The following is a 57671-nucleotide window of genomic DNA, read 5'->3' as shown; positions in this document are numbered from 1 at the left end:
GACAGCGAAAGTTGGCAGGTGATGATCAAATCGCGCCAGCAGCTTAACCGCGTCACTTATCCTTATAACCCACTCGATGCGGTGGGCTGGAAGGGCAACCTCACTGTATTCCGACTCAACTGGCGAGATATCCGCCCGTTGATGAGCCATCGTTATCACTTGCCGCCATCGGCGCACACCACCTTTGTCGCGCAAGGTTTTGTGATTTGTACCTTTGTCCCCCGCCCGATCGAGTCCGATCCTGGCGCACTGAAGGTGCCTTTCTACCACAATAACGATGACTATGATGAGGTACTTTTCTATCACCAAGGTGACTTTTTCAGCCGCGATAACATTGATGCCGGCATGGTGACCTTACACCCTTGTGGCTTCCCACATGGTCCTCACCCAAAAGCCTTTGCCGCGGGCAAAAAGCATCAGAAAAAAGAGACCGATGAAGTGGCGGTGATGCTCGATACCCGCATGCCACTTGATATGGGCGACGCGGCGAAAGCCACCGAACTGACCGATTATGTTTACTCTTGGCGCACGCCAAGTGACGCAGAATAGCGAAGGAGAAAGCAATGAAACTGGCTTCACTCAAACACGGACGTGATGGCAAATTGATTTTGGTCTCTCGTGACCTTACTCGCGCCGTCCACGCCGATGATATTGCGCCCACACTACAAGCGGCACTCGATAATTGGGCGACCCTTGCGCCCAAACTGACTCAGCGCTACGACGCGCTCAACGACAACCAAGTCAGTGAGTCCTTTGCCTTTGACCCAAGTGTCTGCGACTCACCACTGCCCCGCGCCTATCAGTGGGCGGATGGTAGCGCCTACGTTAACCACGTTGAACTGGTGCGCAAAGCACGCGGTGCACAAATGCCTGAGAGTTTTTGGACCGACCCACTGATGTATCAAGGCATGTCTGATGGCTTTCTCGGCCCACGTGACGAGATTGAATTGGTCGATGATGCGTGGGGTTGTGACTTTGAAGCCGAGCTTGCCGTCGTCACCGATGATGTGCCCATGCACCTTAGTGCTGACAAAGCGGGCCAACACATTAAACTGCTGATGCTGGTCAACGACGTTTCACTGCGCAACCTGATCCCCGGCGAGCTTGCCAAAGGGTTCGGCTTTTTCCAATCTAAGCCCGCCTCTGCATTTTCACCGGTGGCGGTTACCCCAGATGAGCTGGGCGATCACTGGCGCGACTATAAAGTCCACTTACCGATGCATGTCACCCTCAACGGCGAATGGTTCGGGTCACCCGACGCGGGTGTCGATATGACCTTTGATTTTGCCCAGTTAGTCGCGCATGTGGCGAAAAGCCGCCATGTCAGCGCTGGGACCATTATTGGCTCCGGCACCGTCTCCAATACCGATCGCAGTAAAGGCTCTTGCTGCTTAGCCGAAAAGCGCATGCTGGAAATTATCGACCAAGGCGAGGCAAAAACTCCGTTTATGACCTTTGGCGATAGCGTCACCATCGATATGCGCGACAGCCAAGATGCGTCTATTTTCGGCGCCATTGAGCAAACTGTGACCCGTTACATCGCAGAGTAACCTTGATGCGCGCCTAGTACCTCTGGGCGCGCTTTACGTTGACGCCGCCTAGGAGCTTGTATGCTGCTTTATGATTACAGTAAGTCGACCGCGGCCTACCGCGTCCGCATCGCCCTTGGCCTTAAAGGCCTCAGCTACCAACGAGAAACCGTGTCCCTGCTGGATAAACACCAGCACAGCGACGCCTATCGTTCGCTCAACCCCGCCGGTTTAGTGCCTACCTTGGTCGATGGCGATGTCACCTTGAGCCAATCGCTCGCCATTATCGAATACCTCGACGAGCGCTATCCACAGGTCAAACTGCTCCCCAGTGATCCCGTGCAAAAAGCCCAGTGTCGATCACTGGCGCTCGACATTGCCTGTGATGTGCATCCACTCAATAACTTGCGGGTTCTGCAATACTTAACCGGTCCCTTTGGCCACAGTGATGACGATAAAATCACTTGGTATCACCATTGGCTAAAACAAGGGTTCGATGGCTTGGAAGCCAAATTACAAGGATTAGACAGCCCCTTTATCGGCGGAGAAGCGCCTAATTTGGCCGATATTTGTTTGGTCGCGCAGCTGTTTAATGCACGCCGATTTGCGTTTGATTTAACGGCCTACCCAACTTTGACGCGCATTGAATCACAATGCCAAACGCTGGATGCATTTATACAGGCACACCCTGATAAGAGCTAAGGAGAGGACATGAAAGACGGATTGTTGTGGGCGCCGGATAAGGAACGTCAAACCCACACCTTACTCGCCGCGTTTATCCGTGCCGTGAATCAGACTCACGACACCCAGCTGAGTGGCTATGACGATCTTTATGCATGGTCAGTGCGTCAAAGCGGCGATTTTTGGCAACAATTATGGCAATTTTCCGGCGTGATCGGCGATCCGGGCGAGAGAGTGTGCGATATCGACCCCGAGCACCCTAATCGGGATAGCCAGTGGTTTCCCACCGCACGTCTGAACTATGCCGAAAACCTGCTCAAGCACGCAGAGCAATATGCCGACCAACCAGCGATGATTTTTAGCGGTGAGCATGAGGCAGCACGCACCCTCACTTGGCGCGAGCTCGTCGATCAGGTGGCGGTCATCCGTCACTACCTAGATACGCAAGGCGTTCAACCAGGCGATGTGATTGCCGGCTATTTACCTAATCTGCCTGAAACCGTGATTGCGATGCTTGCCACCGCAGCACTGGGCGCGATTTGGACCTCAACCTCACCGGACTTTGGCGTCGACAGTGTGTTAGACCGTTTTGGCCAAACCGAGCCCAAAGTGCTGTTTACCACCGATCATTACCACTACAACGGTAAAACCTATGACTGCCTGAATAAAGCGCAGCAGGTGGTGGATAACGTACCAGCCATTGAGCGCCTAGTGGTGATCCCTTTTGATGGCGATCGACCTTCTTTACCTGCTGGCATGGATAACTGGCAAGACTTATTAGCCAAGGACGCGCCGCCGCTTCGCTTTACCCGCGTGGCGTTCAATGCGCCACTCTTTGTGCTGTACTCTTCCGGCACCACGGGTAAGCCCAAGTGCATAATTCATTCGGTGGGCGGGATATTGCTCAATCATTTGAAAGAGCATCAGCTCCATTCGGATGTGCGCCCCGGCGATCGCTTTTTCTATTTCACCACCTGCGGCTGGATGATGTGGAATTGGCAGGTCAGTGCCTTGGCAAGTGGCGCGACCTTAGTGCTTTATGATGGCTCGCCGTTTTATCCGGATGCGGGGGTACTTTGGCGACTGGCCGAGCAGCAACAGCTCACCCTTTTTGGTACGGCGGCGAAATACTTAGAGGCATTGGAAAAACAAGGGGTGGCGCCAAAAGAGGATTACTCGCTGGCGTCGCTACGCGTCCTGTGTTCGACCGGCTCGGTACTTGCGCCCGAGCAGTTTGATTATGTCTATCAAAAGATAAAGTCTGATCTTCAGTTAAGCTCGATTGCGGGTGGCACCGACATTTGTGGCTGCTTTRTTCTTGGCAGCCCGCTGTCACCGGTTTATCGCGGCGAAAGCCAAAAGCGCGGCTTGGCGCTCGATGTACAAGTGTTTAACGCCCAAGGCCAAGCGGTCGAGGAGCAGAAAGGGGAGCTGGTGTGTTGTAATAGCTTCCCCAACCAGCCGGTTGGCTTTTGGCACGATACCGATGGCAGCCGCTACCACAATGCCTATTGGAACAAGATTGATGATATCTGGTTTCATGGTGACTATGTACGCCTGACCGCACAAGGTGGCATGGTGTTCTATGGCCGGTCTGATGCGGTATTGAACCCAGGCGGAGTACGAATTGGTACGGCGGAAATCTATCGCCATGTGAATCAGCTTAGCGAGATCATGGATTCGGTGGTCATCGGCCAGCAATGGCAAAATGATGTCCGCGTGGTGCTATTCGTCAAACTCGCCGCCGGAGTGACACTGGATGAGTCACTCAAGCAAACCATCAAAAAAACCATCCGCACCCAGTGCACGCCGCGTCACGTTCCCGCCGTAATTGCCGAGGTGAGCGATATTCCACGCACCAAGTCAGGGAAACTGGCTGAGCTGGCGGTGCGCGATGTGGTCCATGGCCAAGACGTGGCACAGTTAAGCGCACTGGATAACCCAGCATCACTCGACCAATACCGTCAGCGCCCCGAGCTCACCGAATAAGCTGACGCCATGATCGAAAAAGGCCGCATCTTCATGCGGCCTTTTGGCTGGGCTTAATCCCGACATGGCTTAGCGCAGGCGATGATCATCATCGTCATCTTTGCGCTCATATTCTCCCTCAAAGGTATTGCCATCCTCACCACGGCCTCCGCGACGGAACGGATCCTCACCAAAAGGACCTTGCGCATTGCCCCCTTGATGGAAGCTACCTTGGCTAAAGCCTGCTTGAGACACAGTGACGCGCTTCATCACTTGTTTGGCGAGCGCGGCTCGCGGCCCAGGTAAAAGCACCAACATCCCCATCGCATCGGTCATAAAACCTGGCGTTAACAGCAGCACACCGGCGACGGCCAGCATCACGCCTTCAAGGATTTGCTGAGCGGGTAATTCCCCTCGGTTGAGCCTGTCTTGCACCGAAGCCAAGGTCATAATGCCTTGGCTTCGCACCAAAGACGCACCGACAAACGCGGTAATCAAAACCAGCGCCAGTGTGGGCCACAGCCCCAGCCAGCCACCAACCTGAATAAACAGGCCAATTTCGATCACTGGCACCAAAATAAATAGCAGTAATAAAACTGGAAACACGGTTCACCTCGCACTGGAAATTCACTTTTCATCCTAACATCAAAATCACGCAAAAGCCGAATCGGGAAAGTGGATTTACTGCTTGAATCTCGCGGCAAGAAAGCGCATTTTGTTATCGCCTCCTCTTAGTGCTGTGACCGGTGTCAGCCCTTTTCACCACATCATATGCTCTAATAGCGGCGAAAGGATGTAAGAGACGATACATCCAGCCAAAATCTCTGAGGAATGGATTCTACAGCAAAATTTGTGGCGACGTTTTAATCATTATAATAACTTTGATGTTAAGGCCAACACATGTCTCAGACGATTATTACACCCAATGATACCCCTACGCTGACTACTGCAACCCGCCTTGAAGAAGACTTACTCGGTCAACGCGCTGTTCCAGCCGATGCGTATTACGGTATTCACACCTTGCGCGCCATTGAGAACTTTACCATCTCAAGTACCCGTATTTCAGACATTCCCGATTTCGTACGCGGCATGGTTTACACCAAAAAAGCTGCCGCGATGGCAAACCAAGAACTCGGCGTGATCCCCTCTGATGTCGGTGACTACATTATCAAAGCCTGTGACCAGATTTTGGAAACGGGTAAATGCATGGATCAGTTCCCCTCGGATGTCTTCCAAGGCGGCGCAGGCACCTCAGTGAACATGAATGCTAACGAGGTGATTGCCAACCTTGCGCTTGAACTGATGGGGCATGAGAAAGGTGACTATGATGTGATTAACCCCAACGACCACGTCAATAAGAGCCAATCGACCAACTGTGCGTACCCCACCGGCTTCCGAATTGCAGTCTACAACAGCATTCTCAAATTGATGGATGCGATTGATTATCTGCAAAACGAATTCAACAAAAAAGCGGAGACTTACTCTCACGTACTGAAGATGGGCCGCACCCAGCTGCAAGACGCAGTACCGATGACGGTCGGACAAGAGTTCAAAGCCTTTTCGGTACTACTGCGTGAAGAGATTAAGAACATTAAATATACCGCCGCACTGCTGCTCGAAGTCAATCTCGGCGCGACCGCGATTGGCACCAAGTTGAATGCCGCAGAAGGCTATCAGCAACTGGCGGTAAAACATCTGGCTGAAATCACAGGTCTGCCATGTATCCCGGCCGAAGATTTGATTGAAGCCACGTCAGACTGTGGCGCGTATGTCATGGTCCACGGCGCGCTGAAACGCTTGGCGGTGAAACTATCGAAGATCTGTAACGACTTGCGTCTACTCTCCTCGGGCCCACGTGCGGGACTCAATGAGATTAACCTACCCGAAATGCAGGCAGGTTCGTCCATTATGCCCGCCAAGGTTAACCCAGTGATCCCCGAGGTAGTCAATCAAGTGTGCTTTAAGGTGATGGGCAACGATACCACCATTACGTTTGCCGCCGAAGCTGGCCAACTTCAGCTTAACGTGATGGAGCCCGTGATTGGACAGGCACTGTTTGAGTCTATTTCCATTCTGGCGAATGGCTGCCGGAACTTGGGTGAGAAGTGTGTAAGCGGGATTACCGTCAACCAAGAGGTGTGCGAGCACTATGTGCACAACTCGATTGGCATTATCACTTATCTCAACCCCTTTATCGGCCACCACGAGGGCGATATTGTCGGCAAGATTTGTGCGGAAACAGGAAAGAGCGTGAAAGAAGTGGTGCTAGAACGCGGGTTAATGTCCGAAGAAGAACTTGAAGACATCTTCTCGGTCGACAACCTGATGCATCCCAAGTATCGCGGTAAACGCTTTAACGCCTAAGTGGATAACGGTTAGCTAATCAACAAGGGCGCTCAATGCGCCCTTTTTTATTCGCCTGTCTTTCTATTGGCTTACAGCACCTGAGTGAGTAACAAACCGCAGGCAATACTGAAGACCATACTGAGCAACCCCGGCACCATAAAGCTGTGGTTGAACACATATTTACCAATCTGAGTCGTCCCTGTTCGGTCAAAATCAATAGAGGCAATGATAGGGCCATAATTGGGGATGAAGAAGTAACCATTTACCGCCACAAAGGTCGCGATGATAATTGAGGGTGGCAGACCCAGTGTAATCGCTACTGGCACCAGCACAGCCGTTGTTGCCCCTTGGCTATTCACCATGACCGATAGCGCAAACAAAGCAAAGGCGAACGTCCAAGGCGCCACCTCAACCAAGCCAGACACGGCGTCTTTTACCATATCCGCATGCCCACCAATCAGGGTATCACCCAGCCACGCAATACCAAAGATAGCGACAATGGCACGCATACCCGCATGAAACACCGAACCTTGGCTAATCGCATTGCCATCCGGTTTACAGGTCAAGATGATCAGTGCACCGACTGACAGCATCACAATTTCAATGGTATGCGCCATGCCAAGAGGCTCGCCGTCAAACGCTGGGCGCAACGAAGGAAACGCCCCCATCAGCACCACGGTAATGGCCCCGAGTAAAAATAAGGTCACCGATTTTTTCGCTTCCGGCGTCACCTCGACCTCTTCCACGGTCGACGATGCTTCCATTTCTGCGCGAAATGCGGGGTCTTGAAGGCGGCGTTGGTACTCAGGATCGTCTTTAAGCTCTTTGCCAAGCTTATTGACGATCACACACGCAAGCGCAAGACCAATAAAGGTACTAGGAATGGTCACTGACAGCACATCGGTGAGCGTAATCCCTTGTGGCTCTAAAAAGGCCACGCAGGCCACCACAGCAGCAGCGATGGGGCTGGCCACAATCGCAAATTGCGAGGCGATAACCGCCATACTTAATGGGCGTGCTGGGCGAATGCCACTACGGCGGCTCACTTCCGCAATCACAGGCAATACGGAGTAAGCAACGTGTCCTGTCCCCGCCATCATAGTAAAGACATAGGTCACTAAGGGAGCAATAAAGGTAATGTGACGCGGGTTTTTACGCAAAATGCCCGTGGCAATTTTAATCAGAAAATCGAGACCACCGGCTGCCTGCATACTGGCCGCAGCGGCAACGACTGCCATGATCATCAGCATGACATCAATCGGTGGATGCGTGGGTTGCATACCAAACCCAAAACTTAATATCGCGAGGCCAACCCCGCCCATCACACCTAAACCAATGCCGCCAATTCGGGCACCAATCAAGATGCAGCTGAGTACCACTAATAACTCAACCAAAAACATAACGCTCTCCTACTCTGGATAGTTGGGCCCAATATCCTTACTAGCCAACGCCATGATCGTCTGTCATTTCGCCCTAGTATCGCCAACGTTAACCAGTGTTATTGGGATATGAGTGTCGAGACGGTTCCTTGTCTGAGCATCATCATGATGTTTGCCTTCCATGGAGGGGATGTGTGCAAGCACGTGTAGCACCACGGAGACAGGCTACCCGTGTGCAGTAACACGCTTGTTGATATAAGTAATAAAAACTAACACTTTTGCGCCCTTCATAACAAAAAGTTCGTAAAATGAGATCTTTAACGCAGATTGTTTCATCAATGCCTGTTGGGTTATTGATCAATTCACCGCTTCCTCACACTTAATTGTTATGATATAACATAACAATTAAGTACAACGACAAGAGGCGCTTCACGGTGAAAAAAGATATCCACCCTCCGTATCAACAAGTCGTGTTCCATGACACCAGTGTCGATACCTATTTTATGGTTGGTTCAACGTTACAAACGTCACGCACCATTGAGTGGCACGACGGTAAAACCTATCCCTATTTTCCACTCGACGTCTCGAGTGCATCGCATCCGGTGTACACGGGTAAACAGCGGGTCACAAACAAAGAAGGACGCGCGGCACACTTCGCCCGCAAGTTTGGCCAAGTGGGTCGCAGTCACAAGGAGCCGTCATGAAGGTCGTGAACTCACTGAAAAGCGCCCGCCAGCGTCACCCTGATTGTCAGGTTGTCCGTCGTCGCGGGCGCATGTTTGTTATTTGCAAAACCAATCCACGTTTTAAAGCCGTGCAAGGGCGCGCAAAAAAACGCAGCTAAGCGTCGGCGACGCACTGCCACTGATGGGGCAGTGCTTCTCGGCGGGCAAACATCTTGATGTGGCTGCTTACCGTTTCAGTCACTAAGGTCAAGTTCGCCTCATCGTCGGCATGGCATGTAACACGCAACTGGGTCCCTTGCACCTGCATATCACACACACCCGCAGGGAAATGCACGCGTCCTGTTTGCTCATCCCAGCTCGCCTCGACTTTGCGACCAAAGTGACGACACAAGGTCTGCAAGTAACGTGGGGCATGCTCGGACTCAATCATCGTTGTCATACTCGGCATAAGTGCTCCTTAGTAGGCTGGCATAGATGCCAGCCTCATCGCGTTAAAATTGATAGGACGCCGTCAATTTAATGTTGCGGCCAGGCTCGTAATCGAGAATTTCTGCGCCTCGTTCACCTGACGTTGACGCATGCGAGCGATAGCGACTGTCAAACAAGTTGTCGATCCCTGCCGTCAAAGTGAACCCGTCTACCGTCATTGGTTGCCACTGAGCGAACACGTTGTGTACTGTGTAGCCCGGTTTGGTCAAGTTGCTATCAGGAACAGTGGTCGAGCGCTGAATTTGGGTGTTCCACCCCAGCAGCACATCCCAGCGGTTCAACGCGTAATCCGCATTCAAGGCAAGGGTATCGCCGAGGTGGCGAGCGCGACCAAAAATTTGATCCAGTTGATACGCCTCTGAATAACTCACATCCGTGCGACTGTAACTGGCTGACGCCGTCCACTGCTGCCATGCCCAATAGGTACTGGCTTCAAAGCCACGATAGGTGGCATCGCCACGGTTGGTGGTTTCATAAGCCCAGTTACCACTGCCATCTTTGTAACTACGCACCACAATTTCATCATCGAGCTCAGTGCGAAACACCGTCAGATTGGCGGTTAACAAGTAGTCTTCTTGCGCCGCGGCATTCGAGAGGCGCACACCAATTTCATCGGTCCGGCCATGCTCGGCTCTCAAGTCTTTATCCGCGCTTTCACTCAGTGCTGTGGTGGTAAATGATTCATTCAATGGCGGCGCTTTGTGCAGCTCTCGACTGTTGGCAAACACGGTGAGATAGTCGGTAGCGACAAACTCTGCACCCAAGGCCAACGACACATCATCATAACGCTGACTCGAGCTGGTCGCTCGGCGATCGAAGCTGTCATAACGCACTGCTGGGGTCACCGAAAAACGTGAGGTCAGCGCTATCTTGTCTTCTACATACAGCGCAATCTTGTCGGCCGATTCCAAAATCTGTACACCTGGTTTGGCAAATTGGGTGTCGTTGTCTTGGTTTTCATAGTGCGCACCGTACGCGAGCTGATGATCGCCAATACGCTGCGATACACTGAGTTTTACCCCAATATTGGTGTCTTCTGCCACGTTGACGCCTTTGCGGTCAGCCAGAAATGGGTGGGTAGCAAATTCGGTTTCATCACGGGTGAGTGACAGCTGGTTATAATAGGCCAACGCTTTCACTTCGATGGCTTGTGACGGCGTGTATTCGTAGTTGATCGTCGCGGTATCACGATCGTAGGTCACTGGCAGTGTCATTTCGCCCGTACGATTGCGGTTGAAGCTCACACCCATATCAGGACGCGGCAGGTAATCGCCCTTATCGCGATACTTGTCATAACTGAGTTCAAAGCGATGCCCACTCGCAGGCTCCCAACCTAGTTTCACTAAGCCATTAGTGACCTCACCTTCACCGCCGAAGGTTCGATGCCCATTACCGTCTTTAAAGTCGTCGCGATCAAAACGGCTGATATATGCCATCGCATCCCATTCATCACTCAACAATCCATAAACGGTCAACGAGCCTTGCTGGTAATCGTTACTGCCCCAGCCCGCACTCAGGCGTGCMCCAAATGTCTCATTAGCACGCAAGAGATCGTACGGATCTTTCGTTTCAAACGCGACTGCCCCCCCCAGCTCGCTGGTGAGAATCGACGATGCGCCCACCGCGACATCAACACGCTGCAAAATGTCAGGATTTAAAGTGAGGTTGCTGATGTGGTGGAACATTTTACCGCCTTGTGAGGCGCCATCGACGGTGATATCCAAATCTTGTTCCGTAAAGCCACGGATATTAATACGCTGGGTAAGCGAGTGCGTGCCGCCCACATCCACACCGGGAATATCACGTAATAAGTCAGAAAGGTGATCGGGCTGCTTCACGGTAAGATCAGCTTCCCCCAGATAACGGGAGGAGCTAGACACTTTTGTGCCCCACACGGATACCGTTTCTATGCTTTCATCTTCAGGGCTATCGGCCATCGCAGAGGGACACAAAGCACTGGCTATGCTCAGCGCAAGCAAAGCCGGACGGGCTTTGGCGGGAAGTAACAACGTCATAATTCATTTCCTTCTTGGGCAACCCAAACAACTAAATGATACTAATTCGCATTTATGTTACTGTTTAAGTGACTTTCAGGAAGAAAAAAGAATTATGCGCGTGCATCAAGCTTTTATGCGCAGAGCTTTTATGCATAGCGCGTTGATGCAGCATGTTAAGGGGGAACACTATGGCAGCACCCGTCTCTGTTGTTTGCACACAACGAGAATCCATCGCAGAGGGTCACGCCGAGATCATGGCTCACCACTCGCAACGGACGCAATCTCTGGTGCGAGGGCAGTTCTCACATACCTTATGCCCGGGAGGGTTACATATCGATGGCGGGATCACCGATGAGTTATGTGATGCCAATGTACTCCACCGTGCCCATCTGGGGATCACGCTAGTGATAGTGCTCGAGGGCGTGCTGGAGTTTGCCTACGATGGTCACACCTATCGGTGTGATGCACGCCACCAGCCCCAAGCACTTGCCGTCTCCGTGTGTCGTGATAGCACCTTTCGCCGTCGCTTAATTGAAGGTAACCACCTGAAAAAAGTGAATATATCGCTGCCACCCGAGTGGCTTGAGGGGTATGCAGACGAGCAAGCCTTACCACTGCTTAGTACCTTGCATCGCCATCATTTAGGCTGTGTACGCTGGCAACCGAGTACCTCCATACTTGACTCCATTCGCGCCTTATTACCCAGTATTAATAGGCAACATGAGGCTGATTCCCTGACCCAGCATCTACATGCACTCACCATCATCAAGCATCTGTGTGACCAAGCCGCTCATCGGATCATTGAGCCTGTTGTCGAACACATCCCTACCACCCATGAACCACAAGTCGCAAAAGCCGTCGCGTATATTGAAACCAAACTGCATACCGCATTAACCTTATCGACCATCGCGCAGGCGTGCGGCCTGAGTCGCAGCACATTGCAGCGTCGTTTTCGTACCCATCTGGGCGTGCCCGTGTCTGATTACATTCGGCGCCGCCGGCTCGCGGTGGTCAAAGAAAAGTTACTGCATGAGGCAATGTCAATTGGCGAAGCAGCTTACTGGGCGGGCTACCATCATCCCTCTAATTTCGTCACCGCATTTAAGCGTCAGTTTGGTATGACGCCCGGTCAGTTGATCCAGTCGCACACCCATGCGGTGTGATCATGGTATTTGTGTATACTCATCCTATTAGCATGAAAAGGAAAAAGTATGAGACAGGGTCGCCGCTTCGCACTGACTGCTGGGGTGTTGATTGCCGCATTGGGCGCCAGTGCGCTTTATATTGTTCGCTCGCAGCAAGCCACCACTCCTGCAAACGCATCGCATACCGTCGAGGCGCCAACGTTTGTGACCGTCAACAGCCAAACAGCGCTTGATGAAGAGCTCGCCAACGCCGCCGCGAGTCAGAAAATCGCCTTTGTCGATTACTACGCCGATTGGTGCATTCCGTGTAAGCAGTTCGCCACACAAACCTTTACCGATCCAGGCGTGGCCCAGCAACTTAACCGAATGTACCGGATTAAAGTGAATCTTAGCCATAATCGCCCTGAAGATTTTGCCCTTATGCGTCGCCAAAATGTGGCGGGCTTGCCCACCCTCGACTTTTGGCTATCCAGTGGTGAACGGGATGACACCGCACGCGTTACCGGCTTTTTACCTCCCGAGACATTTCTCTCCCATCTTTCTGAACACGGACTCATGATTCGGGCCAAAAGCGAGGAATGATCAATCTCTTAGTTCCTTTGTTACAAAATTGATAAACCGCACACCCAGTGGTAGCGTTGAAAGAAACACGGGAGCGGCATAAACACCATGGAAGCGCAACATACCATTGTGATCGCTGACGACCATCCGCTGTTTCGAAATGCCTTATTTCAATCAGTGCATATGGCTGTCAGCGGCGCGAATCTACTCGAAGCAGATAGTCTGGATAGTTTGAACGATCTGTTGGCACGCGATGCTGAGGTCGATTTAGTGCTACTGGATCTAAAAATGCCGGGGGCCAATGGCATGTCGGGATTAATTGCCCTGCGTCACCAATACCCGACGCTGCCGATTGTGGTAGTCTCCGCCAGTGAAGAGCCCAGTGTAATCCGTCAAGTGCGCTCCCATGGCGCGTTCGGCTTTATTCCTAAATCCAGCGATATGCGTACGCTGGTACAATCGTTAACCCAAGTCCTCGAAGGCACCCCCTGCTTTCCTGATGATTTAGGTGACGATGACGACAGTGAATGCCTGTCGAGCAAATTAGCCGCCTTAACGCCGCAACAATACAAAGTACTACGTATGCTTTGCGATGGCTTGCTGAATAAACAGATCGCTTACGATTTAGCGGTCTCCGAAGCCACTATCAAAGCCCATATGACGGCTATTTTTCGCAAGCTCGGGGTAAAAAATCGCACCCAAGCGGTGATTTTATTGCAGCAATCGAATATCGAACTTTGATACGCTAGCGCCACATCTCGACCTTGGAGCGCCGCTTATGTTAAGTATTCTTGCTACGCAATTCGTGATTTTATGGGCCGTGATCGATCCTGTCGGTAGCGTGCCCATCTATCTCTCGCAAACCAGCCACATGACCCCCAAACAAAAGCGCCGCGTGGCAGTGAAGGCGGTGGCGATCGCTTTCGCGATTTTATTGTTCTTCTTAATTGTGGGTCAGATTTTACTCGAAGCCATGCAAATCCCTTTGCCCGCCTTTCAAGCGGCAGGCGGACTGGTATTACTGTTATTTTCCTTAACCATGATTTTCGGCGAGGGCAAACCCAGTCAAGAAGCCAAAATGCTCAGCGAAAACGTGGATAAGGCCGAGATAGCCGCCACCGCGGTGTATCCCTTGGCGGTGCCTTCTATCGCCTCACCCGGCGCGATGATGGCCATTGTCATGCTCACGGATAACAACCGCTATGCCATTGCTGAGCAAGCCATTACTGCCGGAGTGATGTTTTTAGTCTTAGTCGCGACCTTGGTCTTACTCCTTGGGGCCAATGTGATACATAAAGTGATCGGCAACGTCGGTGCCTCGATTGTCAGTCGTGTTATGGGCCTGATCCTCGCCTCCGTCGCCGTTGCTAATTTGCTCGAAGGGATCCAAAAGTTTTATCACCTGACTTAGACCTTTGGCGCAATTCGTGGCTAGCTCAACCCGAGCTAGCCCAACCTAGCTCACAAAAATCCTGTCTTTTCGCCATATTGGCGCGCTTGTAGCTCGACTAAAGTTGCAATGTCGCTTTGTCCATCCACTGCTATCGTCTTCTTGTAACATTACATTAACGTGTTAAACAAGGAGATGGCGATGGCGTTTCAAAGCAAGGAACACGCGAAAGCCTACTGGGACAGAAACGTGAAGCTCATGATCAGTTTGATGGTTGTGTGGTTCATTGTCTCATTCGGCTGCGGGATCTTATTCGTTGATGCCCTCAATACAATTCAAATCGCAGGCTATAAGTTGGGATTTTGGTTCGCTCAACAAGGCTCAATTTATACCTTCCTTGGCATCATTTATGTGTATGCCAGACAAATGCGCAAGCTCGATCGCGAGTTCGGTGTTGACGACGAGTAAGAGGACAAACGCATGGATTTAAAAACCATTACCTACATCGTGGTTGGCTTTACCTTCGCCTTATACATCGGGATAGCGATCTGGGCACGTGCAGGGTCAACCAAAGAGTTTTATGTTGCGGGCGGCGGAGTCAACCCCGTCGCAAACGGAATGGCAACCGCTGCAGACTGGATGTCCGCCGCGTCGTTCATTTCCATGGCAGGCTTAATCGCCTTTATGGGATATGGCGGTTCGGTCTTTTTGATGGGCTGGACTGGTGGTTATGTCTTGCTTGCACTGTTGCTTGCTCCTTATTTGCGTAAATTTGGCAAATTTACCGTGCCGGAGTTTGTCGGTGAGCGCTTTTACTCGAAGACCGCGCGTATCGTGGCGGTGGTTTGCTTAATTATCGCTTCGGTAACTTACGTTATCGGTCAAATGAAAGGGGTTGGAGTCGCGTTTGGTCGCTTCCTAGAAGTCGATTACTCAACGGGGCTTTTGATTGGTATGTGTATCGTCTTCATGTACGCGGTCATGGGCGGGATGAAAGGCATTACTTACACCCAGATCGCTCAGTATTGCGTCCTCATTTTGGCTTACACTATTCCCGCAATCTTTATCTCACTAAAGCTCACCGGTAACCCACTGCCTCAAATTGGCTTGGGAAGCACTCTAGTAGGAACAGATCAATACTTACTTGACCGGCTCGATCAGGTGGTCACCGAACTCGGCTTTGTTGAGTACACCACCGCGGTGCGTGGTAGTACGCTCAATATGTTTGCCTATACCATGTCGCTGATGATTGGTACTGCAGGCCTACCACACGTGATTATCCGCTTTTTTACCGTGCCTAAGGTACGCGATGCGCGAACATCCGCTGGCTGGGCACTCTTCTTTATCGCGATTTTGTATACCTCAGCGCCTGCCGTTGCGGCCATGGCTCGCTTAAACTTGATGGACACCGTTAACCTGCCAAACGGGGATAACTTGATGTATGACGAGCGTCCTGATTGGTTCAAAAATTGGGAAACCACTGGTCTGCTCGGTTTTGAAGATAAAAACGGTGATCAGAAGATTCAGTATACCGCCGATCCTGCAACCAATGAGCTTCGTGTTGACCGCGATATCATGGTGCTTGCAAACCCCGAAATCGCCAAATTACCTAACTGGGTCATTGCGCTAGTGGCTGCCGGTGGCCTCGCTGCTGCATTGTCGACCGCCGCGGGATTGTTGCTCGCGATATCGTCAGCAATATCTCACGATTTGATAAAGGGGGTCGTTAATCCGCAAATTAGCGAAAAAAGCGAACTCCTTGCCAGTCGGATATCTATGGCTGTCGCTATCGGGGTTGCAGGATACCTCGGCTTGAATCCTCCAGGCTTTGCCGCTGGGACAGTCGCGCTCGCCTTCGGTCTCGCCGCCTCATCAATCTTCCCAGTACTGATGATGGGTATCTTTACCAAGACCATTAACAAGGAAGGGGCGATCGCCGGGATGGTTGCAGGTATCAGTGTCACTCTTTTCTATGTATTCCAACACAAAGGGATCCTATTTATCCCTGATTGGACTTACCTAGAAGGCCTAGGCAGTAACTGGATCTTGGGGATTGAACCTAATGCCTTTGGTGCAGTTGGTGCAATTTGTAACTTTATTGTGGCTATCATTGTCTCTCGTATGACAGAAGAAACTCCACAAGAAGTACAAGACTTGGTCGAACACGTCCGCGTGCCATCAGGTGCTGGTGACGCGCAATCACACTAGTGTGTGCCACACCACAAAAGCCCCTGCGGGGGCTTTTCTCTTCACCCTATTGACGTAATATCCAACCTATACCCCTAAGCCAAGGAGAGGCATGATGTCGACGGTAACGCGTTTTCTCACCAATAAGCATGTCGTTATCGCCATGCTGGTCACGCCCATTCTCGCTATAATCGCCTATTTCGCCGTTGATGCAGCCGTCACTGAGCCGCCCACCGCCGCGCAGCCGGGACAAAGCTACCCGCTTGCGGTGCGCTCGAATTGCCGCTACACCAGTGGCTTTTGCGCTCTTGAAAATGGCGATATGAAGTTAAAACTGGAATCTGACGGTGTGCAAGACAATACGCTGACACTGCGCTTAGCGAGCGCTTTACCTCTCGAGGGAGCACAGATTAGCATGACGAATACAGGCACCGAGCCTGAACCACAGTCAATGCAAGCGACAGATGAAACAGGCACGACTTGGCAGGTGTCACTTCCCGCCCCCGCCGATGCACAAGCGCAAATTCGTCTCGCGGTGAGTGTAGATGGCAGCTACTACTTTGCCGAGGCACCGACCACCTTTATTGAGCATAAAACATTCTACAGCGAGCATCAGAAAGCACAGGACGCCTCCTAGACTTTGCTACGTGTCGCTTCCGATTAAGTAACCACGAATGGCGTGCAAGATCGTAGCGACTTTATGCTCATAGGCCTGCTCCGTCAGCCAATGGTTCACGTCCGCCCAGCCATTACTGTCCAAATGGGCAAGATCGTCTATGTCGATATGTCCATCCACGGGGTTAAACCGACCTTCCACTCGGACCGTGCCAATGTCTGTGTCGAGACGAGAAATACTAAATGGGTCCATTACTGTCCTCGTTGCTGTAATAAGGCGCGAAGTTTGAGTGGTTTTACTGGCTTGGAAATGTAAGCAAACCCCAGTCCAGTGACCGATTGTTGAATGTCAGCACTGCGATCTGCGCTAATAATCGCGCCACGGAAACAGCGCCCTAAACGCAACTGACATTGTTGTAAGACCTGCAGCCCCGTTTGTTGATTAGCTAAATGGTAGTCACTGAGCACAAACTCTGGGTGCCAATCATCATTAATTTGTTGCATCGCGCCACTGACATCCGGCGCACAACGCACATCACACCCCCAACGCGATAACAACTGTGCCATGCCGGTTAGAATATCGGCTTCGTTATCCACACACAGCACACGGCATCCTTTTAGCGCACTCGCCGAAGCAGCACTGTGTGAGCGCGGCTCGGCGGGCACCACGGCCTCGGGAGTGCCTTGATCAACCGATATAGAAAAAACCGTGCCTTTGCCGGGCCAAGAGCGCAACCCAAGCGGCTGCTGTAAGATCTGGCTGATCCCTTTCGCGATCGCAAGTCCCAGCCCCAATCCTTGCTCTGCACCTTGACGGTCAAGGCGAGTAAATTCTTGGAAAATATCTTGCTGACGATCATGCGGGATCCCTTCTCCATCATCCCACACTTCAATACGGTATCGATTTTTTTCGCGACGTACTCCCAATAACACCCGCCCCCTCGGGTTATAGCGAAAGGCATTGGTCAAAAAGTTTTGCAGTACGCGACGAAGCAGTTTTTTATCTGAACGTACCCAGCCTTGGCAATGTTGAACATCAAAGCGCATGCCTTGTTGGTTGGCCAATACGCCAAACTCTGCTTCTAATGCCGTGAGTACATCATTTAATGCAAAGTGTTCAATCCGCGCTTTCATCTTGCCCGACTCTAATCGCGAGATATCCAGCAAGTCACCAATCAAATCCTCCGCCCCTTCCAGTGCGCTTTCGATGTGGCCAGCAACCCGTTGCGTGTCTGTATTATGGGCAATCTCCGATAGCGAGGAGGCAAATAAGCGCGCCGCATTCAAAGGCTGCATCAAGTCGTGACTGACCGCCGCGAGAAAACGGCTTTTCGACTGAGACGCCGATTCAGCTTTACGGGTGGCATCAATCAAACGGCTATTGAGGGATTCAAGCTCACGCGTGCGCTCCGTCACTCGTGCTTCCAAGGTTTCATTGGATTGCTTAAGCGCCGCCTCCGCTTGGCGAAACGCAGTAATGTCGGTAAAGGTCATCACGAACCCACCACCGGGCATGGGGTTACCTTGGAGCTCAATGACCCGTCCATCAGGGTGCACACGTGAGGAGGTATGCGGCTGACGGCGTGTTAAATGATGGACTCGTTTCTCTACATGCTCTTCCGGATCGCCCGGTCCACAAAGTCCGCGTTGGGCATTAAAGCGAATCAAATCAGCGACCGGGCGTCCCACCTGAATTAATCCGGGTGGAAACTGAAACATATCAATATAACGTTGGTTCCACGCCACCAGCCGTAGCTGTTTGTCGACCACCGAGATCCCTTGATTAATATGTTCAATGGCGCCTTGGAGCAAACCGCGCGAGAAATCAAACAGCTCAGACGCTTCATCAACAATGGTGGCAATTTCTTCCAACTGCATATTCCGCCCTTGTAAGGCAGACGATAGCACCAGCCGCGCAGACGATGCCCCAAACACTCCCGCCAACACACGCTCAGTATGGCGAATCAAGGGGGCACTTGCTTGCTGTTGCGGGATCAGGTCTTCGCCACGTTGATCGGCAAATTGGCTAAATGCCTGACGCATCCGCCGCCGGCCAACAAAACGGGCCGCAAGCATTTCCAGTTCTGCCACCGTGACTCGACTTTGATATAGGCGTGCATCTTCACTTTCTGGTAGCGGCATGCCCACAAACGCGGCGGCTTGCAATCGCTCACTCAAAGACGGTCGGGTTAACAGTGACACGGCCACAAAACTGGCAGCGTTCATTAACACACTAAATGCCAAGCCCCAATCAATGGGGTCTAACGTTGCAATAGGCGCAATCGCCGGTGGTGTGATCACCCAAATCAACAGGTTACTCTGCCCATCGCCGGCAAGCATACCGGTTTGCGTCATCATGGTGATCAACCACAAGCTAAATCCTACCGCTAACCCCGCATACACGCCTTTCTTATTACCTTGGCGCCAATACAAGGCACCGATCATCGCGGGAGCAAACTGCGCAATGGCCGCAAAAGAGAGAAAGCCAATTTCGGATAATGTTGGCACCGTTAAAATCAGGTGGTAAAAGCCCCAAGCGGCAATAAGAATCAGGAAAATTAAGGCGCGACGGACGTTGAGCAAAAGGCCAGAGAACTGCGTGAAATTACGCGACGTCATCTTCATCCGCCGCAGCAAAAGGGGTAACACCAGATCATTCGAGACCATAATAGCCAGCGCAATGGTCGAGACAATGACCATACCACTCGCTGCTGATGCGCCCCCCATGAAAGCCAATAACGCCATACCTTCGGCACCAACCGATAAGGGCAAACGAATCACATACGTATCCGCAGGGGCATCCGGGATCAGCATTTGTCCGGCGTACGCGAGCGGCAAAACGAATACCAACATCAGCAATAAATAGGTAGGGAACACTTTGCGGGCAGTATTGAGGTCGCTGGCACGGGTATTCTCCACCACCATGGTATGAAACTGACGAGGTAAACAAATAATGGCTGCAGCCGTCAGTAAGGTGTGAATGATCAAGTTACCAATATCTGGCCGCCCGATCACGCCGGACTCTTCGAGACTCATGGGCAAACTCGGCGCTTGAAATAAGAGCACCACCACAAATACGCCAATGCCTAAGAAAGCCACCAGCTTGACGATCGACTCGAACGCGATTGCCATCATCATACCGCGGTGGTGTTCAGTGCTATCGATATGGCGTGTGCCAAACAACACGGTGAACATCGCTAACGAGACACACACTAACCATGCAATTTGGGGTTGCTCTAGGCCAATACTGGCTCCGAGCTCAGGCGAAAGCACATCTAATCCCATGGCGATACCACGCAACTGCAGCGCGATATAAGGCAGGACACCGATGACAGCAATCAAAGTAACGGCTACCGCCAATCCTTGTGATTTGCCATAACGTGCCGCGATAAAGTCGGCAATCGAGGTGATGTGCTCTCGTTTGGCAATTAAGATCATGCGGGCGAGAAAGCGCCATCCCAGCGTGAACACTAAAATGGGCGCTAAATAGATAGGTAAAAACGACCACGGCGAGCTAGAGGCTTGACCGACCGTACCGAAGAAAGTCCACGAGGTACAATAGACCGCGATAGAAAGGCTATAGATCCAAGGGCGCCACGTTCGTAGCCAACGCGGGCGGCTGTCGCCATACCATGCGATGGCAAACAGCGTCCCCATGTATAATAATGAAACCGAGACAATTACCCAGCCTTGTGTCATGACTCCCTTCCTGACCCCTGCGTATTTTTCGTCCGCCTAGAAGGGTGTAACACGCGACAGACACCGGCTCAATCTTCCTGTCTCGGCTTTGTGGGCCTCGTGGCTAACTTTGCTGCAAGCGGGCCTTTCTTGCTTGTTGGTACTGAGGTTCATGCAAAGGCAGTAACAGCGCCGGCAGTGCAAGCAACGCCATCGCATAGAAAGTCCACGCTGGAGAAAAGTCATACACCCAACCGCTAGCTGCCGTCAGCGCCGCGACCACCGCGCCCATGGGAAGAGCGTTATAGGCGGCTTGTACCGCGACAAGGCGAGTCCCACATTCGCGTTGAATATATTGCATGGCACCCAAATGGGCGGCGGCAAAGGTAATTCCGTGGAGAAGTTGTACCATTATCACTGGCGCTAAGGCTGTCGTTGAGCCAGTGATCCCCCATCGCACTAACACGCCGAGAGCGGCAAGACGGAATAAGGCTTTGGCAGACCAGCCACCAAAAAGACGTGCTCCCAGCGCAAAAACCGCCACTTCCGATACCACACCCAGACTCCACAAATAGCCCACGATGCTTTCGCTGTAACCGGCATGCTTCCAATAGATAGCGCTAAAACTGTAATACGCGGCATGACTGCCTTGTAGCAAGGAGGCAATTAGCAGGAATACCACAATGTGAGGGTCACGAAAAAGTTGGCGCATCGACACCTTACTGTGGGCCGCATCATGCTCACTTTCCGGCATTACTGTCGGGCGACGTAAGGTTAACAGTAAGCAAGCCGACAAGCCTCCAATCGCAACCCAAGGGATAATCGCGGCGGTTTCCTCGGTTACCAACCATCCGGTCAAGCTTGATCCGATAATAAAAGCAATCGACCCCCATAAGCGTGTTCGACCATAGTCGATAATCTGATGACGTGCATAATAGTTCGCTAACGCGTCGGACAAAGGCACCGATGGCCCAATCGCCAGATTAAAGAGCACAGTCACCAACGCGAGCCACGCAATGTTCGCTCCCATTACAGGGTGCAAGGCACAGGTTAACAACGCCATTAAGGTTAAGCCACGCAGTGCAGGCAGTAGCGACTCCACCCGCTGCACTTTGGGAGTAAACACTAAGTTGGCCACACAACGAGTTGCAAAGCCCAAGCCAATCAGCGTACCAATCACCCCGGCATGCAACCCCATGTAATCAAACCAAACCGCCCAAAACGGCAAGTAGACTCCGTAAGAGAAAAAGAAACCGCCAAAGTACTCTGACAGCCAACGAAAAGGTGAACAGTGGGACAAGCTCATTTCATTACTTCACATCAAGATAGATTCGCGGCTAAGTGTCTCAACTCTTTGACATGAAAAAAAGCCCTACTCAGCGAATATCCTCATCACTTCGTTGATCTCAGCCTAGGTTTCGCCGCAACTGGCTAGACTAAAGTCGGCTAGCCGGAACAGGTAACGTGCGACACACTAGAAATATTATTGTGGGGAGTGCAATTATGCCTGAACCGTTTGACACCTCTCATGCACCGTTTGATTGCCTGACGGCGTCCCAAGTCAAGCAATGCCGCCAAGCCATAGACGTTGCCTACTTCCGACGTGGCGATACGCTGCTCGCCGCCGGTGATAGTGGCGATCAGCTCTTTATCATTATCAAAGGCAGTGTGGAAGAGGTGTCGGAAGACGGCAAAGAAACCTTTTCGCACTACACTACGGATGACCTATTTGATGTCCCAGCGATATTAAACGGTACCGCCAAGCACCAATATCGCGCCCTAGAAGATACTTTATGTCACTTACTGCCTGCCGAGGTGTTCCTCGCCATTTATCATACCAATCAAGATTTTAGTGCTTACTTCGATACCAACTTACAGCGCCGTCAGCAGCTAATCGCACAAGCTCGCCAGCAGCAGAACTTAGCCGAGTTCATGCTCACTCGCATTGACGATAGCAATATTCAACCAGCGCTGTGCGTAACACCCGATGTGTCCCTTAGTGACGCCACCACAAAAATGAAGGCACAACGCTGTGATTGTGCCTTGGTCGATTACGAGGATGGGAGCTGCGGCATTATTACCCGCACCAATCTACTGCATGCCTTGGTGCTCGACGGCCATGACCAATCGGTCCCGGTGGGAAATATCGCCACCCGCCCCGTGATAAGCGTCGAGCGAGGGGACTTTCTCTTTCATGCCATGATCACCATGACTCGTCAGCGAGTGAAGCGTGTCCGTGTCGTCGATGATCAGGGACAGACCGTGGGCACACTCGATCTTCCGCAAGTGCTGAGCTTGTTCTCCACCCATTCTCATGTACTTAACTTACGCATTGCACGCGCGCAAACCGTCGATGAACTGGTGTTAGCGGCAAATAGCCAAAGCAAATTGGTTCATACCCTATTTAACAACGGTATCCACACCCGCTTTGTGATGAAGCTCATCGCGACCGTGAATGAACAAATCATGGAAAAAGCGTTTCGCCTCATCGTGCCCGAGCCCTATCAGCAGCAATGCTGTTTAGTGGTGATGGGCTCGGAAGGACGCGGCGAGCAAGTGCTTAAAACCGATCAAGATAACGCACTCATTTTGGCCGATGATCTCACTTGGCCCGAGTGCCAAACCGTGATGGAGGCCTTTTCACATACCTTAAACCTACTCGGCTATCCGCCCTGCCCTGGGCAGGTGATGGTCAGTAATCCCAAGTGGGTGAAAAGCTCGTCTCAATGGCAACAAACCATTCGTAACTTAGCGCAAAGTGCTAATCATCAAAGCGTGATGGATTTAGCCATTCTCGCCGATGCGCATCCTGTTGCGGGCGACAGCCAGCTTATCGACGCGATTCAAACGCCACTTAAAGCCTCGCTCACCGATAATATGCTGACCTTAAATACCTTTGTGCGCCCGGCATTGGCGTTCAAAGTCCCTTTGACGGTGTTTGGCTCATTAAAGAGTGGTAAAGAAGGGCTCGACATCAAAAAAGCGGCATCTTTCCGATTGTGCACGGCATTCGCACTATGAGCCTAGAAAAAGGGGTCAGCGAAACCAATACCTTTGAGCGGATTGAGAGGCTGGCCACCATAGGGACACTGGCCGAAGAAACGGCAGAGAATCTCGCCGAGGCGCTGAAGCTATTTATCCGACTGCGGTTACGCCAACAATTAAGTGGTGAACAACAGAGTAACTATATCGATGTCTCTGCGCTTCCTTCCAGTGAGCGAGATCTTTTACGTCACGGTTTACATGTGGTGAAAAAGTTCAAAGAATCCCTCGCCTATCACTACCATGTGAGGGACTAACGTGAACTGGTTGTCACGTCAATGGTACCGCTACCGATTGCGGACATCGTCCTACCGCGCGCTCTTCTTACCCTCGGATCGCAGCACAGTGATCTCACTCGACTGCGAAACCACCAGCTTGGATCCAGAGCGTGCAGAACTCGTCACTATCGCCGCCACTCCAATTCAAGGGAATCGAATACTCACCAGCCAGGCGCTCACCTTGACCTTGGTGGCGCCAAAAAGCTTGAACGCAGGCTCGGTCCGCATTCATCAGTTGCGCCATCAAGATCTTGAACAGGGTGTCAGCGCTGAGCAAGCCATGACGACGTTAATCGCCTTCATCCATAACCATCCTTTGGTTGGCTACCACATTCGCTACGACAAAACGATCTTAGACCGCTACTCACGGCGTTTTTTAGGCTTTCCGTTACCCAATCCCGTGATAGAAGTTAGCGATATTTATCAACGTCAATTAGAGCGTTTACTGCCCAATGCCTACCATGACATCAGCATGGAAGCGATCAGTCGCCATTTAGACCTCCCTTTGCCCGCCCGTCATGATGCACTGGACGATACCATCGCCGCCGCCTTGATTTACGTGCGCTTGCAATATGGCGACATGCCTATGCTACGTTCGCAATAGCCAACAGCGACCCAGCTTTACGACACGTATTGCACAAAAAGTGAGATCAACCCCCCAATCTATGGTCCAACAAGCGCACAAACCACTTATAAATCAATGGCCTCATCCTAAAGTCTAATTGCCGGACCCCACGAACTGTCACACCTTTAAGGACATGGTTTTCATTTGCCAGGCAGCGGTACAGCCTGACATCTCACGACATGGAAGCGCCGCATGAGATTACGCGGACACGAGGAGAAACAGGATGAGCGATAGTCACGTATACCCCGTCATGCCTTCAATTGCACAAAAGGCACACGCGGATGAAGCCACCTACCAAGCGCTTTATCAGCAATCAGTGACCGATCCCGAAGGCTTTTGGCGCGAACACGGGCAAATTCTTGATTGGATCAAACCCTATACCAAGGTGAAACATACCTCTTTTGATACCGGCCACGTCGATATTCGTTGGTTTGAAGATGGTACCTTGAATGTGGCCGCCAACTGTATCGATCGTCATCTTAACGACAAAGGCGATCAGGTTGCCTTAATTTGGGAAGGAGACGATCCGAAGGACGATGCCACGCTGACCTACAAGCAGCTCCACCAACAGGTGTGCCAATTTGCCAATGCGCTTAAAGACAATGGCGTGAAAAAGGGTGATGTAGTCTGTCTTTATATGCCGATGGTCATGGAAGCCGCGGTCGCGATGCTCGCCTGTGCCCGTATTGGCGCCGTGCACACAGTGGTATTTGGCGGTTTCTCACCTGAAGCGCTGGCAGGACGTATTATCGACTCCAACGCTAAAGTCGTGGTTACCGCGGATGAAGGCGTTCGTGGCGGCCGTGCAGTGCCATTGAAAAAGAACGTCGATGAAGCCCTTGCCAACAGCAAAGTTACGTCGGTCAATAACGTGCTAGTTTTCAAACGCACAGGGGGGCAAGTTGATTGGCACGAAGGTCGCGACGTGTGGTGGCATGAAGCCACCGCAAATGCATCAACCGATTGCCCTCCCGAAGCAATGAACGCCGAAGATCCTTTATTTATCCTCTATACATCTGGCTCAACCGGGACACCAAAAGGGGTGCTGCATACCACAGGCGGCTACCTCGTATATGCTGCGATGACCTTCAAATACGTTTTTGATTATCAAGACGGCGAGGTGTTCTGGTGTACTGCCGATGTGGGTTGGATCACCGGCCACAGCTATCTCATTTATGGCCCGCTAGCTAACGGTGCGAAGACTATTTTATTTGAAGGCGTGCCCACCTACCCATCAACCGCCCGTATGAGCGAAGTGGTTGATAAACACCAAGTGAATATTTTATATACCGCACCGACCGCCATCCGCGCGTTGATGGCTAAAGGTAACGAAGCCGTTGAGGGAACGACACGTAGCTCACTGCGCATTATGGGCTCGGTGGGTGAACCCATTAACCCAGAAGCCTGGGAATGGTACTACACCACCATTGGCAATCGTCAAAGCCCGATTGTGGATACGTGGTGGCAAACAGAAACCGGCGGCATATTGATCACCCCCTTGCCCGGCGCGACCGCCCTCAAACCCGGTTCTGCCACCCGACCCTTCTTTGGCGTACAACCTGCGTTGGTTGATAACGTCGGCAACATTGTCGACGGTGCGGCTGAAGGGAATTTGGTGATGCTGGACTCGTGGCCGGGACAAATGCGTACCGTGTTTGGCGACCACGACCGCTTTGAGCAAACGTATTTCTCAACCTTCAAGGGCATGTACTTTACCGGTGACGGCGCGCGTCGCGATGAGGACGGCTACTACTGGATTACAGGTCGTGTCGATGATGTCCTTAACGTATCCGGCCACCGAATGGGGACCGCAGAAATCGAGTCCGCGTTAGTGGCCTTTGATAAAATTGCCGAAGCCGCCATCGTGGGTGTGCCACACGACATCAAAGGCCAAGCGATTTATGCCTACATCACTCTGAACGCTGGTGAGGTGCCCAGCGCCGAGCTACATAAAGAGGTGAAAGAGTGGGTACGCAAAGAAATTGGTCCTATTGCGACGCCCGATTTTATCCATTGGACCGACGCCTTACCCAAAACGCGTTCAGGAAAAATCATGCGCCGTATTCTGCGCAAAATCGCCACCGGTGATACTGGTAGCCTTGGCGACACCTCAACGCTGGCCGATCCGAGTGTGGTCGACAAGCTGATTGCCGAGAAAGAAAACGTGGTGTAGCGCAACGACACGATTGCTTAGCAACCTTTGCCGCCTACGGGCGGCTTTTTTTGTTTTTATGATCTGTACCACTGAACTGTCTGGGCGAACACCACTCCTATCCTTATTGTCGATAAAAAACACATAACCTTGACAGTTCAGCAATCGACAATCGCGACAGTTTTTGCTACACCATAAAGGGGAAGTGTGCTGATTAGACCAGTATTTTGCTGCGATTTGCGGTGAATTCTCTATAATTGAGCCCACTAAGGACAAATCGGCGTGCTTGAAGCCCATTCAGCATGCCATCAGGCTGGAATCCACAAAGTGCTGCATATTGACAGCAAATAGGAGAAGTAAGCGTCAAGATGTCTACAAATAACCGTGTTTTAGTCTTAAATGGCCCAAACCTCAATTTGCTAGGCCAGCGTGAACCCGATCACTACGGTAGCCAAACGCTCGATCAAATCATCGCCGCGTTGCATGCCCAAGCGGCAACCTTGGGGCTTCACCTTGAGCACTTACAATCCAACAGTGAAGCCAACCTGATTGATGCTATTCACCAAGCCATGGGTGAGGTGGATTTTATCATTATCAATCCTGCCGCTTTTACGCACACCTCCGTCGCCCTGCGCGACGCGTTGCTCGGTGTTGGGATCCCGTTTATCGAGGTGCACCTTTCCAATGTGCATGCTCGAGAACCCTTCCGTCATCATTCCTACCTCTCTGACAAGGCTGTCGGTGTAATTTGTGGGTTGGGAGCAGATGGCTACGAATTCGCATTAACGGCAGCTGCGCGCCATTTGGCGTTTGCAGCTCAGTAAAACAAACACAAGAAGAGACGACACCATGGATATCCGTAAAATCAAAAAATTGATCGAACTGGTTGAAGAGTCAGGCATTGCTGAGCTCGAAATTTCTGAGGGCGAAGAGTCGGTACGCATCAGCCGTTCATCACCTGCCGCGCCTCAGTTTGCTGCACCACAGTATGCCATGCCTGCGCCTGCCGCCCCAGCTGCACCGGCCGCAGAAGCGCCAGCCGCAGCGCCAGCAAGCGCACCAGAACCGACGGGTCACCAAGTTCTTTCGCCAATGGTGGGTACTTTCTATCGCGCGCCAAGCCCAGATRCCGCACCGTTTGTTGAAGTTGGCAGCCAAGTCAATGCAGGTGATGCCTTGTGTATCGTTGAAGCGATGAAGATGATGAACCAGATCCAAGCAGATAAGAGCGGTGTGGTAAAAGCGATTCTGTGTGAAGACGGCCAGCCAGTTGAGTTCGACGAACCACTCGTAATCATCGAATAAGCGAGGGCCGTATGTTAGATAAAATTGTTATCGCCAACCGCGGTGAAATCGCGCTGCGGATCTTGCGTGCTTGTAAAGAACTCGGCATTAAAACGGTGGCGGTACACTCCACTGCAGACCGCGATCTAAAGCACGTCCTGTTAGCGGATGAAACGGTTTGTATCGGTCCTGCGCCGAGCAACCAAAGCTACCTAAATATTCCTCGTATCATCAGCGCAGCTGAAATCACCGGCGCGGTGGCGATTCACCCAGGTTATGGCTTCCTGTCGGAAAACGCCGATTTTGCTGAGCAAGTAGAGCGCTCTGGCTTTGTCTTTGTCGGCCCCAAAGCCGACACCATTCGCCTAATGGGTGACAAGGTCTCTGCGATCGAAGCGATGAAAAAAGCAGGCGTCCCTTGTGTCCCTGGTTCTGACGGCCCATTGGGCAGCGATCAGGACAAGAACAAAACCATCGCCAAACGTATTGGCTACCCAGTGATCATTAAAGCGTCAGGCGGCGGCGGTGGCCGTGGTATGCGTGTGGTTCGCTCTGAAGCCGAACTGGTGGATGCCATCGCGATGACCCGCGCCGAAGCCAAAGCCGCGTTTAGCAACGACATGGTGTACATGGAAAAATTCCTTGAAAACCCCCGCCATGTCGAAGTGCAAGTCTTGGCTGACGGCCAAGGTGGCGCTATTCACCTCGGTGAACGTGATTGCTCAATGCAACGTCGTCACCAAAAGGTGGTTGAAGAAGCTCCAGCGCCAGGCATCACTGCTGAGATGCGTAAGTTTATCGGCGAACGTTGCTGCCGTGCCTGTATCGAAATCGGCTATCGCGGCGCGGGTACCTTTGAATTCTTGTACGAAAACGGCGAGTTCTTCTTTATCGAGATGAACACCCGTATCCAAGTTGAACACCCTGTCACTGAAATGGTTACCGGTGTCGATCTGGTCAAAGAGCAACTGCGCATTGCAGCGGGTCAGCCTCTGTCGTTTACCCAAGATGATATTCGCATTCGCGGCCATGCGGTCGAGTGTCGTATTAATGCYGAAGACCCTGAGCGCTTTATTCCAAGCCCGGGTAAAATTGAGCGTTTCCACTCACCTGGCGGTATGGGTGTGCGTTGGGAGTCACACGTGTATGCGGGCTATCGTGTTCCTCCTCACTATGACTCCATGATAGGTAAGCTGATTTGTTACGGTGAGAACCGCGATGTTGCGATTGCTCGTATGCGCAATGCGCTGGCCGAAACCGTGATTGATGGCATTAAAACCAATATCCCGCTGCAAATCGATATTATGAACGATGAGCACTTCCAACACGGCGGTGCCAACATTCACTATCTCGAGAAGAAACTCGGATTGTCTTAAATAAGACATTGCATATAATCAGCCGCCGTTCATCCGGCGGCTTTTTCATGCTTTACGTCATCTCGCGTTCTAACGCTTCAATCCCCGCCACAACTTGCTTAGAAAGCGGTTCAATCTGCAGGTATTTCTCTTCTGCGCCCGCGCGATCGCCCTTATCGTCAAGTTCAATAATTGATTTTATCGTCCGATGCAGCTCAGCGTGTGGTTTCTCGAGCGCGCGATAGCTATTGAGGTGCCCATACTGAGCCTTACCCTCGCCATAGTACCACTGGCCGAGCGCACACTTGTGATGCGAGCAAGCAACCTCACGATTCATGGCGCTACTATCACCACTTAAAAAGTCTCTTACTTTGGTTTTCCAAGCCAAATGGGCATTTTTAATCGCACTAAAATCTTTTTTTGTTGACGCTTGCCCACTGACGGTAAAGTCACTCAATATGTCACTCAGCATATGCGACTGCTCAGTCAATTGACGAGCAATGAGTGACGTCTCTGTTGCTTCACTGCTGGCACTTTGGCTTTGTGTGTGGATTTTTTCCACCGCTTCGCTCATCTCTTTGGTCACACTGGCTTGCTGATCAGCCGCCGCCGCAACCTGAATGCCCATTTGTTTGACATCATTAACCTTATCCAATATGTCATTCAGTACCTGGTTCGACTCTGTCACATACGTGAGCGTTTGTTGTGCCGTTTGATTATTACTCACAATCCGCTCTGAGGACTGGCGAATACCCGATTGCAGCCCCTCAAGCATGTCTCGAATATCGCCCGTCGCTTGCTGTGTACGCTGAGCCAAACCACGCACTTCATCGGCCACCACAGCAAAGCCGCGTCCTTGTTCGCCCGCTCGCGCCGCTTCGATGGCAGCATTGAGAGCGAGTAAATTGGTTTGCTCGGCAATATCACTGATGGTCTCTGTCACTGTGGTAATTTTTTGACTCTCATCCGCGCTCTTTTGGATCTGCTCGATGGTCGCTTCCAGTTCGCCGATAAAGGTGTTCATACTCGTCGTCGCTTGGGTAACGACGCCCGCGCCCTCATTCACCCTCGCTTGCGTTTGTTCGATCGTTTCCGCCGTGCGATTCATATTCTGCGCAACTTCATCAACAGTGGAGGTCATTTGTGACATAGCACTGGCCACTTGTGTTGTCTGAGAGACCTGCGCCTCCATCGTATTTTTCACACCATGCCCTTTACCGGACAACTTGTCGGCTTGGTCAATAAGCAAATTAGTATTTTCAATCACTTGACCAATAACTGCGCCGAAGCGTGCTTTAACCATTTTAAAATTGTCCGCCAGCTGGCCCATTTCGTCATATCTAACCGGCTCATTGGCATTTTCGAGGTTACCAGAGGCTAAGTTATTTAAGGCCTCACTGGTCATTTTGATGGCGGCGATCACACGATTTTGCACCACCCACGTGCTCACTGCGGCCAGGGCAACCATAGTGCCGACAAGCCCCATGACAACATAGTTTTCTTGGTAATACGCCATATACCCACCAGCCAAGCCAAGCATGCTCATCAGGATCAAAACGGCGTGAAAAAAGTRGCGAAGTTGGATGCGCTGAGTAACTGATGGTTTAGGTAATGCCAGCGATGGATTCTGCCGCATTTTTTTGTACAAGCTCTCAGCCTGTTCAATTTCTTCACGGCTTGGCTCACTGCGCACAGATTGAAACCCAACCATATTGCCGTTTTTAATCACAGGAGAAACAAACGCTTGTACCCAATAATGATCGCCATTTTTACAGCGGTTTTTGACCATACCACGCCAGTTATTGCCCGCTTTAATGGTTTTCCACATATCAGCAAACGCGGCTGGCGGCATATCTTTGTGGCGAACCAGATTGTGATCGCTACCTATTAATTCATCACGGGTAAAACCACTGATAGATACAAACGCGTCGTTAGCATATTGGATCTTACCGCGTAAATCGGTGCGCGACACCAGCTCACCGCGACCATTAAACCGCACTTCTTTTTGCGTAACTGCCCCATTGTCCCGCATGCCCTCTCTCCTCATCTGCTACTCGTGACACCTTAATCACCAACTCTGTTCAATTTTTGTGCCATCTCGCTTTAAGGCTATATGATCAAACCATTGTGTGTTTTTTCACCATGAAAAGTTGCCAATTTACGTACAAAAGCCAAGGTTAAAAGCAAAGTGCAAATCAAATTGCGAAGCTGAGAACACAAGCGGTTTGGGTACCAGTCTGATAAAATAGGGAGATATTTTCCGACACGAGATTCACCATGCCTTGGATCCAATTAAAACTAAATGCAACTGCTGAAAATGCAGAAGCCATTGGCGACCTACTAATGGAAGAAGCGGGCGCCCTTTCCGTCACCTTTTTAGATGCCAAAGACACGCCTGTTTTTGAACCTTTGCCTGGTGAAACCCGTCTGTGGGGCGAAACCGACATCATGGCGTTATACGACGCCCAAGCGGACATGGCGACCGTGTTGGCAGTGTTGAACACGAGCCCATTGTTGGCGGACAACTTTGCCCACAAGGTCGAACAGCTTGAGGATAAGGACTGGGAACGCGCTTGGATGGATAACTTCAAGCCAATGCAGTTTGGTGAGCGCTTGTGGATCTGCCCAACTTGGTGCGAAGTCCCTGATGATAATGCCGTCAACGTGATGCTCGACCCTGGCCTCGCCTTTGGCACAGGATCACACCCGACTACCGCTCTGTGCCTCGAATGGCTCGACGGACTCGACCTCAGTGGTAAGACAGTGATCGACTTCGGTTGTGGCTCTGGGATCCTCGCGATTGCCGCCATCAAACTCGGTGCCGAACGTGTGATTGGCATTGATATCGACCCTCAAGCACTACTGGCGTCCAAAGATAACGCAGAGCGCAACGGTGTCGCCGACCAACTGCACTTGTATCTGCCTAAAGACCAACCGGCCGATCTCCAGGCCGATGTGGTCGTGGCCAATATTCTGGCCGGTCCACTCCGTGAGCTGTCTGGCGTGATCAAAGGACTCATCAAACCCGGCGGCCAATTAGCGATGTCTGGTGTCCTCGATACCCAAGCAGAAGACGTCGCCAATCACTACCGCGACAGCCTCACTATCGACCCGATCGTAGAACGTGAAGAGTGGTGCCGAATTAGCGGTCAGTTACCCGCTTAATCGTTCGCATCGTCGTACAAACGGCTTACCGTACCCTTAACAAGGTCGGTAAGTCATCGTTGACGTGCTACTCGAAATGCTTGATTAATCAGCGAAACGCGACTGATACAAAAAGTGCTGTAAAAATCAAGCCATCAATGCTCAAATATTGTCCTTTTCAGACGCGTCAAAAATGCGTAAAATGCGCGCCCTTGCTGACTCAGAGCGGCTGACAGAGGATTTAGAGCTTTTGCGTATCGGACCTTATAACCTGGATGTCCCGTTGATCGTTGCCCCAATGGCAGGTGTCACGGACCGACCTTTTCGTGAGTTATGTCTTGCGCACGGCGCAGGCATGGCTGTCAGCGAAATGATGTCGTCTAATCCAGCCTTATGGCGAACGAACAAATCGCAAAAGCGCATGGTTCATATTGACGAGTCTGGCCTTCGTTCGGTTCAGATCGCCGGTGCCGAGCCAGAGCTAATGGCCGAGGCGGCCCGCTTTTGTGTCGAAAACGGGGCACAAGTCATCGACATCAACATGGGTTGCCCAGTGAAAAAGGTCAATAAGAAGTTAGCTGGCTCTGCCTTGCTAACGCGACCGGACCTCATTGAGCAAATCCTCAAAGCCACGGTAAACGCGGTGGATGTGCCGGTGACATTGAAAACCCGTACAGGTTGGGACCCGGACAATAAGAACTGTGTAGAGATCGCCCGGATGGCGGAAGATTGTGGTATCCAAGCCCTTGCCCTGCATGGCCGCACGCGCGCCTGTATGTACAAAGGGGAAGCAGAGTACGACAGCATTAAAGCAGCCAAAGCGGCTGTGTCGATCCCAGTGATTGCCAATGGCGACATTGATTCTCCGGAAAAAGCACGTTATGTGCTGGATTACACAGGTGCTGATGCATTGATGATTGGTCGTCCTGCTCAAGGACGCCCGTGGATTTTTCGCGAAATCCACCACTATCTCACCACTGGTGAGTACCTGCCTGCCCCTTCACTAGAAGAGGTTAGGACGATTTTGTTGGGTCATGTTCAAGAGCTCCATCACTTTTATGGGGAGCTCAAAGGATTACGTATCGCCCGTAAGCACGTGGGTTGGTACCTGAAAGAGCATGATCAAATTGGCGATTTTCGCCGAACCTTCAACGCAATCGAAGATGCACAACAGCAGATCGATGCGCTGCAAGGCTACTTCGACAACGTTGCATAAATACGAGAAGAGCTGACAGAATATGTTCGAACAAAACCTGACTTCCGAAGCATTGACAGTAACGACTGTAACTTCACAAGATCAAATTACGCAAAAGCCACTTCGTGACTCTGTAAAAGCATCCCTGAAGAACTACCTAGCGCAATTGAATGGCCAGGAAGTCAACGATCTGTATGAGCTTGTCCTCGCAGAAGTTGAGCAGCCACTGCTGGATACCATCATGCAATACACCCGCGGTAACCAAACCCGCGCAGCCACCATGATGGGCATCAACCGCGGTACATTGCGTAAGAAACTGAAAAAATACGGCATGAACTAATCAATCATTAGTTTGGCTGTTATAAAACGGGCTAGCCGTCAATCGGTTAGCCCGTTTTTGTTTTCTCTGATGGTGCAACGCAGCTTCCCTTAACAGCATGAGTTGGAATCTTCGCTGTCCGCCAGGGTTTCTAATATCGAGCAATGGGTCGCGTCATCGTCGTCCATACCGCAACAGGCGGCATTTAAACGTGTCAGTGCATGCTTGACCCGCTCAAGCGCGGCTATCTTCTCTGAGACCTCATTCAGGCGCCGCTGGGTGATCCCTTTTACTTCTGCACAGGTGTGTAACGTCGCTTCTTCGCGAATGTCGGACAGCTCGTGAATTTCATCAAGCGATAACCCCATTTCTTTGCCGCGTAAAATGAACATCACTTGGCTGATGGCATCATCAGCATAAAGCCGGTATCCACCCTCTGTGCGCGCACTCGGTGCTAGCAAGCCTGACTTTTCATAAAAACGCAGCGTATCGGTGGAGACACCACAGTGCTTGGCAAGCTCACCTATTTGCAGCAACTTGGTCATCACCGCTCCTCTATCGTAATGCGATTGATCCTTCTTTTTGTAGCAAAGCCGCGACCTTATGACCAGCATTGCATGCGAACCAGAAAAAACTGAAGTGTAAAAACAATAAAAATGTCGCCATCAGCAAATAGCAATCGATTGCGCAAACAAAATCAGATAGAATGTCGCCGCTTTGACACTTGACGGTTTAATAAAGCTTATCCGTGTTGATAGACACGATGGGCTTTGATAAGCATTCAATCTGTCAGTGAAGAGAACTAAGCCATGGAAAATCTGCGTCCTATTCGTCGCGCGTTACTCAGCGTGTCTGATAAAACCGGTGTGGTCGAGTTTGCCCAAGCACTCGCCCAACGCGGTGTCGAACTGCTATCGACCGGCGGTACTGCCCGTTTACTCGCAGAAAACGGCCTTGCGGTCACCGAAGTCTCCGAGCATACCGGCTTCCCAGAAATGATGGATGGCCGCGTGAAAACCCTCCACCCCAAAATTCACGGCGGCATTTTGGGCCGACGCGGTCAAGACGATGCGGTGATGGAAAGCCATCAGATCGCACCGATTGATATGGTAGTAGTGAACCTCTACCCGTTCGCACAAACCGTTGCCAACCCAGATTGCACACGCGAGCAAGCCATCGAGAATATCGATATCGGCGGCCCAACCATGGTGCGCTCAGCAGCGAAAAACCATGCCGACGTCACCATTGTGGTGAACAGCCAAGACTATGATCGCGTGCTGACCGAGATGGATCAGCACCAGCTGTCTTTAACACATGCCACGCGCTTTGATTTAGCCATTGCCGCGTTTGAGCACACCGCGGCCTACGATGCCATGATTGCGAATTACTTTGGCACCCAAGTCCCCGCCTACCATCACGCCGAAGAGAGCCAAGATTCGCCGTTCCCGCGCACCCTGACGCAACATTGGGTCAAAAAGCAAGACATGCGCTATGGCGAGAACAGCCATCAGGCGGGTGCCTTTTATACTGAAGCCCAACCGCAAGAGGCCTCGGTGGCGACGGCCACCCAACTACAAGGCAAGGCGCTGTCTTATAACAATATCGCTGACACCGATGCGGCATTAGAGTGCGTGAAAGAGTTTGAACAGCCTGCTTGCGTGATTGTAAAACACGCCAATCCGTGTGGCGTTGCCATCGGTGAAGACTTACTCAGCGCCTATCAACGTGCTTATCAAACCGATCCTACCTCAGCATTTGGTGGCATTATTGCCTTTAACCGTGAACTGGACAGCGACACAGCACAAGCCATTGTCGAACGTCAATTTGTTGAAGTGATCATCGCACCGCGCGTCAGTGAGGCCGCCAAAGCGGTGGTTGCGGCAAAGAAAAACGTACGCCTTCTCGAGTGTGGCCAATGGCAAGCACGCACCACAGGTTGGGATAGCAAGCGCGTCAATGGTGGCTTGTTAGTCCAAGCCCGCGACCAAGGCATGGTCGGTTTAGACGATTTGCGTATTGTCACTGAGCGTCAGCCCACAGACAAAGAGCTAAACGATGCGCTATTTTGCTGGAAAGTGGCAAAATACGTGAAATCAAACGCGATTGTGTATGCCAAAGACAGCATGACCATCGGCGTGGGTGCCGGCCAAATGAGCCGCGTCTACTCGGCGAAGATAGCCGGCATTAAAGCGGCCGATGAGCAGCTCGAAGTGGCCGGTAGCGTGATGGCCTCCGATGCCTTCTTCCCTTTCCGTGACGGCATTGATGCTGCGGCAAAAGCTGGGATCACCTGCGTTATCCAGCCGGGTGGCTCGATGCGTGATGAAGAAGTGATTGCCGCCGCCAATGAGCATGGCATGGCGATGGTCTTTACCGGTATGCGCCATTTCCGCCACTAAGTGGGCGATGAAGGAGAACACATGAAGGTATTAGTTATTGGTGGCGGTGGCCGCGAACATGCGCTGGCGTGGAAAGCCGCCCAATCATCCAATGTTGAGATAGTGTATTGTGCGCCGGGAAACGCCGGCACCGCGCATGAAACCAAGTTGAGTAATATTGCGATCGCGGCTGATGACGTTGAAGGGTTACTGGCCTTTGCCCGTGAGCAACAGATTGACTTAACCATCGTGGGTCCTGAAGCCCCCTTGGTGTTAGGTGTGGTCGATGCCTTCCGTGAGCACGGCTTGACCATCTTTGGTCCTACCCAAGCAGCGGCACAACTTGAAGGTTCGAAAGCCTTCAGTAAAGACTTTTTAGCGCGACATGGCATTCCCACCGCTGACTACCAAACCTTTTCGACGGTAGAGCCCGCATTAGCCTACATCGAGGAAAAAGGCGCGCCCATTGTGGTCAAAGCCGACGGCCTTGCTGCTGGAAAAGGGGTCATTGTCGCGATGACCGAACAAGAAGCCACCGAGGCAGTGCGCGATATGCTCTCGGGCAATGCGTTTGGTGAAGCCGGTCACCGCGTGGTCATCGAGGAATTTCTGCAAGGTGAAGAAGCAAGCTTTATCGTCATGGTCGATGGTGAGCATGTACTCCCAATGGCCACCAGCCAAGACCACAAACGGGTCGGAGAAGGCGATACCGGCCTTAATACCGGCGGTATGGGTGCATACTCGCCTGCGCCTGTGGTCACCGATGCAATCCATCAACGTGTGATGGACGAGGTAATCATGCCAACAGTAGAAGGCATGCGCGCCGATGGTGTGCCGTATACGGGCTTTCTATACGCTGGCTTGATGATCAGTGCCGATGGGACGCCAAAAGTGATTGAGTTTAACTGTCGCTTTGGCGATCCGGAAACCCAACCGATTATGATGCGCTTGCAATCTGACTTGGTTGAGCTTTGCTTGGCAGGCACGCAAGGACGCCTTGATAAGGTCGAGTCTCACTGGGATCCGCGTGCAGCCGTGGGCGTGGTCTTAGCCGCTGGTGGCTATCCGGGTGACTATCGCAAAGGGGATCGTATCTCTGGGTTACCCACCGATAGCGAGACCGCCAAAGTGTTTCACGCAGGGACAGCACTAAAAGACGGCGATATCGTGACCGCTGGCGGGCGTGTACTCTGTGCTACCGCATTAGGTGAGAATGTGACCACGGCAAAACAAGGGGCTGATACGCTGGCTGCCATGATCCAATGGCCGGGCTGCTTTTACCGCCGTGATATTGCCCATCGCGCCATCGCACGCGAGAACGTCACATCATAAGCGAATCAGTGACCGTCACACCATGCCACAATGCGTCCTCTGGGCGCATTTTTTATTCTGCCAATAGCTGAGGACGGGTTAAGCACGCCTTTTCACGGCGCACCAAAACCAAGGCATCGATGGTATCTTTGCCAATACCGGGATTCCCAGCGCCAATTACAAAGGTACCCGGCTGGAGCAGCTTGCGTACCACCACGGGCGGGATCGCATCATCAAAGACCCAACGCTGCCGATCGCCACGGCAATCTACCCAATATTCACCTATTCGCTGTCCCTGCAAGACAGACACATTGCGCGCGATTTGGCCTTGGGCTTGGTCGAGGATCTGATTGGACTCTTGATAGAGGCGCGTTAACGCAGCACTGTCGAGGGGAATAATCGCGCCATCTTGGCGATAGCGTTGAAATACAGGTTCGCCACTGGCATCAAAACGGACGTGGAGAGAAAAAGGGACACGCGTATTGTCTGCGAGCTGTTTACCTTCACGCTTTAAAGCGCGTAACTGGCCATCTCGCCACACATATTCGCCGCGATACTCGCCGTAATCCCCTTGCCAAACATGCTCTGACAAGCTGATTGGGCGCCCCTGTTGGCTATCGAGCCAATAGACCGCACTGTGGTCACCAACAACGGAGGCTGTTACCCGTGTGACAGGCTTAGGGGGTTCGCCACGGCCACAGGCCGTGAGCAGTATGATCAGCGATAACGCCCATACTCTTCGCATTTTGCGTCACCCAGAGACAAAAACGCCATAGCAGAGGCTATGGCGATAATGACGATTGACGCTTACTTAACCGCGTCTTTCAGTGCTTTACCTGCCACAAAGGCTGGCACGTTAGCCGCTGAAATTTGGATCTCTTGACCCGTCTGTGGGTTACGACCCGTGCGCGCTGCACGGTGGTTTACTTTAAACGTACCGAAGCCAATCAGTTGCACCTGCTCGCCTTCTTTTAGGGCACCTTCAATTCCGCCCAAAGTCGCTTCCAGTGCTGCTTTTGCTTGCGCTTTTGAAAGGTCGGCTTTTTCAGCGATCAGGTCGATCAGTTGGGTCTTGTTCATTATGTCTTCCCTTCTAGGTTTTTTTAGAGACGAGCTCACTCTAATTCAAAAGAAGCCCGACTGGCAAAGGTTTGTGGCGCTTGGTGAGACTATATGGAGGCTCTTTAACCACAAACTGAGCGCGATCTCACAATTTGTTGCGCTTTTTCTCATTTGAATGGTTGTAAAAGCCCGCCACTGGCCTGATCTTTAAGGGGACGACTGGCTTTCATACTCGGGAATATATGCTGACTCTTGTCCTATTTATCTCATTATCTATTGGTGTATCGTTCATTTGTTCTGTGCTTGAAGCAATTCTATTGAGTATTACGCCAAGCTATTTGGCGAATCTCCGTCAGCAAGAACACCCAGCCGCGGCAAAACTAACCGCCTTAAAAGATAATATCGACCGGCCTCTGGCTTCGATCCTTACCTTAAACACCATTGCGCACACCGTGGGGGCAGCAGGCGCAGGGGCACAAGCAGCCAATGTGTTCGGTGATGCATGGGTTGGCGTATTCTCCGCAATACTCACACTGGCCATTTTATTGCTCTCCGAGATTATCCCGAAAACCATTGGTGCCAACTTCTGGCCGCAATTGGCGCCAGGGGCGGCGATTGTATTGAAGTGGATGGTATGGGGCCTAACCCCCTTTGTGTGGGTGTCTGAGCAAATAACCAAACGTCTGAGCTCTGACGCGACCCATGTCAAACTGCGTGATGAAATCTCGGCCATGGCGCTGCTCGCCTCAGAAAGTGGTGAAATGGGTGAAGATGAAACCCAGATGCTCAACAATATGTTGAAACTACGTGAGCTCCCTGCCACGCAGTTGATGACCCCACGCCCGGTGCTCTTTCGTGTCCCGGCGGAGATGAGTGTAGATACCTTTTTAACCGAGCACAGTGATTGTCCCTTCTCGCGTCCATTGATTTATGGCGAACAGCGTGATGATATTTTAGGTTTTGTCCACAAATCCGATATCTATGCCGCCAAGACACGCGGGGCTCGGCGTACCACCTTGGGTGATCTTATGCGTCCACTCGCGGTGATTTTACCTGGCAATAGCGTATTACAAGCGTTCGATATCTTAATGATCCGTCGCGCGCAATTGGCGATGATCGTGGACGAGTACGGGACGGTGCAAGGGATTATCACGCTGGAAGATATTTTCGAGTACTTAACCGGCCGCGAGATCATTGATGAAGCGGATACTGTCACCGATATGCAGCAATTGGCCTACCAGCGTTGGGAGTCATGGAAAAAGCAGCATAAGATGATTGAGAGCCAAGACGACGATGAACCGCCGGTACAGCGTCAATCGGATGAATCATCGGGATAACCTAAACACAAAAGGCGGCCGAAGCCGCCTTTTTTATCTCATTTTCCACCGTTCAGAGACTTAATCCTAAGTTGCTCACACCCGCCTCGCGTAACTCTTGGCGAATGCCTTTCAGCATCTCAACGTCGCGGGTTTCCGCACTTTTCAGTACCCGGAAAATCGCCCACTGCGCGTCCCATTCGTCACACACAGCTTCATTCGCCTTCTGGTTTTCATCGGTGACTGCATCGCCGGTTTGTGCTTCTTCGAGTTGCGCGACGCTCATCACCGACTGCTGGCTCACTTTCAGCGTAATGGTCAGCATTTCATCACGGTCAAGCAACGCGTGAAGAAGGTGTGATAATGCCGCGCAGGCATCAATGGCTGGATAAGTGAGGTAAATCGCGTCATCGGTGAGCGCAGGGATCAATGGTTCCAGCTTTTCTAGCTGTCGCTCAAAGTCAATTTTGGCCCCTTTCACTGTTTGTGATTCCCACACTGCATCAAGAATATTGCGAAACGCTTGAGGGTCGGCAAATTCAGTTTGCGCACAGTAAAGGGCATAGTTAGGGTACATACGCTCCACCAGCGCAGCCATAAAACTGACGTGCTGCCAAGTCTCACATTTTTCCAAACGCAGTTGTAAGGGGTTTCTTAACATAGCCAATTGATCTTAAATAACGGGGGACAATTGTCCGTCGGTAAATTGGGTGCAAGTGTACTTGATTCACCGTCCCATAAAAAGGAGCCTTTGTGGATAAAGTTTATGTGATCAGTGAGCATGCTGCGACCTACCATCAATTACTGGCAGCGGCCCAACTCCCCGATCTCGCCCTCACCCATAACGCAGCAGAGGCCACGATCTGGCTAGCTGACCCACCGCTTGCCGCGTCAAAGCTGCCTCATGCCAACGCGTTGCGCTGGTTGCAATCCACCTTCGCTGGGACCGATGCGCTGATTCAGGCGCCGTTCCGCCACTATCAGCTCACTAATGTGCGCGGTATTTTTGGCCCCTTGATGGCCGAATATGTTTTCGGACACCTACTGACGAATACTCGCCATATTAGTCAGTACGCCAAACAGCAAGCGCAGTGTCACTGGCAGCCTCAGCCCTATCAGTCATTGCATGGACAAACGCTCGCCATTTTAGGCACAGGAGCGATTGGCCAGCATATCGCGACCGTCGCTCACGCGTTTGGCATGACGGTACTGGGCACCAACCAAACCGGCCGGCCTGTCGAGGCGTTTGATCACACCATGACACTGCCCGAATTGCAGCAACGGTTGCATGAGGTTGATGTGTTAGTTAGCACCTTGCCCGCCACAGACAAAACACACCAATGCCTGAATGCGGCGTTTTGGCAGCATGCGCAGGATCTTTTCTTTATTAACGTCGGGCGCGGTGCCACCGTGGATGAGCCCGCCCTGATCCACGCACTGGAGGCGAAGCAGCTTCGCGGCGCGGTCTTGGATGTGATGCAACAGGAGCCCCTGCCCGAGTCGCATCCGTTTTGGACACACCCCAAGGTGACAGTGACACCGCATATTGCTGCCGTTAGCTTCCCCGATCAGGTCTTTAAGCTGTTTACGGATAACTATCGGCGCTGGCATGCTGGCGAGCCTTTGTTCCACCACGTCGATTTTGATAAAGGGTACTAGATGACGTTTTCGGATTTGGAGACAGCGTTATCCGCAGCGCAAGCATGCCGATTATGCCGACATTGGCTACCTGATGGACCTCGTCCCGTGATCCAAGCCAGTACGGATGCGCGGGTACTGATTATCGGCCAAGCACCCGGTAGACGCGTCCATGAGAGTGGCCTGCCCTTTAATGATCCCAGTGGCGACCGCTTACGAGAATGGCTGGGGGTCACGCGCGAGCAATTCTATCAGCCTGACTTATTTGCCATTATGCCGATGGGGCTATGCTATCCGGGCAAAGGTAAATCGGGCGATCTACCACCTGCCCGCATTTGTGCGCCTGTGTGGCACAAGGCAATCAAAACGCATCTCTCTCAGGTGTCTGTCACCTTGCTGATTGGCCAGTATGCACAGCAGTATTATTTAGCCAATAAGCCCAAAACATTGACCGAAACCGTCAAACACTGGCAGCAGTGGGCACCGCACACTTTTGTGCTACCTCACCCCTCGCCCAGAAATACATTATGGCTCCGTCGTAACCCATGGTTTGAAGAACAGGTAGTGCCAGCCTTGCAAGCGCAGATCCAACAGGCGTTGTTCACTGCACCGAGGTAAAAAAACGCTCGCCATTGGCGAGCGTGCTAGCTTAGTCGTGATACGGACGGGAAAGCTCATGTACCGCATTGACAAACACACCAGCGTTTTCCGGCGGGACATCGAGGTGGATCCCGTGGCCGAGATTAAAGACATGACCCGTCCCTTCGCCAAATCCTTCTAGGATAGTCGCAACCTCTTGACGGATACGATCGGGCTGGGCATAGAGCATGGACGGATCCATATTACCTTGCAGGGCCACTTTATCGCCAATCCGTGCTTTTGCATCAGCAATATCGATTGTCCAATCTAACCCCACGCCATCACAACCGGTCGCCGCGATTTTCTCAAGCCACATTCCGCCGTTTTTAGTAAACAAGGTCACCGGGACACGACGGCCTTCATTCTCACGGATCAGGCCATCCACGATTTTATGCATGTATTGGAGAGAGAAGTCATGATAATCGCGCGGGGTTAATACCCCACCCCAAGTATCAAAAATCATCACCGATTGGGCGCCCGCTTTGATTTGCGCATTCAAATAGCTGGTCACGCTATCGGCAAGCTTATCGAGTAATGCATGCAGGGTTTGTGGCTCGGCATACATCATCTTCTTGAGCTTGGTAAAAGCTTTCGAACTGCCTCCTTCGACCATGTAGGTAGCGAGCGTCCAAGGGCTGCCGGAAAAACCAATCAAGGGAACGTCTCCGTTCAATCCGCGACGAATGGTGCGTACAGCATTCATCACATATTGCAGCTCGCCTTCAGGATCGGGAATGCCAATTTTATCGACGTCCGCCTTACAGGTAATCGGGCGCGCAAACTTCGGCCCCTCTCCGGTCTCAAAATACAAGCCCAGTCCCATCGCATCGGGAATGGTCAAAATGTCGGAGAACAGGATAGCGGCATCGAGATCAAAGCGGCGTAATGGTTGTAAAGTCACTTCACACGCCAGCTCTGCATTTTTACACAATGACAGAAAATCACCGGCTTGCGCACGTACTTCGCGGTATTCTGGCAGATAGCGACCAGCTTGACGCATCATCCACACGGGGGTGCAATCCACTGGCTGTTTGAGTAAAGCGCGTAAATAGCGATCGTTTTTCAGTTCAGTCATTGTGTTAAAGCCTGTGAGCGAAAAGAGGCGTCATTGTATCACTGTCGAGTCGCAACAAAAGCCAACCTTTGTTAACAGGATCATAAAACTGTCATCCTAAGGGTGGGCGATGATTGCTGCTTTTCTCACCACATGATACAACCAACGCATAACGACAATAGGTCTGCGAAAGACAATTATGTTCGCATCTTACCCCGGCTTCCCTACGGCCGGGTTTTTTTATTCCTGCGCGAGTGTGCAGCTTGCGTCAATCAAGCGCCGCGCAATGGTCCCTTGAGGTGCGACTGGCGGGAGTGATTGGCAGTCAAACCATTGTGCATCCGTCAATTCCTCATAATCTGGCCGTAGCTGACCGCCTGCATAGTCGGCCAAAAAGCCCATCATAACATTGGAAGGAAAGGCCCACGGCTGGCTATCCATATAACGGATATCTTTCACCTCAATCCCCGTTTCCTCTTTGACCTCGCGCGCCACGCACTGTTCGAGCGTTTCACCGGGCTCAACGAATCCGGCAATCACGGTATACATACCGGTTTTATGCCGTGGATGCTGTGCCAGCAGTAGTCGCTTATCATCGCGTACCGCCACGATCACACAAGGCGAGACACGCGGATAATCATGACGCTGACAGACGGCGCACCACATCGCCACCGACTGTGTATCCAATGCCGCACGGTGGCCACAGCGACCGCAAAATGCTTGCTGCTTTTGCATCACATCAAGCTGAACCACTCGTCCCACTAGCGCAAATAAGTCAGCTGGTAAATCCGATAATAGCGCTCTCAAGCCCGCCATCTCATCACTCGGTAGCATGGTGTTACAATTCCATGCCCCCACCACTGGGATGTGTTGATAATGACCAACGGTGATCGTCGTCCGCACCGTAAACGGCAATTCTGATAGGGGTAACAAAGGCAATGTTCCCTGAGGGAGCCAGAGTTTTCCGTCGACAATCGCGCACAAATAGACGGCTTGTTGATTCTGAGACATGGTCACTTCCTTAGCCTTGCAGCTATACTTGAATACTGGCAATCTAACTTCATAACGTGATGCAAAGGATTGAGCAGCCCGTTAATTTTAAGTTGGCCGTATATAGTGCCACCCATTCGCTGATCGATCACGAGGACGCCGATCATGCTGAAAAAACTTGAACGTACTAAAGCACAATGGAGCGGTTACGATGACGTCATCGATTACTGGCTCGAGTTACGTCGTCAGCTGCTGGTTGAATACTACAACGTGGCAGGTGTCGCGGTAAAAAAGAAGCAGAATCTGCCGAGCAAAGAAGAAATTGACCGCTTCTGCGATCACTTGGTCGATTACATCTCCACGGGACATTTTAAGATTTATAACATGGTCATGGAGCGATGGCAGTCTACCGGCTTTTCGGCAACACAAGAAACCGATAACTTGTATTTCCGTATTGTTGACACCACGGATCCCCTGCTCGATTTCAACGACAAGTTTAGTGAGCTTGATTGGGATGATGAGGACTATCACTTCCCCGACTTTGATGAAGACATCTCATCGGTCGGCGAGCTGCTGGAACAACGTTTCGAGTTAGAAGACACGCTGATTCGTGTCATTGCAGACAGCTTAGCCTACCCGCCGGGCGCCTAAGAATAAGCACCGAATCCGTCGCCTCTTGGCGGCGTTTTTTTTGCGCACTAGGGCAGAAAAACAAAAGGCACCTCCGAGGAGGTGCCTTTTCAATGGTGCAAGACAATCACTTAATTGTCGTCGTTCAGTCCTGCATTCAACAGTGCTGCCAGATCTTGTGAGGCTTGCTCAGCATCAATCTGTGGTGCAACAGGCTGTTCAGGCTCAGCACGTTTGGCTTGGCGATCTTTATGATACGCGAAGCCAGTACCGGCTGGGATCAAACGACCCACAATCACGTTCTCTTTCAGACCACGTAAGTCATCACGTTTACCCGCTACGGCTGCTTCTGTCAGCACGCGCGTGGTTTCCTGGAACGATGCCGCTGAGATGAATGACTCAGTCGCCAACGAAGCTTTAGTGATACCCAGCAGGTCACGACCATAGGTCGCTGGACGCTTGCCTTCCGCTTCAAGTTCACGGTTAGCAATGGTCACGCGTGAGTATTCCACTTGCTCGCCTTCCAAGAAGTCGGTATCACCCGCAGACTTAATGGTCACCTTACGCAGCATCTGACGCACGATGGTCTCGATGTGCTTATCGTTGATCTTAACGCCTTGCAGACGGTAAACGTCTTGAACTTCGTTGGTGATGTACTCAGCCACTGCGTGAACACCACGCAGACGCAAGATGTCGTGCGCTGATTCTGGACCATCCGCGATCACATCACCTTTCTCGACTTTTTCACCTTCGAATACGTTGAGCTGACGCCATTTTGGAATCATCTCTTCGTAGGCTTGGCCTTCTTCTGGGGTGATGATCAGGCGACGTTTACCTTTGGTTTCTTTACCGAAGGAAACAGTACCTGTGATCTCCGCCAAGATAGCTGGCTCTTTTGGCTTACGCGCTTCGAACAGGTCAGCAACGCGTGGCAGACCACCGGTGATATCCTTGGTACCGCCGCTTTCTTGCGGGATACGCGCCAAGGTGTCACCAATGCCAACGTTCGTGCCGTCATCCAGCTGAACAATTGCGTTACCTGGCAAGAAGTATTGAACCGGCATATCAGTGCCTGGGATCATCATGTCATTGCCTTGCGCATCAACCAGTTTCACTGCAGGACGCTTATCTTTACCGGATGATGGGCGCTCAGAGGCATCCATGACCACGATAGAAGACAGACCAGTCAGTTCATCAGTTTGACGCTGCATGGTGACGCCATCAATCATGTCTACGAAGCGAACGCTACCTTCTACTTCGGTGATGATTGGCATGGTGTGCGGATCCCAGTTAGCAACAACGTCGCCAGCTTCAACCGCTTCACCATCTTTCTTGCTCAGCAAGGCACCGTAAGGCACTTTGTAGCTTTCTTTCGTACGACCGAACTCATCAACAATGGTCATCTCTGACGCACGCGAGGTAATCACTAGCTTACCGTCGCTGTTGGTCACCGATTTCACATTGTGCAGGTGCATAGAACCTTTGTTCTTCACCTGGATGTTGTTTTCTGCCGCCGCACGCGATGCCGCACCACCGATGTGGAACGTACGCATGGTCAGCTGTGTACCTGGCTCACCGATAGACTGTGCCGCGATAACGCCCACAGACTCACCGTGATTCACCAAGTGACCACGCGCCAAGTCACGACCGTAACAGTGTGCACAACAACCGAAGTCAGTTTCACAGGTTACGACAGAGCGTACTTTTACCTTATCGACAGAGTGCTGCTCAAGAATGTCACACCACTTCTCATCCAACAGGGTGTTACGTGGTGCAAGCACCTCGTCAGTACCCGGTTTCAGCACGTCTTCAGCCACGACACGACCCAACACACGCTCACGCAGTGCTTCTTTCACGTCACCGCCTTCGATAACCGCCATCATGTGGATACCGCCTTCGGTGCCACAATCGGTTTCGGTCACGACCACGTCTTGGGCGACGTCAACCAGACGACGAGTCAGGTAACCTGAGTTCGCTGTCTTCAATGCGGTATCCGCAAGCCCCTTACGCGCACCGTGCGTAGAGATAAAGTACTGAAGAACGTTCAGACCTTCGCGGAAGTTCGCCGTGATTGGCGTTTCGATGATAGAACCATCTGGCTTCGCCATCAGACCACGCATACCGGCTAGCTGACGAATCTGTGCCGCAGAACCACGTGCGCCTGAGTCGGCCATCATGTAAACACTGTTGAACGACTTCTGGGTTTCTTCTTCGCCGTCACGGTTAATCACTGTCTCGTTAGACAGGTTATCCATCATGGCTTTTGCAACTTGTTCGTTCGCTGCAGCCCAGATATCGATCACTTTGTTGTAACGTTCGCCTGCGGTAACCAGACCAGATTGGAACTGCTCTTGGATTTCCGCAACTTCTGCTTCTGCTGCTTCGATCAAGTCGTACTTGGCTTGTGGGATCACCATGTCGTCGATACCGACAGAGGTGCCCGACAGTGCCGCGTAGGCAAAACCGGTGTACATGATTTGGTCAGCAAAAATAACTGTGTCTTTCAGACCCAGCTTACGGTAACAGGTGTTGAGCAAGTTAGAGATTTGCTTTTTACCCAGCGGCTGGTTAACCAATTCAAATGGCAGGCCTTCCGGCACGATGGTCCACAGCATGGCACGACCGACGGTGGTATCAACCAGTGATACTTTCTCGGTACGAGCGCCCATCTCATCGATATCAACTTGCTTGATACGCACTTTTACGCGCGTATGCAGTTCAGCATGGCCAGTACGGTAAACCTTTTCGGCTTCGCCTGGGCCAGCCAAGTACATACCTTCGCCTTTGCCGTTCACCTTCTCACGGGTCATGTAGTAAAGACCCAGTACCACGTCCTGAGACGGTACGATGATAGGATCACCGGATGCTGGCGATAGGATGTTGTTGGTCGACATCATCAACGCACGCGCTTCGAGCTGGGCTTCCAGCGTCAGCGGTACGTGAACAGCCATCTGGTCACCATCGAAGTCGGCGTTATAGGCCGCACACACCAATGGGTGTAGCTGAATCGCTTTACCTTCGATAAGCACAGGCTCAAACGCTTGGATACCCAAACGGTGAAGTGTTGGTGCACGGTTTAGCAAGACAGGGTGTTCACGGATGACTTCATCCAAGATATCCCATACCACGGCTTCTTCGCGCTCAACCATCTTCTTGGCCGCTTTGATGGTGGTCGCTAGACCACGAGTCTCAAGCTTGCCGTAGATAAACGGTTTAAACAGCTCTAGTGCCATTTTCTTTGGCAGACCACACTGATGCAGACGCAAGTATGGACCCACGGTGATTACCGAACGGCCAGAGTAGTCAACACGTTTACCCAGCAGGTTCTGACGGAAACGACCCTGCTTACCTTTGATCATGTCAGCCAGCGATTTAAGCGGACGCTTGTTCGAGCCAGTGATGGCACGACCACGACGACCGTTATCAAGCAGGGCATCCACAGACTCTTGCAGCATGCGTTTTTCGTTACGCACAATGATGTCTGGTGCAGCAAGATCAAGCAGGCGCTTCAAACGGTTGTTACGGTTGATCACACGACGGTAAAGGTCGTTCAGATCCGAGGTCGCAAAACGACCACCGTCCAACGGTACCAATGGACGCAAGTCTGGCGGCAACACAGGCAGCACAGTCAGGATCATCCACTCAGGGTTGTTACCTGATTGCAAGAAGGCTTCCACCAGCTTCAAACGCTTAGTGATCTTCTTACGTTTGGTTTCAGAGTTGGTTTCTTCCAACTCTTCACGCATTTGCTCTGTCTCAACTGACAGATCCATGTTCGCCAGCAGTGCTTTCACTGCTTCTGCGCCCATGCGCGCATCAAATTCGTCGCCCCACTCTTCCAACGCGTCCAAGTACTGCTCTTCAGACAGCATCTGACCACGCTCAAGGTTGGTCATACCTGGCTCAATCACCACGTAGGATTCAAAGTAAAGCACACGCTCGATGTCACGTAGCGGCATGTCCATCAGCAAACCAATGCGTGATGGTAGCGACTTCAGGAACCAAATGTGGGCAACAGGTGAAGCCAGCTCAATGTGACCCATACGCTCACGGCGCACTTTGGTCTGAGTAACTTCAACGCCACATTTTTCACAAATGACGCCACGGTGCTTCAGGCGCTTGTATTTACCACAAAGACATTCGTAGTCTTTGACCGGGCCGAAGATACGTGCACAGAACAAACCGTCACGCTCAGGCTTAAAGGTACGGTAGTTGATGGTTTCTGGCTTTTTCACTTCACCAAACGACCATGAACGGATCATGTCTGGTGAGGCTAGACCGATTTTGATCGAATCAAATTCTTCGGTCTTATGCTGTGCTTTCAGAAACTTAAGTAAGTCTTTCACAATCGGCTCCTGTGAGGAGTTGACCCATAAAGGCGCTGACAGGCAGCGCCTTCATATTCTTACCGGAGAGAGTCAGCCAGCGGCTTACTCGTCTTCCAGCTCGATGTTGATACCCAACGAGCGGATTTCTTTCAGCAATACGTTGAAAGATTCCGGCATGCCCGGCTCCATACGATGGTCGCCATCCACGATGTTCTTATACATCTTGGTACGGCCATTAACGTCATCCGACTTCACGGTGAGCATTTCTTGTAGGGTATAGGCAGCACCGTATGCTTCCAGTGCCCATACTTCCATCTCACCGAATCGCTGACCACCGAACTGTGCCTTACCACCCAGCGGCTGCTGAGTTACAAGGCTGTACGAGCCAGTTGAACGGGCGTGCATCTTGTCATCAACCAAGTGGTTCAGTTTCAGCATGTACATGTAACCCACGGTTACTGGACGCTCAAACTTCTCACCCGTGCGGCCATCATAAAGCGCTAGCTGACCTGACTCTGGCAGATCACCCAGTTTAAGTAGCTCTTTGATCAACGGCTCTGGTGCACCGTCAAAGACAGGCGATGCCGTTGGAAGACCGTCACGTAGGTTGTTCACCAAGGTGCGAACTTCGTCGTCAGTCAGTTTACTGATGTCCACTTTCTGACGGGTATCGCCCAGACTATAGACCTTCTGCAGGAACTCGCGGAATTTCGCCAGCTCTTGCTGCTCTTTGAGCATGCGGTTGATCTTGTCACCGATACCTTTCGCCGCCAGACCCATGTGTGTTTCTAGGATCTGACCAATGTTCATACGTGAAGGTACACCCAGCGGGTTAAGTACCAGATCCACAGGAACACCGTTTTCGTCGTAAGGCATGTCTTCAACTGGGTTAATCTTCGAGATTACACCTTTGTTACCGTGACGACCGGCCATCTTGTCACCTGGCTGGATGCGACGTTTAACAGCCAAGTAGACTTTAACGATCTTCAGTACGCCAGGAGCCAAATCATCACCTTGAGTGATCTTACGGCGCTTGGTTTCGAACTTCTTATCGAACTCGGCTTTAATTTCGTCGTATTGCTCAGCCAGCTGCTCTAGCTGGGTTTGCTGTGCTTCATCATCCAGTGTTTGTGTCAACATGGTCTTACGATCCATGCCGTCTAACTGGTTGTCGGTATAACCGGCTTGAGAAAGCAGTGAACGAACACGCGCTAGCAGACCACCTTCAAGGATAGAGAACTCCTCGGTCAGGTCTTTCTTCGCTTCTTTCAGCTGCATCTCTTCGATTTCGAGTGCACGCTTGTCTTTTTCTACGCCATCGCGAGTAAAGACTTGTACATCGATAACCGTACCTGATACACCGTTCGGCACACGCAGTGACGAGTCTTTCACGTCAGAGGCTTTTTCGCCGAAGATTGCACGCAGCAGTTTCTCTTCTGGTGTCAGTTGCGTTTCGCCTTTTGGCGTCACTTTGCCGACCATGATATCGCCGCCTTTCACTTCGGCACCGATATACACAACCCCTGACTCATCCAGTTTCGATAGCGCTGCTTCACCCACGTTTGGAATATCCGCGGTGATTTCTTCGCTGCCCAACTTGGTATCACGCGCCACACAAGAAAGCTCTTGAATGTGGATAGTGGTTAAACGGTCTTCCTGCGCGACGCGCTCAGAAATAAGGATGGAATCCTCAAAGTTATAACCGTTCCACGGCATGAACGCGATACGCATGTTCTGACCCAGTGCTAGCTCGCCCAAGTCAGTCGATGGGCCGTCAGCCAGTACGTCACCTTTTGCCACTTGGTGGCCCGGCATCACAGTTGGACGCTGGTTAATACAGGTGTTCTGGTTAGAACGGGTGTACTTAGTCAGGTTGTAGATGTCGATACCCGCTTCGCCAGGTACCAGTTCATCTTCATTCACTTTCAGTACGATGCGCGAAGCATCGACTGACTGGATGATACCGCCACGTTTCGCAACCGCGGTGACACCTGAGTCAACCGCCACATTACGCTCGATACCCGTACCAACCAGCGGCTTTTGCGCACGCAATGTTGGAACGGCCTGACGTTGCATGTTCGCACCCATCAAGGCACGGTTCGCATCGTCATGCTCAAGGAATGGGATCAAAGAGGCTGCCACCGATACAACCTGGTTGGTTGCAACGTCCATGTACTGAACATGGTCACGTGGGTGCAGACCTGATTCCCCTTTCTCACGCGCAGTGATCAGTTCATCAGTGAACGAGCCATCTTCGTTCAGCGCGGCGTTCGCCTGCGCAATCACGTAGTGGCCTTCTTCAATCGCTGACAGGTAATCGATTTGATCGGTCACTTTACCGTCAACCACTTTACGGTATGGGGTTTCCAAGAAGCCGTAAGGGTTACAACGCGCAAACGCTGACAGTGAGTTAATCAGACCGATGTTCGGACCTTCAGGGGTTTCGATCGGACAGAGACGACCGTAGTGCGTCGCGTGTACGTCTCGAACTTCAAAGCCGGCACGCTCACGCGTCAAACCACCTGGACCCAATGCAGAGATACGACGCTTGTGCGTGACCTCAGACAACGGGTTGTTTTGGTCCATAAATTGTGACAACTGAGATGAACCAAAGAACTCTTTCACCGCGGCCGAAATTGGCTTAGCGTTGATCAAGTCTTGTGGCATCACATTGTCAAGGTCACCCAGGCTCAGACGCTCTTTAACCGCACGCTCAACACGTACCAAACCAACACGGAATTGGTTCTCGGCCATTTCGCCAACCGAACGAATACGACGGTTACCTAGGTGGTCGATGTCGTCCACTTCACCGATACCGTTACGGATATCGATCAGTTTACGCATCACTTCAATGATGTCTTCTTTGCTCAGTACGCCAGGACCGGTTAGTTCATCACGCCCTAATGAGCTGTTGAACTTCATACGGCCCACCGCTGATAGATCGTAACGATCTTCAGAGAAGAAGAGGCTTTCGAACAATTGCTCTGCCGCTTCTTTTGTTGGTGGCTCGCCTGGGCGCATCATGCGATAGATTTCAACCAACGCAGTCAAACGATCCGTGGTGTTGTCGATACGCAAGGTATCTGACATGTACGGACCATGATCCAAGTCGTTGGTGAACAGGGTTTCGATTTTCTTGTGACCCGCTTGCGACAATTGCGCCAGTGTCTCCAGGCTTAACTCTTGGTTAGCCGAGACAATCACTTCGCCTGTGTCTTGGTTAACGTAATCACGTGCAGAAATCTTGCCTGCGATGTACTCAACCGGCACTTCGATGTGATCGACGTTATCTTTCGCCAACTGACGGATGTGGCGAGCGGTAATACGGCGACCCTGTTCAACATAAACGGTGCCGTTGGCTTCAATGTCAAAGCTGGCTGTTTCGCCACGTAGGCGATCAGGCACCAGTTCCATGACTAGCGCTTTACCTTTGACTTCAAAGACAACTTTATCGAAGAACAGATCCAGGATCTCTTCCGTTGTATATTCCAGCGCACGCAGAATAATCGATGCAGGCAGCTTACGACGACGGTCGATACGAACGTAAACGATATCCTTAGGATCAAATTCGAAATCCAACCATGAACCACGGTATGGGATCACGCGTGCGTTATATAGCACTTTTCCTGAGGAATGGGTTTTACCCTTATCGCTGTCGAAAAAGACGCCCGGACTACGGTGCAGCTGGGATACGATAACCCTCTCAGTACCATTGATGACAAAGGTACCATTTTCAGTCATGAGCGGAATTTCGCCCATATAGACTTCTTGTTCTTTGATGTCTTTAACGGTACCAGCCGGGGCATCTTTATCAAACATCACCAAGCGCAGTTTCACGCGTAGTGGTGCCGAATAGGTTACGCCGCGAATTTGGCATTCTTTGACATCGAAAACTGGCTCACCGAGACGATAGCTAACGTATTGCAGCTCGGAATTGCCGTTGTAGCTCTGAATTGGAAAGACAGAGCGAAAGGCAGCTTCAAGACCGTATTGCCCTTCTGGATCCTGCTCGATAAACTTCTCAAAAGATTCAAGCTGGATCGACAGCAAGTATGGCACGTCCAGAACTTGAGGACGCTTACCAAAATCCTTACGGATACGCTTTTTCTCGGTATAAGAGTAAACCATAGGGTTCCTCAGCTCGCTGATAAGTGACCCAAACTGTCCAGTACAAGGGACAGTGACTAAACAACCACCGTTTAGTGTAGGAAAATCAAAGCGCTTGCTTTGATTTTTTTGCATGGTCAGCAGTGATAAAACGGGGTGGAAATTTCACTACCGCCCTACAGCGCAAAAAGGCCGGTGGCTATTTAGCCACCAGCCAATGCCCTTTCAGGCTAAGAAATTAAGTATAAATTACTTAACTTCAACAGAAGCACCAGCTTCTTCTAGCTGAGCTTTAAGCGCTTCAGCTTCTTCTTTCTCAACACCTTCTTTCAGAGGTGCAGGAGCGCCGTCAACCAGAGCTTTCGCTTCTTTCAGGCCTAGACCAGTTGCGCCACGAACCGCTTTGATAACTGCTACTTTGTTCGCACCAGCTTCTTTCAGGATTACGTCAAATTCGGTTTGCTCTTCAGCAGCACCGCCATCAGCAGCACCACCAGCAACAACTGCTGCTGCAGCTGATACGCCGAATTTTTCTTCCATTGCTTCGATTAGCTCAACAACTTGCATTACAGACATGTCTGCAATTGCGTCTAGGATTTGCTCGTTAGTGATAGACATAACAATTCTCTTTAAAGTCAACAATAATTAGATTAAGCAACCAATGTAAAAGGGCAATTACGCCGCTTCTTTTTGGTCGCGAACAGCGGCAATAGTACGAACCAGCTTGCCTGCAGATGCTTCTTTCAGACCCATCATCAGGCGTGCAATTGCTTCGTCGTACGTTGGCAGTGTTGCCAATACCTCTGGGTCAGTGATCGCACCTTCGAATGCAGCAGACTTGATCTCAAACTCTTTGTTCTCTTTTGCGAAGTCTTTGAAAAGACGCGCAGCGGCACCAGGGTGCTCGTTAGAAAACGCAATCAGAGTTGGACCAACGAAAGTGTCTTTTAGACACTCGTAGTCAGTGCCTTCAACTGCACGGCGAGCCAGTGTATTACGAACAACTTTCATGAAAACGCCCGCTTCACGCGCTTGTTTACGTAGAGAAGTCATCGCATCCACGGTTACACCGCGAGAATCAGCAACTACTGCAGACAGGGCACCACTGGCAGCTTCGTTGACTTCAGCAACAATTGCTTTTTTGTCTTGAAGGTTTAAAGCCATTTGGATTTGCTCCTGGATTGTTTAACACCACTCTCTACAGCTTTGCAGAGAGAGCTTGTACGGTGCAGATCCAAGAAAGACGAGAAATCTATCATGTTCTGGCACCGTCTACGTAGGAAATATTAAGTTCGTAATGAACGCCTACGGTCTTGGACGAAGTCTGTTAAACAGACTCAGCCATAAAATTGTGAAGCGAGAGAGTATAAACTACTCACTCGCTTCTGGCAATTAGCTTGCGCTGGTTTCCAGAGTGTTCTGGTCCAGAGCAACACCTGCGCCCATGGTGGTAGACAGGCTAACTTTCTTAATGAAAGTACCTTTTGCTGAAGTTGGCTTCGCCTTCTTCAGTGCAACCAACAGCGCTTCCAGGTTTTCTTTCAGGCTGTTCGCGTCAAAGTCTACTTTACCGATGGTGGTGTGAACGATGCCGTTCTTGTCGTTACGGTAACGAACCTGACCTGCTTTCGCGTTCTTAACCGCTTCAGCAACGTTAGGCGTTACAGTACCCACTTTCGGGTTTGGCATCAGGCCGCGAGGACCTAGGATAGTACCCAGTTGGCCAACAACGCGCATAGCGTCTGGTGAAGCGACAACGACGTCAAAGTTCATTTCGCCTTTCTTCACTTGCTCAGCCAGGTCTTCCATACCAACGATGTCGGCACCCGCTTCTTTCGCAGCTTCAGCGTTCGCACCTTGTGTGAACACAGCAACACGGATATCACGGCCAGTACCGTGTGGCAGTACAGTTGCGCCACGAACGTTCTGGTCTGATTTACGTGCATCGATGCCAAGGTTGACAGCAACGTCAACGCTTTCAACAAATTTAGCAGTCGCCAGTTCCTTCAGTAGAGCAACGGCTTCGTTGATGTCGTACTCTTTGGTCACATCAACTTTTTCGCGGATTACGCGCATGCGCTTAGTCATTTTAGCCATTGTCTTAACCCTCTACGTTCAGGCCCATTGAACGGGCAGTACCCGCAATAGAGCGTTTCATCGCTTCGATGTCCGCACCGGTCATGTCTGCCGCTTTGGTTTCTGCGATCTCTTGGATCTGAGCGTCAGTCACGGTACCCACTTTTTCAGTGTTTGGACGACCTGAACCAGACTTAACGCCTGCTGCTTTCTTAAGAAGAACTGCCGCTGGCGGAGTCTTAGTAACGAAAGTGAAAGAACGATCGTTGTATACAGTGATAACAACAGGAATCGGCAGACCTTTCTCGATAGATTCGGTCTTCGCGTTAAACGCTTTACAGAATTCCATGATGTTCACACCGTGTTGACCTAGAGCAGGACCAACCGGTGGCGATGGGTTAGCTGCACCCGCTGCAACTTGCAGCTTGATGTAAGCTTCTACTTTCTTTGCCATTATTCAATTACCTAATTTTGGGTACTAACGTCTACCTGACGATAGACTCCCCGTTTAACAAAAGGGCGCGAAATTATAGTCAAATTTCGCGCCCTTGCCAACCGTTGATGATGCTTTTTTGATCAGGTTTTTTCTACCTGGCCAAACTCAAGCTCAACAGGGGTTGCACGGCCAAAGATAGACACAGACACCTTAAGGCGGTTCTTGTCATAGTCCACTTCTTCAACCACACCGTTAAAGTCTGCAAAGGGTCCTTCGGTAACGCGAACCACTTCACCGGCTTCAAAGACGGTTTTGTGTACGGGTGACTCACTCGCTTTTTCAAGACGATTGAGAATCGCATCGGCTTCTTTGTCTGAAATCGGCGCAGGACGATCTGAGGTGCCACCGATGAAGCCCATTACACGAGGAACACTACGTACCAAGTGCCAAGATTCATCGTTCATCACCATTTGTACTAGCACGTAGCCTGGGAAGAATTTACGCTCACTTTTACGGCGCTGGCCTTGACGCATTTCAACCACTTCTTCGGTTGGCACCAAGACTTCACCAAAGTGATCTTCCATTTCGTGCATTTTGATATGTTCACGCAATGACTGCGCAACACGGCTTTCAAAACCAGAGAAAGCCTGAACCACATACCAACGTTTTTTGGGAGCTTCGCTCATGTACTTTTACCTCACACGCCAGTGATTAGGCGGACTAGACGGACCATAATCCCGTCAATGCCCCACAGGATGAGCGCCATAACGACAGTAACAGCCAGAACGATGAGAGTGGTTTGTAAGGTCTCTTGACGCGTAGGCCATACAACTTTACGCACTTCCATACGCGATTCGCGTGCAAACGTGATCGCAGCTTTTCCTTTCATCGTGAGTGCAGCAATACCACCCGCAGCGGCAACTAACACCACTACAGCAGCAGCTCGCACTACCACAGACACGTCACTGTACAGGCTATTCCCTACCACGGCTGCGGCCAACAGGACAAAAACAACACCCCATTTAAGGATGTCCATCGAACCGGATTGGGTCTCAGCGTTCGCTTTCATACATTCTACCTGTAACAAGTCTACATAGACGGCAATGTCTTTGCAGCCAAAACACCGTAATGCCTTGGCAATGACACGCGGTGCTCGTATTTATCACACCTAAGGGTATCAATACGAGCACCAACACGCTGCATTTGTTCACTAAAACTGGGCAAAATAGCAACAATATAAGTGTCAAACGCAGAAAAAGGGCATCAAATGATGCCCTTTTTACTAGTGTTTCGTCAAATCATTATTCAACGATGTTGGCAACAACACCAGCGCCTACGGTACGGCCACCTTCACGGATAGCGAAACGTAGACCTTCGTCCATCGCGATTGGCGCGATCAGGGTAACAACCATCTTGATGTTGTCACCAGGCATTACCATCTCAACGCCTTCTGGCAGTTCGATAGTACCGGTCACGTCAGTTGTACGGAAGTAGAACTGTGGACGGTAGCCTTTGAAGAACGGAGTATGACGGCCGCCTTCGTCTTTAGACAGTACGTATACTTCTGACTCGAACTTGGTGTGCGGGGTGATTGAACTACTTCTGACTCGAACTTGGTGTGCGGGGTGATTGAACCAGGCTTCGCCAGTACTTGACCACGC

51 protein-coding genes and 1 pseudogene (1 of these 52 running past the window's edge) are annotated in these 57671 nt (G+C 51.4%); 29 read left to right on the top strand and 23 right to left on the bottom strand.

Annotated features, from left to right (window positions below; translation table 11 throughout):
* The 4 genes in view from BZJ19_RS14220 to BZJ19_RS14205 are tightly spaced (at most 60 nt apart) and all read left to right on the top strand, a layout consistent with a single transcriptional unit that may run on beyond the window.
* Positions 1 to 549: the end of a homogentisate 1,2-dioxygenase gene (locus BZJ19_RS14220; protein WP_077676121.1), read on the top strand. 591 nt of this gene lie to the left of the window's left edge; only the last 549 of its 1140 coding nucleotides appear in the window; the start codon falls outside the window, past its left edge; it ends in the stop codon at positions 547 to 549.
* A gap of 14 nt (positions 550 to 563) precedes the next feature.
* Positions 564 to 1550 (top strand): fumarylacetoacetate hydrolase family protein, encoded by a 987-nt coding sequence (locus tag BZJ19_RS14215; protein WP_077676120.1) that lies wholly within the window; start codon positions 564 to 566, stop codon positions 1548 to 1550.
* Between the two features lie 60 nt (positions 1551 to 1610).
* The gene (gene maiA / locus BZJ19_RS14210) at positions 1611 to 2231 is read left to right on the top strand and encodes a maleylacetoacetate isomerase (protein WP_077479092.1); all 621 of its coding nucleotides are present in this window, start codon (positions 1611 to 1613) and stop codon (positions 2229 to 2231) included.
* Between the two features lie 9 nt (positions 2232 to 2240).
* A complete protein-coding gene (locus BZJ19_RS14205) occupies positions 2241 to 4199 on the top strand; it encodes an acetoacetate--CoA ligase (protein WP_077676119.1) in 1959 nt (652 codons plus the stop codon).
* A 69-nt stretch (positions 4200 to 4268) separates the two neighbouring features.
* Here BZJ19_RS14205 and BZJ19_RS14200 read toward each other — a convergent pair whose 3' ends face one another.
* Positions 4269 to 4784 (bottom strand): FxsA family protein, encoded by a 516-nt coding sequence (locus BZJ19_RS14200; RefSeq protein ID WP_077456074.1) that lies wholly within the window; start codon positions 4782 to 4784, stop codon positions 4269 to 4271.
* A gap of 306 nt (positions 4785 to 5090) precedes the next feature.
* Here BZJ19_RS14200 and aspA point away from each other — a divergent pair, with 306 nt between their 5' ends.
* On the top strand, positions 5091 to 6542 hold the full coding sequence (gene aspA / locus BZJ19_RS14195; RefSeq protein WP_420876441.1) for an aspartate ammonia-lyase: 1452 nt from the start codon (positions 5091 to 5093) through the stop codon (positions 6540 to 6542).
* Positions 6543 to 6613: 71 nt separating this feature from the next.
* Here aspA and BZJ19_RS14190 read toward each other — a convergent pair whose 3' ends face one another.
* A complete protein-coding gene (locus BZJ19_RS14190; RefSeq protein ID WP_077676118.1) occupies positions 6614 to 7924 on the bottom strand; it encodes an anaerobic C4-dicarboxylate transporter family protein in 1311 nt (436 codons plus the stop codon).
* Between the two features lie 413 nt (positions 7925 to 8337).
* On the opposite strand from BZJ19_RS14190, the gene BZJ19_RS14185 reads away from it, so the two are divergent.
* Positions 8338 to 8607, top strand: coding sequence for a type B 50S ribosomal protein L31 (locus tag BZJ19_RS14185; protein WP_077676117.1), 270 nt, complete (start codon positions 8338 to 8340; stop codon positions 8605 to 8607).
* Complete coding sequence (gene ykgO / locus BZJ19_RS14180) at positions 8604 to 8747, top strand: type B 50S ribosomal protein L36 (RefSeq protein WP_046074543.1); 144 nt, start codon at positions 8604 to 8606, stop codon at positions 8745 to 8747. The genes BZJ19_RS14185 and ykgO overlap by 4 nt, the downstream gene beginning before the upstream one ends.
* Here ykgO and BZJ19_RS14175 read toward each other — a convergent pair.
* Together BZJ19_RS14175 and BZJ19_RS14170 are read right to left on the bottom strand one after the other, a co-directional pair.
* Positions 8744 to 9037, bottom strand: a complete 294-nt coding sequence (locus tag BZJ19_RS14175; RefSeq protein WP_069586965.1) for a DUF2218 domain-containing protein — start codon at positions 9035 to 9037, stop codon at positions 8744 to 8746. The two genes, ykgO and BZJ19_RS14175, sit on opposite strands and share 4 nt — an antisense overlap.
* Before the next feature lie 43 nt (positions 9038 to 9080).
* The gene (locus BZJ19_RS14170; RefSeq protein ID WP_077676116.1) at positions 9081 to 11093 is read right to left on the bottom strand and encodes a TonB-dependent receptor domain-containing protein; all 2013 of its coding nucleotides are present in this window, start codon (positions 11091 to 11093) and stop codon (positions 9081 to 9083) included.
* Between the two features lie 170 nt (positions 11094 to 11263).
* Between BZJ19_RS14170 and BZJ19_RS14165 the strand changes: the two genes are divergently transcribed.
* The 7 genes from BZJ19_RS14165 to BZJ19_RS14135 all read left to right on the top strand — a co-directional run bounded on the left by BZJ19_RS14165 (position 11264) and on the right by BZJ19_RS14135 (position 16995).
* Positions 11264 to 12238, top strand: a complete 975-nt coding sequence (locus BZJ19_RS14165; protein ID WP_157891205.1) for a helix-turn-helix transcriptional regulator — start codon at positions 11264 to 11266, stop codon at positions 12236 to 12238.
* A gap of 48 nt (positions 12239 to 12286) precedes the next feature.
* Positions 12287 to 12802 (top strand): thioredoxin fold domain-containing protein, encoded by a 516-nt coding sequence (locus BZJ19_RS14160; protein WP_077676114.1) that lies wholly within the window; start codon positions 12287 to 12289, stop codon positions 12800 to 12802.
* A gap of 87 nt (positions 12803 to 12889) precedes the next feature.
* Entirely contained in the window at positions 12890 to 13522 is a 633-nt protein-coding gene (locus tag BZJ19_RS14155; RefSeq protein WP_077479082.1) for a response regulator transcription factor, read from the top strand.
* Between the two features lie 37 nt (positions 13523 to 13559).
* A complete protein-coding gene (locus BZJ19_RS14150; protein ID WP_077676113.1) occupies positions 13560 to 14192 on the top strand; it encodes a MarC family protein in 633 nt (210 codons plus the stop codon).
* A gap of 180 nt (positions 14193 to 14372) precedes the next feature.
* Positions 14373 to 14639, top strand: a complete 267-nt coding sequence (locus BZJ19_RS14145; RefSeq protein WP_077640716.1) for a DUF4212 domain-containing protein — start codon at positions 14373 to 14375, stop codon at positions 14637 to 14639.
* A gap of 12 nt (positions 14640 to 14651) precedes the next feature.
* On the top strand, positions 14652 to 16379 hold the full coding sequence (locus tag BZJ19_RS14140) for a sodium:solute symporter family protein (protein ID WP_077676112.1): 1728 nt from the start codon (positions 14652 to 14654) through the stop codon (positions 16377 to 16379).
* Positions 16380 to 16470: 91 nt separating this feature from the next.
* Positions 16471 to 16995, top strand: coding sequence for a hypothetical protein (locus BZJ19_RS14135; protein WP_235608245.1), 525 nt, complete (start codon positions 16471 to 16473; stop codon positions 16993 to 16995).
* Between the two features lie 6 nt (positions 16996 to 17001).
* Here the strand turns inward: BZJ19_RS14135 and BZJ19_RS14130 are convergent, their stop codons facing one another.
* From BZJ19_RS14130 to BZJ19_RS14120, 3 genes are all read right to left on the bottom strand, one after another.
* Complete coding sequence (locus BZJ19_RS14130) at positions 17002 to 17226, bottom strand: hypothetical protein (protein WP_077676110.1); 225 nt, start codon at positions 17224 to 17226, stop codon at positions 17002 to 17004.
* A complete protein-coding gene (locus tag BZJ19_RS14125) occupies positions 17226 to 20672 on the bottom strand; it encodes a hybrid sensor histidine kinase/response regulator (protein ID WP_077676109.1) in 3447 nt (1148 codons plus the stop codon). The genes BZJ19_RS14130 and BZJ19_RS14125 overlap by 1 nt, the downstream gene beginning before the upstream one ends.
* A 103-nt stretch (positions 20673 to 20775) precedes the next feature.
* Positions 20776 to 21957 (bottom strand): 3-phenylpropionate MFS transporter, encoded by a 1182-nt coding sequence (locus BZJ19_RS14120; RefSeq protein WP_077676108.1) that lies wholly within the window; start codon positions 21955 to 21957, stop codon positions 20776 to 20778.
* A 197-nt stretch (positions 21958 to 22154) separates the two neighbouring features.
* Between BZJ19_RS14120 and BZJ19_RS14115 the strand changes: the two are divergent.
* The 6 genes and pseudogenes from BZJ19_RS14115 to accC all read left to right on the top strand — a co-directional run bounded on the left by BZJ19_RS14115 (position 22155) and on the right by accC (position 29408).
* Positions 22155 to 23950: pseudogene (locus BZJ19_RS14115) on the top strand (DUF294 nucleotidyltransferase-like domain-containing protein).
* Position 23951: 1 nt separating this feature from the next.
* On the top strand, positions 23952 to 24575 hold the full coding sequence (locus tag BZJ19_RS14110) for a 3'-5' exonuclease (RefSeq protein ID WP_077676107.1): 624 nt from the start codon (positions 23952 to 23954) through the stop codon (positions 24573 to 24575).
* A gap of 244 nt (positions 24576 to 24819) precedes the next feature.
* The gene (gene acs, locus BZJ19_RS14105; RefSeq protein WP_077676106.1) at positions 24820 to 26769 is read left to right on the top strand and encodes an acetate--CoA ligase; all 1950 of its coding nucleotides are present in this window, start codon (positions 24820 to 24822) and stop codon (positions 26767 to 26769) included.
* Positions 26770 to 27116: 347 nt separating this feature from the next.
* Entirely contained in the window at positions 27117 to 27572 is a 456-nt protein-coding gene (aroQ, locus tag BZJ19_RS14100; RefSeq protein WP_077676105.1) for a type II 3-dehydroquinate dehydratase, read from the top strand.
* 25 nt (positions 27573 to 27597) lie between these two features.
* Positions 27598 to 28053, top strand: coding sequence for an acetyl-CoA carboxylase biotin carboxyl carrier protein (gene accB, locus BZJ19_RS14095; protein ID WP_077676104.1), 456 nt, complete (start codon positions 27598 to 27600; stop codon positions 28051 to 28053).
* Positions 28054 to 28064: 11 nt separating this feature from the next.
* Positions 28065 to 29408: an acetyl-CoA carboxylase biotin carboxylase subunit gene (gene accC, locus BZJ19_RS14090; RefSeq protein WP_077676103.1), complete on the top strand. Its 1344-nt coding sequence runs from the start codon at positions 28065 to 28067 to the stop codon at positions 29406 to 29408.
* Positions 29409 to 29460: 52 nt separating this feature from the next.
* Here the strand turns inward: accC and BZJ19_RS14085 are convergent, their stop codons facing one another.
* Positions 29461 to 31419 carry a methyl-accepting chemotaxis protein gene (locus tag BZJ19_RS14085; RefSeq protein ID WP_162274225.1) on the bottom strand — a complete coding sequence of 653 codons (1959 nt, stop codon included), beginning with the start codon at positions 31417 to 31419 and terminating at the stop codon, positions 29461 to 29463.
* Positions 31420 to 31664: 245 nt separating this feature from the next.
* On the opposite strand from BZJ19_RS14085, the gene prmA reads away from it, so the two are divergent.
* From prmA to fis, 3 genes are all read left to right on the top strand, one after another.
* Positions 31665 to 32552 (top strand): 50S ribosomal protein L11 methyltransferase, encoded by an 888-nt coding sequence (gene prmA, locus BZJ19_RS14080; protein ID WP_077676101.1) that lies wholly within the window; start codon positions 31665 to 31667, stop codon positions 32550 to 32552.
* 229 nt (positions 32553 to 32781) lie between these two features.
* Positions 32782 to 33747 (top strand): tRNA dihydrouridine synthase DusB, encoded by a 966-nt coding sequence (gene dusB, locus BZJ19_RS14075; RefSeq protein ID WP_069587013.1) that lies wholly within the window; start codon positions 32782 to 32784, stop codon positions 33745 to 33747.
* A gap of 22 nt (positions 33748 to 33769) precedes the next feature.
* The gene (gene fis / locus BZJ19_RS14070) at positions 33770 to 34066 is read left to right on the top strand and encodes a DNA-binding transcriptional regulator Fis (protein ID WP_002542007.1); all 297 of its coding nucleotides are present in this window, start codon (positions 33770 to 33772) and stop codon (positions 34064 to 34066) included.
* Positions 34067 to 34155: 89 nt separating this feature from the next.
* On the opposite strand, the gene zntR is transcribed toward fis, so the two are convergent.
* Positions 34156 to 34581: a Zn(2+)-responsive transcriptional regulator gene (gene zntR, locus BZJ19_RS14065; RefSeq protein WP_394329759.1), complete on the bottom strand. Its 426-nt coding sequence runs from the start codon at positions 34579 to 34581 to the stop codon at positions 34156 to 34158.
* 273 nt (positions 34582 to 34854) lie between these two features.
* On the opposite strand from zntR, the gene purH reads away from it, so the two are divergent.
* Both purH and purD read left to right on the top strand, forming a co-directional pair.
* On the top strand, positions 34855 to 36444 hold the full coding sequence (purH, locus tag BZJ19_RS14060; RefSeq protein ID WP_077676100.1) for a bifunctional phosphoribosylaminoimidazolecarboxamide formyltransferase/IMP cyclohydrolase: 1590 nt from the start codon (positions 34855 to 34857) through the stop codon (positions 36442 to 36444).
* Between the two features lie 21 nt (positions 36445 to 36465).
* Positions 36466 to 37755 carry a phosphoribosylamine--glycine ligase gene (gene purD, locus BZJ19_RS14055; RefSeq protein ID WP_077676099.1) on the top strand — a complete coding sequence of 430 codons (1290 nt, stop codon included), beginning with the start codon at positions 36466 to 36468 and terminating at the stop codon, positions 37753 to 37755.
* Positions 37756 to 37807: 52 nt separating this feature from the next.
* Here the strand turns inward: purD and BZJ19_RS14050 are convergent, their stop codons facing one another.
* Both BZJ19_RS14050 and hupA read right to left on the bottom strand, forming a co-directional pair.
* Positions 37808 to 38479, bottom strand: coding sequence for a DUF1481 domain-containing protein (locus BZJ19_RS14050; protein WP_077676098.1), 672 nt, complete (start codon positions 38477 to 38479; stop codon positions 37808 to 37810).
* 62 nt (positions 38480 to 38541) lie between these two features.
* Positions 38542 to 38814 (bottom strand): nucleoid-associated protein HU-alpha, encoded by a 273-nt coding sequence (hupA, locus tag BZJ19_RS14045; protein ID WP_069586989.1) that lies wholly within the window; start codon positions 38812 to 38814, stop codon positions 38542 to 38544.
* A 224-nt stretch (positions 38815 to 39038) separates the two neighbouring features.
* Here hupA and BZJ19_RS14040 point away from each other — a divergent pair, with 224 nt between their 5' ends.
* Positions 39039 to 40133 carry a CNNM domain-containing protein gene (locus BZJ19_RS14040; RefSeq protein WP_077676097.1) on the top strand — a complete coding sequence of 365 codons (1095 nt, stop codon included), beginning with the start codon at positions 39039 to 39041 and terminating at the stop codon, positions 40131 to 40133.
* A 52-nt stretch (positions 40134 to 40185) separates the two neighbouring features.
* Here BZJ19_RS14040 and BZJ19_RS14035 read toward each other — a convergent pair whose 3' ends face one another.
* A complete protein-coding gene (locus tag BZJ19_RS14035) occupies positions 40186 to 40773 on the bottom strand; it encodes a YjaG family protein (protein WP_077676096.1) in 588 nt (195 codons plus the stop codon).
* Between the two features lie 92 nt (positions 40774 to 40865).
* On the opposite strand from BZJ19_RS14035, the gene BZJ19_RS14030 reads away from it, so the two are divergent.
* Both BZJ19_RS14030 and BZJ19_RS14025 read left to right on the top strand, forming a co-directional pair.
* Entirely contained in the window at positions 40866 to 41771 is a 906-nt protein-coding gene (locus BZJ19_RS14030) for a D-2-hydroxyacid dehydrogenase (RefSeq protein WP_077676095.1), read from the top strand.
* Positions 41772 to 42368 carry a uracil-DNA glycosylase family protein gene (locus BZJ19_RS14025; protein ID WP_077676094.1) on the top strand — a complete coding sequence of 199 codons (597 nt, stop codon included), beginning with the start codon at positions 41772 to 41774 and terminating at the stop codon, positions 42366 to 42368.
* Positions 42369 to 42399: 31 nt separating this feature from the next.
* Here the strand turns inward: BZJ19_RS14025 and hemE are convergent, their stop codons facing one another.
* Both hemE and nudC read right to left on the bottom strand, forming a co-directional pair.
* Entirely contained in the window at positions 42400 to 43464 is a 1065-nt protein-coding gene (gene hemE / locus BZJ19_RS14020) for a uroporphyrinogen decarboxylase (protein WP_077676093.1), read from the bottom strand.
* Positions 43465 to 43683: 219 nt separating this feature from the next.
* Positions 43684 to 44454 (bottom strand): NAD(+) diphosphatase, encoded by a 771-nt coding sequence (gene nudC / locus BZJ19_RS14015; protein WP_077676092.1) that lies wholly within the window; start codon positions 44452 to 44454, stop codon positions 43684 to 43686.
* A 144-nt stretch (positions 44455 to 44598) separates the two neighbouring features.
* On the opposite strand from nudC, the gene BZJ19_RS14010 reads away from it, so the two are divergent.
* Positions 44599 to 45084: an Rsd/AlgQ family anti-sigma factor gene (locus BZJ19_RS14010; protein WP_077676091.1), complete on the top strand. Its 486-nt coding sequence runs from the start codon at positions 44599 to 44601 to the stop codon at positions 45082 to 45084.
* Positions 45085 to 45194: 110 nt separating this feature from the next.
* On the opposite strand, the gene rpoC is transcribed toward BZJ19_RS14010, so the two are convergent.
* From rpoC to BZJ19_RS13965, 9 genes are all read right to left on the bottom strand, one after another.
* A complete protein-coding gene (gene rpoC / locus BZJ19_RS14005; protein ID WP_077676090.1) occupies positions 45195 to 49409 on the bottom strand; it encodes a DNA-directed RNA polymerase subunit beta' in 4215 nt (1404 codons plus the stop codon).
* Positions 49410 to 49493: 84 nt separating this feature from the next.
* Positions 49494 to 53519: a DNA-directed RNA polymerase subunit beta gene (gene rpoB, locus BZJ19_RS14000; protein ID WP_077663323.1), complete on the bottom strand. Its 4026-nt coding sequence runs from the start codon at positions 53517 to 53519 to the stop codon at positions 49494 to 49496.
* A gap of 228 nt (positions 53520 to 53747) precedes the next feature.
* Positions 53748 to 54116 (bottom strand): 50S ribosomal protein L7/L12, encoded by a 369-nt coding sequence (rplL, locus tag BZJ19_RS13995; protein ID WP_077676089.1) that lies wholly within the window; start codon positions 54114 to 54116, stop codon positions 53748 to 53750.
* A 57-nt stretch (positions 54117 to 54173) separates the two neighbouring features.
* On the bottom strand, positions 54174 to 54662 hold the full coding sequence (gene rplJ / locus BZJ19_RS13990; protein WP_069587000.1) for a 50S ribosomal protein L10: 489 nt from the start codon (positions 54660 to 54662) through the stop codon (positions 54174 to 54176).
* Between the two features lie 228 nt (positions 54663 to 54890).
* A complete protein-coding gene (rplA, locus tag BZJ19_RS13985) occupies positions 54891 to 55595 on the bottom strand; it encodes a 50S ribosomal protein L1 (RefSeq protein WP_069587001.1) in 705 nt (234 codons plus the stop codon).
* Positions 55596 to 55599: 4 nt separating this feature from the next.
* On the bottom strand, positions 55600 to 56028 hold the full coding sequence (rplK, locus tag BZJ19_RS13980; protein WP_069587002.1) for a 50S ribosomal protein L11: 429 nt from the start codon (positions 56026 to 56028) through the stop codon (positions 55600 to 55602).
* Between the two features lie 122 nt (positions 56029 to 56150).
* Complete coding sequence (nusG, locus tag BZJ19_RS13975) at positions 56151 to 56696, bottom strand: transcription termination/antitermination protein NusG (RefSeq protein WP_069587003.1); 546 nt, start codon at positions 56694 to 56696, stop codon at positions 56151 to 56153.
* Between the two features lie 11 nt (positions 56697 to 56707).
* Positions 56708 to 57079 carry a preprotein translocase subunit SecE gene (secE, locus tag BZJ19_RS13970; protein ID WP_077676088.1) on the bottom strand — a complete coding sequence of 124 codons (372 nt, stop codon included), beginning with the start codon at positions 57077 to 57079 and terminating at the stop codon, positions 56708 to 56710.
* A gap of 232 nt (positions 57080 to 57311) precedes the next feature.
* Positions 57312 to 57671, bottom strand: a 360-nt coding sequence (locus BZJ19_RS13965) for an EF-Tu C-terminal domain-related protein (RefSeq protein ID WP_235608244.1), incomplete at its 5' end; no start/stop codon positions are given.

Origin of the sequence: Salinivibrio proteolyticus (assembly GCF_001996165.1) — a bacterium.
Lineage (GTDB): Bacteria > Pseudomonadota > Gammaproteobacteria > Enterobacterales > Vibrionaceae > Salinivibrio > Salinivibrio proteolyticus.
Note: the sequence above shows the minus strand (reverse complement) of the source record. Positions and strands in the feature narration are given on the sequence as shown.

Bases quoted from the DNA above. Each gene is read 5' to 3' on its own strand.
- BZJ19_RS14160 (WP_077676114.1), top strand. From the start codon at position 12,287: ATGAGACAGGGTCGCCGCTTCGCACTGACTGCTGGGGTGTTGATTGCC.
- purH (WP_077676100.1), top strand. From the start codon at position 34,855: ATGGAAAATCTGCGTCCTATTCGTCGCGCGTTACTCAGCGTGTCTGAT.
- BZJ19_RS14175 (WP_069586965.1), bottom strand. From the start codon at position 9,037: ATGCCGAGTATGACAACGATGATTGAGTCCGAGCATGCCCCACGTTAC.
- BZJ19_RS14025 (WP_077676094.1), top strand. From the start codon at position 41,772: ATGACGTTTTCGGATTTGGAGACAGCGTTATCCGCAGCGCAAGCATGC.
- BZJ19_RS14130 (WP_077676110.1), bottom strand. From the start codon at position 17,226: ATGGACCCATTTAGTATTTCTCGTCTCGACACAGACATTGGCACGGTC.
- BZJ19_RS14165 (WP_157891205.1), top strand. From the start codon at position 11,264: ATGGCAGCACCCGTCTCTGTTGTTTGCACACAACGAGAATCCATCGCA.
- BZJ19_RS14035 (WP_077676096.1), bottom strand. From the start codon at position 40,773: ATGTTAAGAAACCCCTTACAACTGCGTTTGGAAAAATGTGAGACTTGG.
- purD (WP_077676099.1), top strand. From the start codon at position 36,466: ATGAAGGTATTAGTTATTGGTGGCGGTGGCCGCGAACATGCGCTGGCG.
- BZJ19_RS14190 (WP_077676118.1), bottom strand. From the start codon at position 7,924: ATGTTTTTGGTTGAGTTATTAGTGGTACTCAGCTGCATCTTGATTGGT.
- BZJ19_RS14050 (WP_077676098.1), bottom strand. From the start codon at position 38,479: ATGCGAAGAGTATGGGCGTTATCGCTGATCATACTGCTCACGGCCTGT.
- BZJ19_RS14125 (WP_077676109.1), bottom strand. From the start codon at position 20,672: ATGACACAAGGCTGGGTAATTGTCTCGGTTTCATTATTATACATGGGG.
- BZJ19_RS14145 (WP_077640716.1), top strand. From the start codon at position 14,373: ATGGCGTTTCAAAGCAAGGAACACGCGAAAGCCTACTGGGACAGAAAC.
- prmA (WP_077676101.1), top strand. From the start codon at position 31,665: ATGCCTTGGATCCAATTAAAACTAAATGCAACTGCTGAAAATGCAGAA.
- BZJ19_RS14135 (WP_235608245.1), top strand. From the start codon at position 16,471: ATGATGTCGACGGTAACGCGTTTTCTCACCAATAAGCATGTCGTTATC.
- BZJ19_RS14150 (WP_077676113.1), top strand. From the start codon at position 13,560: ATGTTAAGTATTCTTGCTACGCAATTCGTGATTTTATGGGCCGTGATC.
- BZJ19_RS14155 (WP_077479082.1), top strand. From the start codon at position 12,890: ATGGAAGCGCAACATACCATTGTGATCGCTGACGACCATCCGCTGTTT.
- BZJ19_RS14040 (WP_077676097.1), top strand. From the start codon at position 39,039: ATGCTGACTCTTGTCCTATTTATCTCATTATCTATTGGTGTATCGTTC.
- BZJ19_RS14140 (WP_077676112.1), top strand. From the start codon at position 14,652: ATGGATTTAAAAACCATTACCTACATCGTGGTTGGCTTTACCTTCGCC.
- acs (WP_077676106.1), top strand. From the start codon at position 24,820: ATGAGCGATAGTCACGTATACCCCGTCATGCCTTCAATTGCACAAAAG.
- maiA (WP_077479092.1), top strand. From the start codon at position 1,611: ATGCTGCTTTATGATTACAGTAAGTCGACCGCGGCCTACCGCGTCCGC.
- rplK (WP_069587002.1), bottom strand. From the start codon at position 56,028: ATGGCAAAGAAAGTAGAAGCTTACATCAAGCTGCAAGTTGCAGCGGGT.
- hupA (WP_069586989.1), bottom strand. From the start codon at position 38,814: ATGAACAAGACCCAACTGATCGACCTGATCGCTGAAAAAGCCGACCTT.
- rplA (WP_069587001.1), bottom strand. From the start codon at position 55,595: ATGGCTAAAATGACTAAGCGCATGCGCGTAATCCGCGAAAAAGTTGAT.
- nusG (WP_069587003.1), bottom strand. From the start codon at position 56,696: ATGAGCGAAGCTCCCAAAAAACGTTGGTATGTGGTTCAGGCTTTCTCT.
- hemE (WP_077676093.1), bottom strand. From the start codon at position 43,464: ATGACTGAACTGAAAAACGATCGCTATTTACGCGCTTTACTCAAACAG.
- nudC (WP_077676092.1), bottom strand. From the start codon at position 44,454: ATGTCTCAGAATCAACAAGCCGTCTATTTGTGCGCGATTGTCGACGGA.
- rpoB (WP_077663323.1), bottom strand. From the start codon at position 53,519: ATGGTTTACTCTTATACCGAGAAAAAGCGTATCCGTAAGGATTTTGGT.
- BZJ19_RS14120 (WP_077676108.1), bottom strand. From the start codon at position 21,957: ATGAGCTTGTCCCACTGTTCACCTTTTCGTTGGCTGTCAGAGTACTTT.
- rplL (WP_077676089.1), bottom strand. From the start codon at position 54,116: ATGTCTATCACTAACGAGCAAATCCTAGACGCAATTGCAGACATGTCT.
- BZJ19_RS14010 (WP_077676091.1), top strand. From the start codon at position 44,599: ATGCTGAAAAAACTTGAACGTACTAAAGCACAATGGAGCGGTTACGAT.
- rplJ (WP_069587000.1), bottom strand. From the start codon at position 54,662: ATGGCTTTAAACCTTCAAGACAAAAAAGCAATTGTTGCTGAAGTCAAC.
- ykgO (WP_046074543.1), top strand. From the start codon at position 8,604: ATGAAGGTCGTGAACTCACTGAAAAGCGCCCGCCAGCGTCACCCTGAT.
- BZJ19_RS14215 (WP_077676120.1), top strand. From the start codon at position 564: ATGAAACTGGCTTCACTCAAACACGGACGTGATGGCAAATTGATTTTG.
- secE (WP_077676088.1), bottom strand. From the start codon at position 57,079: ATGAAAGCGAACGCTGAGACCCAATCCGGTTCGATGGACATCCTTAAA.
- aroQ (WP_077676105.1), top strand. From the start codon at position 27,117: ATGTCTACAAATAACCGTGTTTTAGTCTTAAATGGCCCAAACCTCAAT.
- fis (WP_002542007.1), top strand. From the start codon at position 33,770: ATGTTCGAACAAAACCTGACTTCCGAAGCATTGACAGTAACGACTGTA.